The organism is Amycolatopsis roodepoortensis, assembly GCF_024628825.1.
Classification (GTDB): Bacteria; Actinomycetota; Actinomycetes; order Mycobacteriales; family Pseudonocardiaceae; genus Amycolatopsis; species Amycolatopsis roodepoortensis.
In genome coordinates this window covers 8,365,624-8,421,124 of sequence record NZ_CP102415.1, presented here as the reverse complement: position 1 = coordinate 8,421,124, position 55,501 = coordinate 8,365,624, and the positions used below count along the sequence as shown (strand labels likewise).

Annotated in this window: 57 protein-coding genes and 1 pseudogene (2 of these 58 running past the window's edge); 29 read left to right on the top strand and 29 right to left on the bottom strand. The window is 70.0% G+C overall.

The genetic code is table 11. The annotated features are described in order from the left end of the window. The 5 genes from NQK81_RS40510 to NQK81_RS40490 all read left to right on the top strand — a co-directional run. Positions 1-2,371 carry the 3' portion of an ATP-binding protein gene (locus tag NQK81_RS40510; protein WP_257489940.1) on the top strand. The gene continues 1,274 nt to the left of window position 1, outside the view, so the window shows 2,371 of its 3,645 coding nt (coding positions 1,275-3,645); its start codon lies off the left edge, out of view; its stop codon occupies positions 2,369-2,371. Between the two features lie 20 nt (positions 2,372-2,391). Beyond that, positions 2,392-3,651 (top strand): ABC transporter substrate-binding protein, encoded by a 1,260-nt coding sequence (locus tag NQK81_RS40505; protein WP_257485711.1) that lies wholly within the window; start codon positions 2,392-2,394, stop codon positions 3,649-3,651. 11 nt (positions 3,652-3,662) lie between these two features. Then, positions 3,663-5,012: a GH1 family beta-glucosidase gene (locus tag NQK81_RS40500; RefSeq protein ID WP_257485710.1), complete on the top strand. Its 1,350-nt coding sequence runs from the start codon at positions 3,663-3,665 to the stop codon at positions 5,010-5,012. Positions 5,013-5,179: 167 nt separating this feature from the next. Next, positions 5,180-6,412 carry an HNH endonuclease signature motif containing protein gene (locus NQK81_RS40495; RefSeq protein ID WP_371878836.1) on the top strand — a complete coding sequence of 411 codons (1,233 nt, stop codon included), beginning with the start codon at positions 5,180-5,182 and terminating at the stop codon, positions 6,410-6,412. A gap of 212 nt (positions 6,413-6,624) precedes the next feature. Further along, entirely contained in the window at positions 6,625-6,924 is a 300-nt protein-coding gene (locus NQK81_RS40490) for a hypothetical protein (protein WP_257485709.1), read from the top strand. Positions 6,925-7,149: 225 nt separating this feature from the next. On the opposite strand, the gene NQK81_RS40485 is transcribed toward NQK81_RS40490, so the two are convergent. The 8 genes from NQK81_RS40485 to NQK81_RS40450 all read right to left on the bottom strand — a co-directional run bounded on the left by NQK81_RS40485 (position 7,150) and on the right by NQK81_RS40450 (position 14,612). Then, positions 7,150-7,977, bottom strand: a complete 828-nt coding sequence (locus NQK81_RS40485) for a carbohydrate ABC transporter permease (protein WP_257485708.1) — start codon at positions 7,975-7,977, stop codon at positions 7,150-7,152. Between the two features lie 2 nt (positions 7,978-7,979). Continuing rightward, a complete protein-coding gene (locus NQK81_RS40480) occupies positions 7,980-8,873 on the bottom strand; it encodes a carbohydrate ABC transporter permease (protein ID WP_257485707.1) in 894 nt (297 codons plus the stop codon). Then, positions 8,870-9,631, bottom strand: coding sequence for a DeoR/GlpR family DNA-binding transcription regulator (locus NQK81_RS40475; RefSeq protein WP_257485706.1), 762 nt, complete (start codon positions 9,629-9,631; stop codon positions 8,870-8,872). The genes NQK81_RS40480 and NQK81_RS40475 overlap by 4 nt, the downstream gene beginning before the upstream one ends. A gap of 147 nt (positions 9,632-9,778) precedes the next feature. Continuing rightward, positions 9,779-10,960: an RNA polymerase sigma factor gene (locus tag NQK81_RS40470; protein ID WP_257485705.1), complete on the bottom strand. Its 1,182-nt coding sequence runs from the start codon at positions 10,958-10,960 to the stop codon at positions 9,779-9,781. Beyond that, entirely contained in the window at positions 10,960-11,316 is a 357-nt protein-coding gene (locus tag NQK81_RS40465; protein ID WP_257485704.1) for a YciI family protein, read from the bottom strand. Before NQK81_RS40465 ends, NQK81_RS40470 begins: the two co-directional genes overlap by 1 nt. A gap of 27 nt (positions 11,317-11,343) precedes the next feature. Next, positions 11,344-13,164 (bottom strand): glutamine--fructose-6-phosphate transaminase (isomerizing), encoded by a 1,821-nt coding sequence (gene glmS, locus NQK81_RS40460; RefSeq protein ID WP_257485703.1) that lies wholly within the window; start codon positions 13,162-13,164, stop codon positions 11,344-11,346. A gap of 42 nt (positions 13,165-13,206) precedes the next feature. Next, on the bottom strand, positions 13,207-13,479 hold the full coding sequence (locus NQK81_RS40455) for a hypothetical protein (RefSeq protein ID WP_034324749.1): 273 nt from the start codon (positions 13,477-13,479) through the stop codon (positions 13,207-13,209). A gap of 56 nt (positions 13,480-13,535) precedes the next feature. Next, positions 13,536-14,612 carry a M20 family metallopeptidase gene (locus NQK81_RS40450; RefSeq protein WP_257485702.1) on the bottom strand — a complete coding sequence of 359 codons (1,077 nt, stop codon included), beginning with the start codon at positions 14,610-14,612 and terminating at the stop codon, positions 13,536-13,538. A gap of 30 nt (positions 14,613-14,642) precedes the next feature. Between NQK81_RS40450 and NQK81_RS40445 the strand changes: the two genes are divergently transcribed. Beyond that, on the top strand, positions 14,643-15,827 hold the full coding sequence (locus tag NQK81_RS40445; protein WP_257485701.1) for a cytochrome P450: 1,185 nt from the start codon (positions 14,643-14,645) through the stop codon (positions 15,825-15,827). Between the two features lie 4 nt (positions 15,828-15,831). On the opposite strand, the gene NQK81_RS40440 is transcribed toward NQK81_RS40445, so the two are convergent. Continuing rightward, a complete protein-coding gene (locus tag NQK81_RS40440) occupies positions 15,832-17,394 on the bottom strand; it encodes an adenylate/guanylate cyclase domain-containing protein (protein ID WP_257485700.1) in 1,563 nt (520 codons plus the stop codon). Between the two features lie 61 nt (positions 17,395-17,455). Then, positions 17,456-18,259, bottom strand: a complete 804-nt coding sequence (locus NQK81_RS40435; RefSeq protein ID WP_257485699.1) for a class I SAM-dependent methyltransferase — start codon at positions 18,257-18,259, stop codon at positions 17,456-17,458. 115 nt (positions 18,260-18,374) lie between these two features. Here NQK81_RS40435 and NQK81_RS40430 point away from each other — a divergent pair, with 115 nt between their 5' ends. Beyond that, positions 18,375-18,629 (top strand): hypothetical protein, encoded by a 255-nt coding sequence (locus tag NQK81_RS40430; protein ID WP_257485698.1) that lies wholly within the window; start codon positions 18,375-18,377, stop codon positions 18,627-18,629. Between the two features lie 237 nt (positions 18,630-18,866). Here the strand turns inward: NQK81_RS40430 and NQK81_RS40425 are convergent, their stop codons facing one another. After that, a complete protein-coding gene (locus tag NQK81_RS40425) occupies positions 18,867-19,577 on the bottom strand; it encodes a MerR family transcriptional regulator (RefSeq protein WP_257485697.1) in 711 nt (236 codons plus the stop codon). A gap of 62 nt (positions 19,578-19,639) precedes the next feature. Here NQK81_RS40425 and NQK81_RS40420 point away from each other — a divergent pair, with 62 nt between their 5' ends. The 3 genes from NQK81_RS40420 (at position 19,640) to NQK81_RS40410 (ending at position 22,190) form a co-directional block, all read left to right on the top strand. Continuing rightward, positions 19,640-20,089, top strand: a complete 450-nt coding sequence (locus NQK81_RS40420; RefSeq protein WP_257485696.1) for a DUF6194 family protein — start codon at positions 19,640-19,642, stop codon at positions 20,087-20,089. A gap of 18 nt (positions 20,090-20,107) precedes the next feature. Beyond that, entirely contained in the window at positions 20,108-20,827 is a 720-nt protein-coding gene (locus tag NQK81_RS40415) for a TioE family transcriptional regulator (protein WP_257485695.1), read from the top strand. A gap of 205 nt (positions 20,828-21,032) precedes the next feature. Beyond that, the gene (locus tag NQK81_RS40410; protein ID WP_257485694.1) at positions 21,033-22,190 is read left to right on the top strand and encodes a S1 family peptidase; all 1,158 of its coding nucleotides are present in this window, start codon (positions 21,033-21,035) and stop codon (positions 22,188-22,190) included. 49 nt (positions 22,191-22,239) lie between these two features. On the opposite strand, the gene NQK81_RS40405 is transcribed toward NQK81_RS40410, so the two are convergent. The 4 genes from NQK81_RS40405 to NQK81_RS40390 are packed head-to-tail and all read right to left on the bottom strand — an operon-like array spanning position 22,240 to position 24,798. Then, on the bottom strand, positions 22,240-22,722 hold the full coding sequence (locus NQK81_RS40405; RefSeq protein ID WP_257485693.1) for a DinB family protein: 483 nt from the start codon (positions 22,720-22,722) through the stop codon (positions 22,240-22,242). Positions 22,723-22,758: 36 nt separating this feature from the next. Beyond that, the gene (locus NQK81_RS40400) at positions 22,759-23,730 is read right to left on the bottom strand and encodes an alpha/beta fold hydrolase (protein WP_257485692.1); all 972 of its coding nucleotides are present in this window, start codon (positions 23,728-23,730) and stop codon (positions 22,759-22,761) included. Positions 23,731-23,743: 13 nt separating this feature from the next. Further along, positions 23,744-24,208, bottom strand: coding sequence for a DinB family protein (locus tag NQK81_RS40395; protein ID WP_257485691.1), 465 nt, complete (start codon positions 24,206-24,208; stop codon positions 23,744-23,746). Beyond that, positions 24,205-24,798: a class I SAM-dependent methyltransferase gene (locus NQK81_RS40390; RefSeq protein WP_257485690.1), complete on the bottom strand. Its 594-nt coding sequence runs from the start codon at positions 24,796-24,798 to the stop codon at positions 24,205-24,207. The genes NQK81_RS40395 and NQK81_RS40390 overlap by 4 nt, the downstream gene beginning before the upstream one ends. Before the next feature lie 68 nt (positions 24,799-24,866). Between NQK81_RS40390 and NQK81_RS40385 the strand changes: the two genes are divergently transcribed. Further along, the gene (locus tag NQK81_RS40385) at positions 24,867-25,436 is read left to right on the top strand and encodes a helix-turn-helix domain-containing protein (RefSeq protein WP_257485689.1); all 570 of its coding nucleotides are present in this window, start codon (positions 24,867-24,869) and stop codon (positions 25,434-25,436) included. A 183-nt stretch (positions 25,437-25,619) separates the two neighbouring features. Here NQK81_RS40385 and NQK81_RS40380 read toward each other — a convergent pair whose 3' ends face one another. Together NQK81_RS40380 and NQK81_RS40375 are read right to left on the bottom strand one after the other, a co-directional pair. Beyond that, positions 25,620-26,222, bottom strand: a complete 603-nt coding sequence (locus NQK81_RS40380) for a response regulator transcription factor (RefSeq protein WP_257485688.1) — start codon at positions 26,220-26,222, stop codon at positions 25,620-25,622. Continuing rightward, entirely contained in the window at positions 26,219-27,322 is a 1,104-nt protein-coding gene (locus NQK81_RS40375) for a histidine kinase (RefSeq protein ID WP_257489938.1), read from the bottom strand. The genes NQK81_RS40380 and NQK81_RS40375 overlap by 4 nt, the downstream gene beginning before the upstream one ends. Positions 27,323-27,440: 118 nt before the next feature. Here NQK81_RS40375 and NQK81_RS40370 point away from each other — a divergent pair, with 118 nt between their 5' ends. From NQK81_RS40370 to NQK81_RS40360, 3 genes are read left to right on the top strand one after another with little or no spacing between them, the layout of a single operon-like run. Further along, positions 27,441-28,322, top strand: coding sequence for an ABC transporter ATP-binding protein (locus NQK81_RS40370; protein ID WP_257485687.1), 882 nt, complete (start codon positions 27,441-27,443; stop codon positions 28,320-28,322). A 15-nt stretch (positions 28,323-28,337) separates the two neighbouring features. Continuing rightward, positions 28,338-29,057, top strand: coding sequence for an ABC transporter permease (locus tag NQK81_RS40365; protein WP_257485686.1), 720 nt, complete (start codon positions 28,338-28,340; stop codon positions 29,055-29,057). Next, complete coding sequence (locus tag NQK81_RS40360) at positions 29,054-30,496, top strand: alpha/beta hydrolase (protein WP_257485685.1); 1,443 nt, start codon at positions 29,054-29,056, stop codon at positions 30,494-30,496. Before NQK81_RS40365 ends, NQK81_RS40360 begins: the two co-directional genes overlap by 4 nt. A 406-nt stretch (positions 30,497-30,902) precedes the next feature. On the opposite strand, the gene NQK81_RS40355 is transcribed toward NQK81_RS40360, so the two are convergent. From NQK81_RS40355 to NQK81_RS40340, 4 genes are read right to left on the bottom strand one after another with little or no spacing between them, the layout of a single operon-like run. Continuing rightward, positions 30,903-31,691, bottom strand: coding sequence for an ABC transporter permease (locus NQK81_RS40355; RefSeq protein ID WP_126737030.1), 789 nt, complete (start codon positions 31,689-31,691; stop codon positions 30,903-30,905). Next, the gene (locus tag NQK81_RS40350; RefSeq protein WP_126737031.1) at positions 31,688-32,638 is read right to left on the bottom strand and encodes an ATP-binding cassette domain-containing protein; all 951 of its coding nucleotides are present in this window, start codon (positions 32,636-32,638) and stop codon (positions 31,688-31,690) included. The genes NQK81_RS40355 and NQK81_RS40350 overlap by 4 nt, the downstream gene beginning before the upstream one ends. 12 nt (positions 32,639-32,650) lie before the next feature. Further along, positions 32,651-33,496, bottom strand: coding sequence for a DUF4097 family beta strand repeat-containing protein (locus tag NQK81_RS40345; protein ID WP_257485684.1), 846 nt, complete (start codon positions 33,494-33,496; stop codon positions 32,651-32,653). Positions 33,497-33,547: 51 nt separating this feature from the next. Then, complete coding sequence (locus NQK81_RS40340) at positions 33,548-34,063, bottom strand: Arc family DNA-binding protein (protein WP_257485683.1); 516 nt, start codon at positions 34,061-34,063, stop codon at positions 33,548-33,550. A gap of 347 nt (positions 34,064-34,410) precedes the next feature. Here NQK81_RS40340 and NQK81_RS40335 point away from each other — a divergent pair, with 347 nt between their 5' ends. Continuing rightward, entirely contained in the window at positions 34,411-35,034 is a 624-nt protein-coding gene (locus tag NQK81_RS40335) for a helix-turn-helix transcriptional regulator (RefSeq protein WP_257485682.1), read from the top strand. 6 nt (positions 35,035-35,040) lie between these two features. On the opposite strand, the gene NQK81_RS40330 is transcribed toward NQK81_RS40335, so the two are convergent. Next, positions 35,041-35,676: a helix-turn-helix transcriptional regulator gene (locus NQK81_RS40330; RefSeq protein WP_257485681.1), complete on the bottom strand. Its 636-nt coding sequence runs from the start codon at positions 35,674-35,676 to the stop codon at positions 35,041-35,043. A gap of 93 nt (positions 35,677-35,769) precedes the next feature. On the opposite strand from NQK81_RS40330, the pseudogene NQK81_RS45485 reads away from it, so the two are divergent. From NQK81_RS45485 to NQK81_RS40300, 4 genes and pseudogenes are all read left to right on the top strand, one after another. Beyond that, positions 35,770-38,044: pseudogene (locus NQK81_RS45485) on the top strand (ATP-binding protein). After that, entirely contained in the window at positions 38,041-38,688 is a 648-nt protein-coding gene (locus NQK81_RS40310) for a TetR/AcrR family transcriptional regulator (protein ID WP_257485680.1), read from the top strand. Before NQK81_RS45485 ends, NQK81_RS40310 begins: the two are co-directional and overlap by 4 nt. A 152-nt stretch (positions 38,689-38,840) precedes the next feature. Then, on the top strand, positions 38,841-39,506 hold the full coding sequence (locus NQK81_RS40305; protein WP_257485679.1) for a helix-turn-helix transcriptional regulator: 666 nt from the start codon (positions 38,841-38,843) through the stop codon (positions 39,504-39,506). A gap of 70 nt (positions 39,507-39,576) precedes the next feature. Continuing rightward, complete coding sequence (locus NQK81_RS40300) at positions 39,577-39,792, top strand: hypothetical protein (RefSeq protein WP_371878835.1); 216 nt, start codon at positions 39,577-39,579, stop codon at positions 39,790-39,792. Here NQK81_RS40300 and NQK81_RS40295 read toward each other — a convergent pair. Further along, a complete protein-coding gene (locus NQK81_RS40295) occupies positions 39,764-40,648 on the bottom strand; it encodes an NAD(P)H-binding protein (RefSeq protein WP_257485678.1) in 885 nt (294 codons plus the stop codon). The two genes, NQK81_RS40300 and NQK81_RS40295, sit on opposite strands and share 29 nt — an antisense overlap. Before the next feature lie 100 nt (positions 40,649-40,748). Between NQK81_RS40295 and NQK81_RS40290 the strand changes: the two genes are divergently transcribed. Then, positions 40,749-41,639 carry a LysR family transcriptional regulator gene (locus NQK81_RS40290; RefSeq protein ID WP_257485677.1) on the top strand — a complete coding sequence of 297 codons (891 nt, stop codon included), beginning with the start codon at positions 40,749-40,751 and terminating at the stop codon, positions 41,637-41,639. On the opposite strand, the gene NQK81_RS40285 is transcribed toward NQK81_RS40290, so the two are convergent. Next, entirely contained in the window at positions 41,627-42,208 is a 582-nt protein-coding gene (locus NQK81_RS40285) for a TetR/AcrR family transcriptional regulator (protein WP_257485676.1), read from the bottom strand. The two genes, NQK81_RS40290 and NQK81_RS40285, sit on opposite strands and share 13 nt — an antisense overlap. An 80-nt stretch (positions 42,209-42,288) precedes the next feature. Here NQK81_RS40285 and NQK81_RS40280 point away from each other — a divergent pair, with 80 nt between their 5' ends. Together NQK81_RS40280 and NQK81_RS40275 are read left to right on the top strand one after the other, a co-directional pair. Next, positions 42,289-43,854: an MDR family MFS transporter gene (locus tag NQK81_RS40280; RefSeq protein WP_257485675.1), complete on the top strand. Its 1,566-nt coding sequence runs from the start codon at positions 42,289-42,291 to the stop codon at positions 43,852-43,854. Beyond that, positions 43,851-44,324 (top strand): universal stress protein, encoded by a 474-nt coding sequence (locus NQK81_RS40275; protein ID WP_126737042.1) that lies wholly within the window; start codon positions 43,851-43,853, stop codon positions 44,322-44,324. Before NQK81_RS40280 ends, NQK81_RS40275 begins: the two co-directional genes overlap by 4 nt. Here NQK81_RS40275 and NQK81_RS40270 read toward each other — a convergent pair. Continuing rightward, a complete protein-coding gene (locus NQK81_RS40270) occupies positions 44,238-45,206 on the bottom strand; it encodes a DMT family transporter (RefSeq protein WP_257485674.1) in 969 nt (322 codons plus the stop codon). The two genes, NQK81_RS40275 and NQK81_RS40270, sit on opposite strands and share 87 nt — an antisense overlap. A 72-nt stretch (positions 45,207-45,278) precedes the next feature. Between NQK81_RS40270 and NQK81_RS40265 the strand changes: the two genes are divergently transcribed. Then, a complete protein-coding gene (locus NQK81_RS40265; protein ID WP_126737044.1) occupies positions 45,279-46,193 on the top strand; it encodes a LysR family transcriptional regulator in 915 nt (304 codons plus the stop codon). A 241-nt stretch (positions 46,194-46,434) separates the two neighbouring features. Here NQK81_RS40265 and NQK81_RS40260 read toward each other — a convergent pair whose 3' ends face one another. Continuing rightward, on the bottom strand, positions 46,435-47,589 hold the full coding sequence (locus NQK81_RS40260) for a serine hydrolase domain-containing protein (protein WP_257485673.1): 1,155 nt from the start codon (positions 47,587-47,589) through the stop codon (positions 46,435-46,437). 93 nt (positions 47,590-47,682) lie between these two features. Then, complete coding sequence (locus NQK81_RS40255) at positions 47,683-48,042, bottom strand: nitroreductase family deazaflavin-dependent oxidoreductase (protein WP_257485672.1); 360 nt, start codon at positions 48,040-48,042, stop codon at positions 47,683-47,685. Between the two features lie 62 nt (positions 48,043-48,104). Between NQK81_RS40255 and NQK81_RS40250 the strand changes: the two genes are divergently transcribed. Beyond that, the gene (locus tag NQK81_RS40250; RefSeq protein ID WP_257485671.1) at positions 48,105-48,746 is read left to right on the top strand and encodes a TetR/AcrR family transcriptional regulator; all 642 of its coding nucleotides are present in this window, start codon (positions 48,105-48,107) and stop codon (positions 48,744-48,746) included. 1 nt (position 48,747) lies between these two features. On the opposite strand, the gene NQK81_RS40245 is transcribed toward NQK81_RS40250, so the two are convergent. Beyond that, a complete protein-coding gene (locus NQK81_RS40245; protein ID WP_257485670.1) occupies positions 48,748-49,383 on the bottom strand; it encodes a TetR/AcrR family transcriptional regulator in 636 nt (211 codons plus the stop codon). A 77-nt stretch (positions 49,384-49,460) separates the two neighbouring features. Here NQK81_RS40245 and NQK81_RS40240 point away from each other — a divergent pair, with 77 nt between their 5' ends. Both NQK81_RS40240 and NQK81_RS40235 read left to right on the top strand, forming a co-directional pair. Beyond that, positions 49,461-50,420 (top strand): zinc-dependent alcohol dehydrogenase family protein, encoded by a 960-nt coding sequence (locus NQK81_RS40240; protein WP_257485669.1) that lies wholly within the window; start codon positions 49,461-49,463, stop codon positions 50,418-50,420. Between the two features lie 82 nt (positions 50,421-50,502). After that, positions 50,503-51,564 (top strand): hypothetical protein, encoded by a 1,062-nt coding sequence (locus tag NQK81_RS40235; RefSeq protein ID WP_257485668.1) that lies wholly within the window; start codon positions 50,503-50,505, stop codon positions 51,562-51,564. A 10-nt stretch (positions 51,565-51,574) separates the two neighbouring features. Here NQK81_RS40235 and NQK81_RS40230 read toward each other — a convergent pair whose 3' ends face one another. Then, positions 51,575-52,162, bottom strand: coding sequence for a TetR/AcrR family transcriptional regulator (locus tag NQK81_RS40230; RefSeq protein WP_257485667.1), 588 nt, complete (start codon positions 52,160-52,162; stop codon positions 51,575-51,577). A 75-nt stretch (positions 52,163-52,237) separates the two neighbouring features. Here NQK81_RS40230 and NQK81_RS40225 point away from each other — a divergent pair, with 75 nt between their 5' ends. The 3 genes in view from NQK81_RS40225 to NQK81_RS40215 are tightly spaced (at most 43 nt apart) and all read left to right on the top strand, a layout consistent with a single transcriptional unit that may run on beyond the window. Then, complete coding sequence (locus NQK81_RS40225; RefSeq protein WP_257485666.1) at positions 52,238-53,050, top strand: arylamine N-acetyltransferase family protein; 813 nt, start codon at positions 52,238-52,240, stop codon at positions 53,048-53,050. 43 nt (positions 53,051-53,093) lie between these two features. Further along, entirely contained in the window at positions 53,094-54,677 is a 1,584-nt protein-coding gene (locus NQK81_RS40220) for a phytoene desaturase family protein (RefSeq protein ID WP_257485665.1), read from the top strand. Positions 54,678-54,687: 10 nt separating this feature from the next. Further along, positions 54,688-55,501, top strand: the 5' portion of a protein-coding gene (locus tag NQK81_RS40215) for an NAD-dependent epimerase/dehydratase family protein (RefSeq protein WP_257485664.1). 245 nt of this gene lie beyond the right edge of the window; the window shows 814 of its 1,059 coding nt (coding positions 1-814); its start codon is at positions 54,688-54,690; the stop codon falls past the right edge of the window.

The window sequence follows — 55,501 nt, the reverse complement described above, 5'->3', positions numbered from 1 at the left end:
GCTGTGGCAACGGCTTGCCGCCGCCACCCGCCAGCTGCCGCTCCTGCTGGTCGCCGCCACCCGCACCGGGCACGGCCGCCGCGACCTCGCCCAGCTCCGCCGCGGGGTCGAGGCGAGGGACGGCGAGATCATGCCGGTCGAGGTGCTGACCGACGACGACGTCACCGCCGTGTTCGAGGTGGTCCTCGGGGCCAAGCTCGGGGCGAGCCTCCGCCCACTGGTCCGGCGCGCGGCCGGAAACCCGCTCTACGCCAGGGAAATCGCGCACGACCTGGTCCGCACCGGCTCGTTGCGGATCAAGGACGGCGTCGCCGAGGTGACGCTGGACGGCACCGAGAACGCGCCGCGGTCGCTGCTGGCGGCGGTGGCCAGGACGCTGGAATGCCTCGACCCCGCCACGACCGACATCCTGCGGACCGCCTCGCTGCTGGGCGCGGAGTTCGCCGTCGAGGACCTGGCCGCGCTGGCGGACAAGGGTCCGCTGGAGGTCCTGCGGGAGCTGGAGCCCGCCACCACCGCGGGCGTCATCGAGTACGCCGGCGACAAGCTCGCCTTCCATCACCCGTTCCAGCGGCAGGCGCTCTACGGCGCCATCGCCGAACCGGTCCGTGCCGCCTTGCATCGGCGTGCCGCCGAATCGCTCGCGCGGGCGGGCGCGCCGATCAAACGAGTCGCCGAGCAGCTGGCCGCCGGGCCGGTGCCGTTCGACCCGTGGCTCGCGGGCTGGCTCACCGCCAACCACGTCGCGGTGTCCAACCGGGCCCCGCATATCGCGGCCGACCTGCTCCGCGGCGCGCTCGACAGCACGGTGCCCACCGGCGAGCAGCGGGAGACGCTGATCGCCGCGCTGGTGCGCGTGCTGTTCCGGCTCGAACTGGCTCCGGAGGCGGAAGCCGAGCAGGCGGTGAAGATCGTCACCGACAAGGCGGATCTGGCACAGATGCGGCATTTCCTCGCCGCGCTGCGCTACCGCCGGGGCGACACCCCGGGTGCGATCGAGGCGCTCGGCGACACCGCGGACGACCCGTCGATGCCGGAGCTGTGGCGCACCAGCACCCGGACGCTGCTCGCCAACTTCCGGCGCGGCACGCTCGCCGATCTCGACGAGACCGAACGGATCGCGCGGGCCCTGTACGCCGAGGCGAGTGAGCGCTACCCGGCCGCGCACGCGCAGCAGACGTTGTGGCTCGTGCATTCGATCCGCCGCGAGCACGACCTGGCGCTGACCGCGATCGACGCGGCGCTCGAGACCACCGGCGACGAGGCCGACCTGGCGACGTTGCGCTTCGACCTGCTCGACAACCGCCTGTTCACCCTGCAGAACCTCGACCGGCTGAGCGAGGCCGACGCCACCCTGCACGCCGGGTACGAGACGGCCGCACGGCACGGCCTGCCGACCGGCCCGCAGGTCTCGGCGGCCGTGCACTATTACTGGACCGGCCGCTGGGACGAGGCGCTGGCCGAACTGGACTCGGTCACCGAAGACGGCCCCGCGATCACCTTCTACGGTGTCCGCGAGCCGGGCGCCGCCGCCCTGCTGCTGCACGGGGTCGCCGCCCTCATCGCGGGCCATCGCGACGAACGCATCGCCGTCCGCGCCCATCTGGAGGCGGCCGAGGCGCACTCGCCGTCGAACTCGTCCGAACGCGAGAGCTGCGACTTCTACCTGGCGGCACAGGCGATGGCCGCCGAGCAGCGCGGCGAACTCGACGACGCGCTGCGGCTGTTCGCGCCGGTGCTGCGTCCCGACTACGCCCGGATGATGCTGCGCCACCAATGGCTTCCCGACGTCGTCCGCGTCGCGCTCGCCGCCGGGAACGACGCCGTCGCTCAGGAAGCGCTCGCCGTCTGCGCCGAGGAGGCGAGCCAGGAGACCGTCCCCGCCAGGGCGACCGCGGCCGCTCTCCGGTGCCGGTCGCTGATCGACGGCGACCCCGACGGCATGCTGGCCGCGGCCGATCATTACCGCGAGGTCGACCGCCCGATCGAACTCGCGGCCGCGCTGGAGGACGCCGCCGAACTGCTCGGCCGCGCCGGTTACCTCGAAGCGGCGACGCGCTCGCTCACCGAAGCGTGTGAGGTGCTCGGCGAGGTCGGGGCCACCTGGAGCATCCGCCGGGCGGAAAGCAGACTGCGCCGCTACGGCGTGCTGAGCCGCGCCGAGCGGAGTCCCCGGCACAGCGGGGCGCTGTCGCCGCTGGAACTGCGGGTCGCGCGGCTGGTGGCGGCGAAGCTGTCGAACCCGGAGATCGCCGCCGAGCTGAGCCTGCCGCGGCGGACGGTGCAGTCGCTGGTGTCCAGGGTCCTGACCAAACTGCACGCCGATTCCCGGCTGACCGTCGGCGACCAGCTGCCGAGACGACTCGCGTGACCACACGACCGAGGAGAACCATGACCCGCGTACTGGCCGGCTTGACGGCCCTCGTGCTGCTGCTGAGCGGCTGTTCGAGCGCGCCGGAAGCCGGCGGCCCGATCAAGCTCACCGTCGCCACCTTCGGTGAGTTCGGGTACGAAAAGCTCTTCGACGACTACGAAAGGGCCCATCCGGGGATCACCGTCGAGGGCCGGGTCGCCGACTTCGAGACGCATCACCGCCAGCTCGCCACCGGGCTCGGCGCCGGGCGCGGCAGCGCGGACGTGGTGGCGATCGAGGAGCAGTATCTCCCCAAGTTCCGCCAGTCGACGGACAAGTTCAGCGACCTCTCCGAGTTCGGCGCGCAGGGGCTCCGCGAGCAGTGGCCTGCCTGGAAATGGGACCAGGGCACCGCCGAAAACGGGAAGTTCGTGATGGGCCTCGGCACCGACATGGGCAGCCTCGCCCTCTGCTACCGGCGCGACCTGTTCTCGAACGCCGGCCTGCCCACCGACCGTGACCAGGTGGCCGCGCTGTGGCCGACCTGGGAGAAGTTCGCCGAAACCGGCGAGCGGTTCAGCGCCAAGGCACCGGACGACGTCAAGTTCGCCGACTCGGCGGGCACCGTCTACACGGCGATGCTCAACCAGGCGCAGGAGAACTACTTCGCCAAGGACGAGCGGTTCATCGCCGACACGAACCCCAACGTGCGCAAGGCCTTCGAACTGGCGGGCGGGATGGCGCTGAAGAAGGAGACGGCCGCCGTCACCACCTTCACCCAGCCGTGGACGGTGGCGATCAAGCAGAGCCGGTTCGCCGCCATCACCTGTCCCGCGTGGATGCTCACCCAGATCGAAGAGGCGGGCGGTCCGGAGCTCGCGGGCAAATGGGACGTCACCTCGGTTCCGGGCAAGGCCGGCAACTGGGGCGGATCGTTCCTGACCGTCCCGAAGCAGGGCGCGCACCGCAAGGAAGCCTACGACCTCGCCGTCTGGCTCACCGCGCCCGAACAACAGAAGCGGATCTTCCTGGAAAGCGGGCTCCTGCCGAGCGCGCTGGGCGCGTACCAGGACACTGCCGTGCTTTCCCACACCAGCCAGTACTTCAGCGGCGCGCCGATCGGCAAGATCTTCGCGGCCTCCGCCGAAGCCTTGCGGCCGAACTACCGCGGGCTGCGCGACGGCGAGGTCCGGCCGGTGTACGGGCACGCGCTCGGCCGCGTCGAAGAAGGGAAGCAATCGCTGGACGAGGCATGGAACCAGGCCGCGACCGAGGGCCGCGCCGCGGCCGCCAACTGAGCGGGGACGGCGTGACACGCAGGTTTCCGGCCGGGTTCCGCTGGGGCACGGCCACGGCGGCGTACCAGATCGAGGGGTCCACGACGGCGGATGGCCGCGGACCGTCCATTTGGGACACCTTCACCGCACGGCCGGGTCTGGCCACCGGTGACCCGGCTTGCGACCACTACCGGCGTTACCGCGAGGACATCGGGCTGCTGAGCGGGCTCGGCGTGCCGTACTACCGGTTCTCCGTCGCCTGGTCGCGGATCATGCCGGACGGCCGCACGGTCGAGCCGAGAGGCCTCGCCTTCTACGATCGCCTTGTCGACACGGTGCTGGAGCACGGGATCACCCCGATGGTGACGCTCTACCACTGGGATCTCCCGGAAGCCCTGCAGGCGGAAGGCGGGTGGCCGAACCGCGACCTCGCGAGCCTTTTCGCCGACTACGCCCTGACCGTCCACAATGTACTCGGCGACCGGGTGCGGCAATGGACCACGATCAACGAACCATTCTGCGCCGCCTTCATCGGCTACGGCAACGGCGATCACGCGCCGGGCATCAAGGACGAAGGCGCGGCTCTGGTCGCTGGGCACAATCTCCTGCTGGCGCACGGCAAGGCGACACAGGCGTTGCGCTCTGCTGGCGGCGGGCAGGAGGTGTCCATCGTGCTCAACTTCGCCCCGGTGCTGACCGATGTGGACGACGCCGCGCACCGCGAGGCCGCGCGCAAGTTCGACTTCCTGCACAACAGATTTTTCCTCGACCCGTTGCTGGGCCGCGGCTATCCGCCCGAACTACTGGCGGATCTGGCGCATCTCGGCACGCTGGAACCGGCGATCGCCGACGGCGACCTGGAGATCATCGCGCAGCCACTGGACGTCCTCGGCGTCAACTACTACGCGCCCGCCCGCGCGGTCCCGCTCGAAGACCCCGAGGCCGACAGCAACTGCCCGTTGCCCGGTCTGCGCGGAATGGACGTCCAGCCGCCCCGCGGCGATCTGACCTCACTCGGCTGGGAACAGCGGCCCTCGTCGTTCACCGATCTGTTGCTGTGGCTGCACGAACACTGTCCCGGCCTGCCGCTCGTGATCGCCGAGAACGGTGCCGCGTTCGAGGACGAGGTCGTCGACGGGCGGGTCCACGACGAGAAACGCGTGCGCTACTTCGCCGAACACCTCGCCGCCGTGCACGACGCGATCGAACGCGGTGCCGACGTCCGCGGCTACATGGCCTGGTCGCTGCTGGACAACTTCGAGTGGGCGATGGGATACACGCAGCGGTTCGGCCTCGTGCACGTCGATTTCGAAACGCAGGAGCGAGTACTCAAGGACAGCGCGCGGTTCTACGCGGATGTGGTGGCGCGCAACGGTCTTTGACGGCTCGACTTTGTTGCCGTGCCGAAGTTCTTCCGAACCAGGTTGACACGCGTCGATCGTCGCCGGAATCGGCGAGGCAGGTTCATTTCGAAACGCAGGCTCGGCCTCGTCACTTCGCTCGTTACCCGCTGCCGGAAACTGTCGGTGGTCGGTTGTAGCTTCGGTGTGTGGATACACGCAACGCCATTGTGGCGGTACTCAAGGAAATCACGTCGGCTGACGCTTTAGAGGAGGTCAATGCCGCGCTGGATTCGTTGGAGGACGACGATGCCGTCGCCGCTGCCGTCGCCGCGTCGGAAGGGATCGCACGGTTGGAGGCGGTGCGGTTCCGGGCGTTGGCGCAGCTGAGTCGTCACCGCGACGGCGCATCGAGTGTGGTGCAGGAAGTCGCACTCGGACTGTCTGTTGTGGACGGTCACGCGGCTGGGCTGGTCTCCACCGCCGAGGCGTTGACCACCCGCCTCCCGTGCACCCTTGGACTGCTGGATCGCGGCAAGGTGGGCGGTTACGGGGCGATGAAGGTCGCCGCCGCGACTGCGTGGTTGTCTGATGACGATGCGCGTGCGGTGGACAAGGTGCTGGAGGATCGGTTGCCGGGCCGGAATTCCGAGCAGGTTCGGAAGGCGGCGAATCATGCGGCGATGATGGCCGACCGCGAGGGCGCCGCCCGGCGTGCGGAGCGGCATCGTGCCGGGCGCCGGTTGTCGATCCGCCACGGCGAGGCTGGGGTGGCGTCGATCGAGGTCGAGGACGGCCCCGTCGAGAAAGTCGCCGCCGCCTACACCCGGATCGACCGTGAAGCCCGCGCCCTCAAAACCGGCGACGAGACCCGCACCCTCGACCAGCTCCGCGCGGACGTGGCCCTTGATCTGTTGCTGGGCGGGCAGGGCGGGAGTGAACGGTCCGAGGTGTTCCTCTACATGGACCTCAACACCTACCTCGGGCTGAACGATGACCCCGCCGAACTCGCCGGCCACGGCCATATTCCGGCCGCCCTGGCCCGGCACATCGCCACCGGGCCCGATACCGTCCTGCGGCGGATCGTCACCGACCCCCTCTCCGGACAGGTCCTGGATCTGGGTCGTGACCGGTATCGGCCTACCGCGGGGCTGGGCGAGTTCGTGCGGGTGCGGGACCGGGAATGCCGAAGACCCGGCTGCCACCGCGTCGCCCAAGCCTGCGATCTCGACCATGCGGTGCCCTGGCAGCACGGCGGCCACACCGCTCACACTGAGCTGATCGACCTGTGCCGCCGAGACCACCGGTTGAAAGACGAACCCGGCTGGACCTACCAACTCGACGCCGACGGCACCCTCACCATCACCACACCCACCGGACAGACCTACGACAGCACACCACCACCCCTGCACGAACCCCGCGCCGAGGAACCACCGTTCTGAACCATCGCCGAAAAACGGCACCGGTGCCAGGGTCAGGGCGGGTTGCCGGAATTCGGCCATGGCCCGCTGTGGAGTCCGCAGATGATCACGCCGTGGCCGCCCACAACGTCCCCGAATGGCGACAACAGCCCCGTCGCCAAAACATGGCCACAGCTCGCTCTGGAGCTGCTCGTGATCACGCCATGCGCCAGCCTCACCTCAACAACCGAACCGTGGAACCCAACATCATCGCCAATGACCGTCACCCCGGCCTTCGCCAAAAAACGGCCACGCACGCGATCACGCCGACCCGCCCGCACCTACGGAACAGCATGCCGCCCAACGGCATCGCCGAAAAACGGCAACCGCCCATACTCGCGACGACCGGCATCAGCCCGCCGCCAAAGGACATGACCCGCATTGGAGTCCGCACGTCATCACGCCCTGCGCCAGCCGACCGCGACTACCGAACCACAGCACAGCAAGGTGCTGTCGCCAAAAGACGGCTACGCCTCACAAAAACCCATCCGTGACCGCACCAGAGGCCGACCTGAACGCAACCACGAACCACCCAACGACCCCGCGAGAACGGCACCGCGCGGCACACGCCGGAGCCCTCCCCCAAAAGATCCCGTCGCCAAAGACCGACACACCTCGATCCGAACCCCACCGTGACCCACCGGCCCGCCCGCCCCCTTGAAACCACATGCCACCCCCAACGAAAACCGCGGCAACTCCAGAGCCCATCACCACCGAGGTCAAGCCCGCGGCGCACCCCGCATCACGCCGTCGACCACCTTCCTGGCCAGCAGGATGAACAGCACGATCACAGGCAGCACCCCGATCGTCGCCGCGGTGAGCATCAGCGAGTAGTCGGTGAAGTAGCCACTCGCCAGCCGCGACAACGCCACCTGGACGGTCGGGTGAGCGTTGGGGTCGAGCACGATCAGCGGCCAGAAGAAGTCGTTCCACGCGGTCATGAACGTCAGCATCCCGAGCACGGCGGCCTGAGGGCGGATGGCGGGCATGGCGACATGCCAGAACAGCCGCACCGTCGAGCAGCCGTCGACGCGGCCGGCGTCGAGCAGTTCGCCGGGGATCGCCTCTTCGCACGCCTGCCGCATCCAGAACACGCTGAACGCGCCGACCAGCCCGGGCACGATCACCGCGTCCAGCCGTCCGTACCAGCCGAGTTCCCCGACCACGAGGTAGAGTGGGATGACGCCGAGCTGGGCGGGCACCATCGCGGTACCGATGACCACCAGGAAAAGCGAGTCACGGCCCGGGAAGCGCAACCGCGCGAAGGCGAATCCGGCCAGGCTGGAGAGCAGCACGTTCGAAACGGTGACCGTGCCGGCGACGATCAGCGAGTTCTGCATCGCCAGCCAGAAGTCGACGGTGCCGAAGACCCTGCCGACGTTCTCGACCAGGTTGCCGCCGGGCAGCAGCGGCGGCGTGGTCTCACCGAGGGCGGAATTGTCCTTGGAGGACACCACGAACGACCAGTACAACGGGAAGATCGACGCGACGGCGACGGCGAGCAGCAGCCCGTAGACGACGAAACCGGTCCGTTCCCTTGCCGCCACGGTCACTCACCGCCCCGCATCCGGCGCACGAGCGAGAAGTTGACCAGCGCGAACACGGCCGAGCACAGGAAAAGCAACCACGCGATGGCCGCCGCGTATCCGGCGTCGAACTCGCCGAACCCCTTTTCGTACAGGTACATGGCGAGAGTCTGGAACTGCCGGTCGGCACCGCCCGTCCCGTTGACGCCGGTGTCGTCGAACAGCTGCGGCTCGGCGAACAGCTGCAACCCGCCGATGGTCGAGACGACGACGGTGAAGGCGATGGTCGGGCGGATCGCCGGCACGGTGATGGACCAGAAGGTCCGCCACCGCGAGGCGCCGTCGAGCATCGCGGCGTCATAGCGTTCCTGCGGCACGGATTGCATGGCCGCGAGGTAGAGCAGCGCGTTGTAGCCGGTCCAGCGCCACATCACCATCGTGCTCACCGCGACGTGCGAGGCGAACCGGTCAGACCGCCAGTCCACCGGGTCGAGCCCCACCAGCCCCAGCACCCAGTTAACGACGCCATAGTCCTCGGCGAACAGCTGGCTGAACACCAGCGCCACCGCGACCACCGAGACGACGTTGGGCAAGAGCACGCTCGCCCGCCACACTGTCCTCGCCCGCAAGGGACGGTCGAGGAGCGCGGCGAGCCCGAGCGCGGCCAGCAGTTGCGGGACGGTCGAAAGGATGAAGATGCTGACCGTGTTGAAGAGCGCGTTGTAGAAATACGGATCCTGGAGCAGGACGGCGAAGTTGCCCAGCCCGGCGAACCCGGTGTCACCGTTGACCAGATGCCAATGGTGCAGCGCCACCCAAGCGGTGTAGAGCAACGGGAAAAGCCCGAACACGCCGAAGAGGACGTAGAACGGCGCTGTCATCAGGTATCCGGCGAGCCGCTCGCCCGAACGCTTCAAACGATGATCACCTTGACGCCTGCCCGGCTGATGTCGTCGATCTCCCGCGGTTCGACACCGCTGTCGGTGATCAGGGTGTCGACGTCGCAAAGGCCCCCGAACCGGGCGAAATGGTCGTCGCCGATCTTCGTGTGATCGGCAAGCAGCACCGTCCGCCGGGCGGACGCGATGGCCGCGCGCTTCACCATCGCCTCGGCGGTGTCCGGGGTGGTGAGCCCCCGCTCGACGGAAAGACCGTTGGTACCGAGGAAAGCGACGTCGACGAAAGTGTCCTTGAGGGCGTCGAGCGCCCAGCCGTCGACCGACGCCATGGTCCGGCCGCGCAGCCTTCCCCCGACCAGCATCAGCGTGACGCCGGGCCGGTTGGCGAGCGTGAACGCGTTCGGCAGCGAAGGAGTGACCACGGTCAGCCCGCGATCGGCGGGGACGAGGTTCGCCAGCCGGGCCACCGTGGTGCCCGCGTCCAGCAGGATCGAGCCCCCGTCGGGGATCTGCTCCAGCGCCGCGACGGCGATACGGTCCTTCTCCGCGGTCATCACCGCGTCGCGGGCGTCGAGCCCCTGCTCGATGCCCAGCCGCTCGACGGGGATCGCGCCGCCGTGCACCCGCCGCACCACTCCGCTGCGTTCCAGCGCCGTCAGGTCGCGGCGGACGGTCTCACTGGTGATCTCGAAGGCCGCCGCGAGCGTCGCCACGTCGACCCGGCCGTTCTGCCGCGCCTGTTTGAGGATGGCGCGCTGCCGCTCTTCGGCGTACAACGGTCACCTCCTGCCTGGCGGACGAGCGGTCATGGCGACAATAGTTGGTTTCTCACCGGTCCGACAACGGAACCCTCCACCTGGCCGCGGCGCTCTGTCCATTGAGGACACAGAGAGCGCGGCGTTTTCGTCGGCGGTTGCCCGAAACTACGACAGGACTGCCCGTTTGGCCCGCAGGAAGGCCCGTTCCGTGTCGTTGGTGGCCAAGGCGATCGCCTCGTCGTAAGCGGCGACGGCGTCCGATGTCCGGCCGAGGCGGGCCAGCAGGTTCGCCCGCGTGGCGGGCAGATGGTGATACCCGGGCAGATCCAGTCCCTCGATCCCGGCCAGTGCCGCCGCCGGGCCGTGCACCTCGGCGACGGCGACCGCGCGGTTGAGCGCGACGACCGGCGTCGGGGTGAGCCGCCACAGCTGGTCGTAGAGCGCCAGCACCTGTGTCCAGTCGGTCGACTCACCGTCCGTGTGCACGGCATTGATCGCGGCCTGCACCTGGTACGGGCCCGGACGGCCGAGCCGCAGGCATCGCCGCACCAGTTCGTGCCCCTCGGCGATCAGTTCCCGGTTCCACAGCGACCGGTCCTGCTCCGCGAGCACCACCAGCTCACCGGAAGGCCCCACCCGCGCGGGCCGCCGGGCTTCGGTGAGCAGGAGCAGGGCCAGCAGCCCGATCACCTCCGGTTCGTCGGGCATCAGATCGGCGAGCGCCCTCGTCAGGCGGACCGCCTCCACGCTGAGGTCCGTCCGCAGCAGGTCACCCGACGTGGACGTGTATCCCTCGTTGAAAACCAGGTAGAGCACGGTGAGCACGGAGTCCAGCCGATCCGGCAGCTCGTCCTTCCCCGGCACGCGGTACGGGATGCCCGCGTCGCGGATCTTCTTCTTCGCACGGACGATCCGCTGGGCCACGGTCGGTTCCGGGACGAGGTACGCCCGCGCGATCTCCCCCACCTCCAGCCCGCCGATCAGGCGCAGGGTGAGCGCGGTCCGCGCGAGCGGCGAAAGCGCCGGATGACAGCAGGTGAAGATCATGCGGAGCTGATCGTCGCGCACCGGTCCCAGCTCACGCGGCTCATCCGGCGAGTGCAGGAGGAGCGCCTGGGCGTGCCGGGCCTCGCGGGTGGATTCCCGGCGAATGCGGTCGATCGCGCGATTGCGGGCGGTGGTCACGATCCACGCGCCCGGATTGGGCGGCGTTTCCGCCCACTTCTCCACCGCCGTCGCGAACGCGTCCTGGACCGCCTCCTCGGCGAGCGTGATGTCGCCGAGGAGACGGGTCAGGGTGGCCACGCACCGGCCGTATTCCGCCCGGTAGATCCCGTCGAAATCCATCACGGGAGCGACGGGTCGCCGAACGGCCGCACTTCGATCGGCTGCCCGCAGGCGAGCGCGCATTTCTCCGCCCAGGCCAGCGCCTGGTCGAGGTCCTCGACCTGGATCACCCAGAACCCGCCGAGCTGTTCCTTCGTCTCGGCGAACGGCCCGTCGGTGATCGTGACCTTGCCGCCTTCGGGACGGACGACCGTGGAGACGTCCGAATGCTCCAGCCCGCCCACGAAGACCCAGGAACCAGCGGCCTTCATCTCGTCGGTGACCTTGCCCGTCCTGGCCAGCATCGCCCGGACCTCTTCCACCGGCGCGTCCCGTTCGCTCTCGTCGAACTGGACGGCGAGCAGGTACTGCCTCATGACGGACCCCTTCGACGGCTCAGGAGATCATTCCACGGTGACGGACTTCGCGAGGTTACGCGGTTTGTCGATGTCGTGGCCGAGGAGCAGCGCCGCGTGGTAGGCCAGCATCTGCAGCGGAATGGTGAGCAGGATCGGGTCGAGCTCCGGCTCCGAACGCGGGACCACGAACCGCGGCACGTCCAGATCGCCGAAGTCCACGTCGTCGTGGGTGATCGCCAGCACCTGCCCCTTGCGCGCCCTGATCTGCTGCATCGCGGCCAGGTTGCGGTCGGCCAGGTCGTCGGACGGCACGATCGCGACCGTCGGCAGCTCCTCGTCGATCAGCGCGAGCGGACCGTGCTTGAGCTCCGAGGTCTGGTAGGCCTCCGCGTGCCGGTACGAGATCTCCTTGAACTTCTGCGCGCCCTCCCGCGCCACCGGGAAGCCACGGACCCGGCCGATGAAGAACAGGCTCCGCGCGTCCGCGCAGATCTTGGCCTGTTCGGCGATCCGGTCCTCCGCCTCGATCACGGCCGCGACCTGCTTCGGCAACGCGCGCAGCGCCGCGACGATCCGCTGTCCGTCCGCGTTGGACAGATCGCGGACGCGACCCAGCGCCAGCGCGATCATCGCGAATCCGACCGCCATGTTGGTGAGCGCCTTGGTCGAGGCGACGGCGATCTCCGGGCCGGCGTGCAGGTACAGGCCGCCGTCGCAGGCCCGCGCGATCGTCGAGCCGACGACGTTCACGAGGCCGACCACCCGGCCGCCCTTGCGCTTGACCTCTTCGACGGCGAACGCGGTGTCCGCGGTCTCGCCGGACTGGCTGACCGCGATGTAGAGGGTGTCCGCCTCGATGATGGGGTTGCGGTAACGGAACTCGGACGCGGCCTCCGCGTCGGCCGGGACCCGCGCCAGGTCCTCGATCATGGTGGCGCCGATCTGGCCCGCGTAGTACGCCGAACCGCAGCCGAGGATCTTCACCCGCGCGAAACCGCGCAGATCACGGGGAGTCAGGTTCAGACCGTCCAAACGGGACACTCCGAACCGGTCGTCCAGCCGTCCCCGGATCATCCGCTCCAGGCATTCCGGCTGCTCCTGGATCTCCTTGTACATGTAGTGCTTGTGCCCGCCGAGGTCGAGGTCGTCGGCCTGGATGTCGATCGCCGTCGCGGCCTTGCCGGTGTCGCTCTCGTCGACGGTGAAGGTGCGGTAGCCGGTGGCCGAGACGCTGGCGAACTCGCCGTCGTCGAGGTGCACCACCTGCGAGGTGTGCCGGACCAGCGCGGAAAGGTCGCTGGCTACGAACATCTCCCGGTCACCGACGCCGATGATCAGCGGCGAACCGTTCCGCGCGACCACGACCCGGTCGGGGTGCGCGGTGTCGGTGACGGCGATGGCGTAGGTGCCGGTGACGCGGGAGACGGCCTCGACGACCGCGTCTTCCAGCGTCTTCGCGCCCGACCGCGCGATCAGGTGGGCGAGCACCTCGGTGTCGGTCTCGGACGACAGCGTCACCCCGGCCTGGGTGAGCTGCTCGCGCAGCGCGTCGGCGTTGTCGATGATCCCGTTGTGCACCACGGAGATCCGGCCGTCCTCGGAGACGTGCGGATGGGCGTTCGCCTCGGTCGCCGGGCCGTGCGTCGCCCACCTCGTGTGCCCGATGCCGACCTTGCCCGCGAGCCGTTTGGGCAGCGCGGCCGTCAGATTCCGCACCCGCCCCACGATCCGGTGCACCTGGGCGCCTTTACCGCCCAGGACGGAGATCCCGGCGGAGTCGTAGCCGCGGTACTCCAGGCGTGTCAGCCCCTCGATCAGGATCGGGGCGGCGTTCTGGCCGCCGATGTAGCCGACGATTCCGCACATGACGAGTCAACCTCACAAAAGAAAACGGACGGGCGTGGTCCGTCAGCCGTAGACGATGCGGCGCAGTTGCCGCTCGGACAGGTCGGGAGGCGCGACGAGACGACGGCTCAGCTCACCGGCGATACGGGGGAAGATCTCGGGGTTCTTCCTGCCCTCGGCCTGCAACCGGGCATGCCGCTCCCGGACGTACTGCTCGACCGGCTGCCGGTAGAACGCCAGGACGTCCTCGACGACACGGGCGGCGATGGCCGTCGACAGACCCGTCGACAAGGCCACCTGCTCGACGATGTCCGCGTCCTCCACGGAGCCCATCATGCACATCGGGGTACCGAAACGCCAGTTCTTGCCCGAAATCGGGCAAGAACTGGCGATCAGCGACCCTGGATCGCCTTCACCAGCTCGCCGGCCAGCTCCGCCCGTTCCGCCATCGACCCGACCAGCAGGTACTCGTGATCGGCGTGCGCGCCGCCACCGACGGCGCCGAGCCCGTCGAGAGTCGGGACGCCGATCGCGGCCGTGAGATTGCCGTCGCTCCCGCCGCCGACGGACACCCCGGCGATTCCGGGCAACAGCCGTTCCGCGATCGCGAACAGGTCCGCGGCGGCGGACTCGGGCATCGGCGGCCGGTGGATCCCGCCCCGCACCGTGATCTCCGCCCCGCGCAGGCGCGGGGTGAGCGCGGCGAATCCGGCTTCGACCCGTTCCTTCTCCTCCGTGGTCTCGACTCGCACGTCGGCCACGACGGTCGCGGACGCGGGCACGACGTTGCTCGCCGTTCCCGCCGAGGCGACCGTCGGGGTGACACTGGTCCCGGCCTCGGGCCGGTCGAGCGCGGCGATCGCCAGCACCTGATGCGCGGCTTCGGTCAGGGCGTTCACGCCCGCCTCGGGTTCGAGGCCGGCGTGCGACGCCCGGCCCGTGACGAGGACCTCGAACGTGCCGCAGCCCTTGCGGCCGATCTTGAGCCCGCCGCCGTCGGCCGCGCCTTCGAACACGAGCACCGCGCCGCACGCACGGGCGCGTTCCTCGATGAGCGCGCGAGACGCGTGCGAACCCGTTTCCTCGTCGGCCGTCACCAGGATCTCGACGCCGGAGAGGTCGCCGAGCGCGGCCAGGCCGTGGATCGCCTGCACCAGTCCGCCGAGCATGTCGAACACCCCCGGCCCGGTCACGCGGCCGCCGGCCACGGCGAACGGGCGGCGCGCCAGCGTGCCGATCGGGAACACGGTGTCGTGGTGCCCCAGGATCAGCACGCGCGGTTCACCGCCGCCGGACCACCGGACGTGCGGTCCCGCCGCACTCTCGACCAGGGTCGCCGTTCCGCCGAGGCGGGCCTCGACGAGAGCGGCCACCGCCTCGGCCGACGCCGTGAGTGCCTCGATGTCCCCCGAGGGCGACTCGATCTCGACGAGGGTCCGGAGGTCTTCGATCATCGCGTCCGCAGTCATGCCGATACCTTCGCGCATAGGATCGGGATCATGCTCGAGAACCTGCTCACGCCGGAGACCAGGACCGATCCGTACCCGTTCTACCGTCAGGTCTTCGACCGCGGCCCGGTCTTCGCGGCCGCGGACGGGTTCTTCGTGGTGAGCGGGTTCGAGGAAGCGTCCTCGCTGCTCAAGAACCCCGCGTTCGGCCACGGCGAGCGGGAGGTGCTGCCGGATCCGCACGAGAACGAGCCCGTCGACGAGCAGGGCAGGGTGGTCCGGTCGTTCCTCGCACTCGACCCGCCCGACCACACGCGGCTGCGGCGGCTGGTGTCCAAGGCGTTCACGCCGAGGATGGTCGAGCAGCTCGCGCCGAGGATCGAGGAACTGGCCAAGGAACTCGTGTCGAAAGCGCTCGAAATGGGCGAATTCGACCTGATGACCGAGATCGCGAAACCGCTGCCGGTCGTCGTCATCAGCGAGCTGCTCGGCGTGCCGCTGGCCGACCGCGAGCGCTTCGAAGGCTGGTCGCATGCCATGGGGCGGGCGCTCGACCCCTCCTTCCTGATCGCGAAGGAGACCGTCGCGGCGGCCGTCGCCGCCCGGCGCGAATTCGTCGCCTACTTCCGCGAGCTGGCGAAGGACCGGCGGAAGCGGCCGACCGGCGATCTGTTCTCAGATCTGGTGTCGGTGTCCGACGAGGGCGACCGGCTCAGTGAAGGCGAATTGGTGATCACCGCGATGCTCCTCTTGGTCGCCGGGCACGAAACGACGACCAACCTGATCGGCAACGGGGTCCTCGCGTTGCTGAACCATCCGGAACAGCACCGGAAACTGGCCGAAGACCGCTCGAAGATCCCGAACGCGATCGAGGAGATGCTCCGGTACGACTCCCCCGTCCAGCTGACCACGCGGCTGGCACTGCGGGACACGACCGTCGGCGATCAGTCCGTCGGCAAGGGCGCGCAGGCCGTGGTGCTGCTGGGAGCGGCCAACCGCGACCCGCGCGCCTACGAGGATCCGGACCGCTTCGACGTCGACCGCCCCTCGCCGAGGCATCTCGCGCTGGGGCAAGGCATCCACTTCTGCCTCGGTGCTCCGCTGGCGCGCCTGGAGGGCCGCACCCTGTTCGAGGCACTGCTCGGCGCCGGTCCCTTCCACCGGACCGCGGATCCGGTGTGGGTGAAGCAGGTGACGTTGCGCGGCCTCGAAAGCCTGCGGCTCGAATTCGCCTGACGGGTCAGGCCTTCGGTGTCGCGAGCGTGGTGGGCCGGGCGCGACCCCGCAAGGTGACGTCCTCCGTCGCCTTCCATCGCGCGGCTTCGTCCTCGGCCGCCGACTCGATCGCCGTCCACGAAGCGAGCAACCGGGCTTCGACGTTCTTCGCGAGTTCGGTCAGCCGGGCGGCTTCGTTGACCGGGTCGCCGATCACCGTGTACTCGAACCGCCTCGGGTCACCAACGTTGCCCGCGACCACCTCGCCCGTCGCCACGCCGATCCCGGCCGGGCATTCGGGAACCTCCGCCGCCAGCCTGCGCGAAATCGCCCGGCCGGCGGACAGCGCGAGGGTCGCGTGGTCGGCCAGCCGCACCGGTGCGCCGAAGATCGCCAGCGCGGCGTCGCCGACGAACTTGTTGACCAGCCCGTGGTTGCGGTCGACCTCGTCGACCACCACCGCGAAGAACCGGTTGAGCAGGCCGACGACCTCCTCGGGCGGGCGGCTCGCGGCCAGCGCGGTCGACCCGATCAGGTCGACGAACAACACCGACACCGTCCGCACCGTGCCGCCGAGTTCGGCCGACGTACGCATCGCCTCGCTCGCGACGTCCTCGCCGACATGCCTGCCGAACAGGTCCCGCAAACGTTCGCGTTCGGCGAGACCGACGGCCATCCCGTTGAAGCCCGCCTGCAGCAGACCGAGTTCGGTGCCGTCGTAGACCGGGATCTCCACGGCGAAGTCACCGGCCCGGACCCGGCCGAGCGCGTGCTGCACCGACCGGATCGGGTTCACCACGGCGCGCGCGGTGAACACGGTCACCAGCAGGCCGAAGACCAGCACGACGAGGCCGAGCGCGATGACCGAGATGGCGAGCTTCGTGGTCGACACGTCGCCGCGCACCCACGCCAGCACCGCCGTGACCACCAGCCCGGCCACCGGCACCCCGGTGCCGAGGCACCAGAACAGCAGCATCCGCAGATTGACCCCGCCGCTGAGCGGCCGGTCCGGCGAGGTGCCCGCGAGAGCGAGGGCCGCGTACGGCCTCAGGATGAACTCCCCGGCCAGGTAGGCGATCGCGCAGACGACCACCCCCGCGAAGGCGACCACGAGCAGTTCGGTGAGCACGACCCGCGGCTGCACCAGCGCGGCCAGCACACCGAAGACGACGGTCGCGATACCCCACAGCACGGCCTGGACCAGCGTCAGCCGTAACGGGACGCGGAGGCTGGCCGCGCGCTCCTCGTCGCTCGGCGTCCGGCCGTCGGCGGCCCAGCGCAGGGTCCGCAGCGCCCCGCGGGTGCCCCACAGCGCGCCGACCACGACGGCGGAGACCACGTAGACGGGGACCGCGATGGCGGTCACGCGGACGAGTTCGCCGGACATGCCGGGAGCGGGCATGAGCAGCGCCGCCAGCCCGACCACGACGAGTGCGCCGATGACGTTGGTCGCGATCAGCGTCCCGGTGAGCAGTCCTTGGACGCGACGGCGCAACGCGGCCGAATCCTGGTCGAGCGGGCCGAGCAGCCAAGAGCCGAACGGCCCCTGCCCGCGGCCCCGAACAGAGGAGTCGTTGTCTGGTCGCACCCGTGTCCCGCCGTTCACCCCGGTTTGAGTGAACGACTGTACACCGAAGTGGGCTCGGCCGTCAGCGGACGGTGCCCGAGCCGATCAGTGTCGTGGCGTCGAGTTCGGTCACGCCCTCGGCCCGCAGGGAATCGAGGTAGCGCCCACGCACCTGCTCGACGACGCCGGGTTCGAGGCCGTCGAGCAGCCCACGGAATCCGGAGCCGATGACGACCAGCCACGCGACCTCCGGTGTCATCTCCAGTCGCAGCTCGTTCACCACGACGTCCACATCGGACAGATTCCGCTCGGAAAGCCATTCTCCGTAAGGTCCTGCCTGGTTGATGCGGTCGATCAGCCCCGGCTCGCGTTCGGGCGGCGGCGCGGAATCGGTCACCGCCGCCACCGCGCGGCCGAGGTGACGGCCCGCCGCCACCATCGACCCGCCGCGCCAGATCGTGAACACGGCCCGGCCGCCGGACCGGGCCCGGTCGATCAACCGCTCGGTGCCGTCCGTCATGTCGGGGAAGAAGAAGATGCCGAGCGCGCACTGCACCACGTCGTAGCCGCCGGTGCCCCATTCCGTCGCGTCGGCCTCGTGCGCGCGCAACTGCGGCAGATCGGCCGAAAGGCGGCGCAATTCGCCGACCATCGGGCCTGAGAGGTCGATCGCGTCCACCACGCCACCGGCGCCGACGGCGCGCGCCGCGGGGATCGCCGACGCCCCGGTGCCGCAGCAGGCGTCGAGGACGCGGTCTCCTTCGGCGAGCCCCGCCGCCGCCACCGTGGCGGCGCCGATCGGCTCCCAGAGATGCCGCCCGAGCGCGGCGAAATCGGCGGCGGCCGCGTCGAAGGCCCGCTGGGTTCCCACTTTGCGAGAAGACATGCCGCGACGATAGCCGTTTCGCGCCCCGTGCGAACCCGGCTGCGACGGACGGAGGCCGCGGGAACGTCCATCCAGTGGGCGAATCGCGCACCGTCGCGGCCCTAGCGTGGCCGGTATGAGGAAAACGTTGCTCGCGCTGCTCGGCGCGGCCGCCATGACGGGCGCGATCGCCACCCCCGCGTCGGCGAGTACGCAGGAGACCAGGGAATTCGTCGGGCACGGGTCGAGCGACTTCGGCCTCGCGCTCTTCTACGCCCGCCACGACGCCAGGACCCAGGCGGAACGGGCGGGGTTCACCGACTGCGAGGAGTACTACAAGCTGGTCATCTCGCCCTATTCGGCGACGGTCTTCTGGCGCTGCACGCGCTGAGAGCGATCCGGCGCCCACGTCTGTCCTATGTGGACCATCACTTGAGGGGGACGGCGTGTTGCGAAAGCCACTTTCACAACATTGACCGTTGCGAAAGTGGCTTTCGCAACGTCGACAGGGCGGGAGGTCTCGGTACCCCCAGCTCGTGTCGCGAAAGCCACTTTCGCGACGTCAGATGTCCCGAAAGTGGCTTTCGCGACACCAGCGCCGGGCCCGGACCGTGCGGGGAAGGCGCGCTCACCTCTCGGCCTCTCGCACCACCAGGGAAAGGGCGGCGGTGCCGTCGAAAAGCGCCCGTGAGCGGGCCGCGATCCCTGCGTCCCTGGCGGCGAGCGCGGACGCCACGTCCTCCAGCCTCCGGGAGCGCCGCAGCTCCGGCATCAACGCCCGGAGCGGCGCGACCCGGTAACCGGCCAGCCGCAGCTGCTGCACGATCCGCGCGTCCCGCACCTGGGAAGGCGTGTACCGCCGCGTCCCCCGCCGATCGCGGCCGGGGACGACGAGCCGTTCCGTGTCCCAGTGCCGCAGCGTCGACGGGCGCACGCCGAGCGCCGACGCGAGCTCGGAGACGCTCATCGAGTCCGAGCCGCGTACGTCTTCGATCGGTTCGCGCGAGATCACCCGGACCGCTTCCCTTGCCTCCCTGAGGTCCGCGCGTTCGGCGTCGAGCCCGGCGTGGGCGGCGTCGAGGAGCGCGAGCACCTCGGGGAGCGGATCCCGGTGCACGGCGCGGACGATCTTCTTGGCCTCGACCGGCCCGACCCCGGCCGCGAGCGCGCGGTAGGCCAGCGCGGACCGGAGGTGGATCTCGCCGTAGGTCCGATAGCCCGAGGCCGTCCGTGACGCCGCCGGGAGCACGCCGTCTCGTTCGAGGTTGCGCACCTGCTGGACGGAGCAACCCGCCAGGCGCGCGACCTCCGCCGTGCGCATCGATTTGAGACTTGACACCTTGACTCCGTCGAAAATCCGCTCGAACCCTCCACAAGCACTTTAATGCCACGCTTGAGCACATGACCATCGAAGAGATCATCGGCCTCGTATCGGGCCTCGACGGCGTCCTGACCCTCACCCCCGGCCCCGGCGACGAATGGCCGGAACTCAGCTGGGGCGACGCGTTCTTCTACTACTCCCCCGACGGTGTCGTCCCGACGAACGTCCAGCCCTTCGCGACGATCGTGACCAAGAACTATCCCGGCGACGAGAGCTCGCGGCTGGACCGCCCGGACACGTTCCGCGTGAACATCCACGCCGGTAAGAAGGAGTTCACCCGCCAGCTCGGCCAGGACCCCTCCGCCACGGACACCCTGATCGCCCATCCCGTATACGGCACCGCGGGCTGGCTGGCGGTGGTCAACCCGGCGACGAACACCGACCCGGCCACCCGCGAGCTGCTCGAAACGGCCTATCGGCTGGCTCGCGCCCGTTACGAGCGGCGGGCGGATTCCTCGCGCCGCCGGTAGACCGAATATCGTGGGGCGGTGGGCCGGAACCTTCAACCCCGCGAGCGGCTCAGGCCGGTCGACCTGGCGCGCGAGCACGGTCTGTCCACCCAGGCCGTCCGCAATTACGAGGCGGACGGCATCCTCCCCGCCGCCGAACGCGGTCCGCAGGGCTATCGCACCTACACGCCACTGCACGCGCAAGCCCTTCGCGTGTTCCTCGCCCTCGTACCGGGGCACGGCCACGCGACGGCGACGTCGATCATGCGCGCGGTCAACCAGGACGCGGTCGAGGAGGCTCTCCGGCTCATCGACGAAAGCCACGTGCAACTGCTCGACGACCGCCGCACCCTTCAGGACGTCGCCGCCGCGATCCGCGATCTCGAACCCGTGGCGCAGGAGCGGGGTGAGATGTTCGTCGGCCCGCTGGCGCGGAAGCTCGGCGTCCGGCCCGCCACCCTGCGCGAATGGGAACGAGCGGGCCTGCTGCGCCCCGGACGCGACCCGAAGACGGGCTATCGCGTCTACAGCGCGGCCGACGTGCGCGACGCGAAACTGACGCATCAGCTCAGGCGCGGCGGCTACCTCCTGGAGCGGATCGCGCCGGTGCTCGACCAGGTCCGTTCGGCGGGCGGGATCGTCCCGCTGGAGTCGGCGCTGCGCGACTGGCACTCGCGTCTCTCGGCGAGGGGCCGCGCCCTGCTCTCCGGTGCCGCCGCGCTGGAGAGCTACCTCGACGTGGCACTTTTGCGCCAATGACACTTCCGCGCAATTGATTACGCGGGCAATTCACGTTTTCCGCATACGAAAGTAGGTCCGCGATCACGGATCCTACTTTCGGCGCTACGGCATGCCGTACGGGCGCTCGTACTGTGCGTGACGTCGAGATGAACCGCCCGGTCCCCTGCGCTTTCCGAACATATTCCGGCGGTTCGTCGTTCCCTCCTTATCGAAGGAAATTCGCATGCGAATTCGCGGACCCGTCATGCTCACCCTGCTGAGCGTCTGTGCCGGAATCGGAGCGCTCGCCGTGCCGGCGACCGCCGCGCCGGTCACCGCCTACGACCAGACGATGCTCGAGACCCTCGCCGCCCAGCTCAAGGTCAGCCCGCTTCAGGCCGCCAAGAAGCTGGACCACGAAAAGAACCTGATCGCGTCGCTGGAGAGCATCAGAACGCGCGGCCTCCACACGGACGGCGCGTACTTCGACGAGGCCGGCGCCCTCGTGGTGAACGCCGACGCCGCCTCCGCCAAGGAGCTCCGCTCGGCCGGGCTCACCCCGCGCACCGGTGTCCGCGGCGAGAACGCGCTGAACGCCCTGTCCGCCAAGGTCGGCACGGTGATCGGCAAGGACGTCGGCCAGGTGCAGGCCTGGGGTCCGGAACTCGCGGCCGACCAGGTCGTCGTCACCGTGCAGCCGGGCGCCGACAGCGCCCTCGTCCGCCGCCTCACGGCGTTGCCGGGCGTGTCGGTCCAGACCGGCGTCGCCAACGGGAACACCACGCACGCCGACGTCATCCCCGGCCAGATCATGGACCTCGTCCCCGGCACCAACTGCTCGCTCGGCTTCCCCGGCACCACCAGCAGCGGCAACAACGTGATGCTCACCGCCGGGCACTGCGTCGAAGGCAACCCCGACATCCTCAACCGCAGCGGTGTCCACATCGGCCGCGGTGTCGCCACCCAGTTCCCGTCGGCCGACATGGGCCTGATGGACATCGACGCCGAGGACACCGGCCGCGGCTACGTCGACACCCGCATGGGCACCACGGTGCGGATCACCGGCAGCTCGAAGGCGCCGGTCGGCACCACGCTGTGCAAGGCGGGCAACACCACCGGCTGGACCTGCGGCAAGATCACCGCGTACAACCAGACCGTCCGCTACAGCGGCGAAAGCGTCGCCACCACCGGCCTGGCCAAGTCGACCGTCTGCACCGAGGGCGGCGACAGCGGCGGCGCCTACATCGCGGGCAACACCGCGCAGGGCATGACCTCCGGCGGCCCCGCCGACGGCCACGACTGCGGCTGGAACCAGGGCGCCAACGCCACCGGTTCGTACTCCTACTACCAGCCCGTCGTGGACGCGGCGAACAAGTACGGGGTCACGCTGACCCGTTCCTGACGCACTGATCGCGATGACCGGGGAGCGCCCGCTCCCCGGTCATCGTCGTCTACCGGGAGCTCAGGATCTGCTCGCGCAGGATGTCCGCGTGACCACCGTGCTGGGCGAGTTCACGCAGCATGTGCAGGTACACCCAGCGCAGCGGAAGCGGGCCGCGCCGGTTGCCGTGGAGCAGGTCGTCCAGGTCGAGGGCGGCCGCCGCCTTCCGCGACACCTCGCAGGCTTCGCGATACGCCTGCCGCACCGTGGCGATCGTGTCCTCCTCGCCGAGGATGAACGACTCGTCGGGCGTCTCGGGGAGGCCGATCTCGGTCCGCGGGCGGCAGGTGACGGCTTCGACGAACCACACCTTCTCCACGAAGGTCGCGTGCTTCACCAACCCGAGCAGGGTCGTCCGGGAGGGGACGAGCGAGCGGCGGGCCTCCTCCTCGGTCAGCCCTTCCAGTGAGCTGTCGAGAACACGACGGTGCTCGTCGAGGAAGACCTCGAACTGCTCGCGGAACGGGTGGTTGAGGACTTCCAGCGTGGACATGGGGGAAGCATCGCAAAGGTTCTCGATCTTGGGCAACTACTTCAAGAAGCCGACCAGTTCGGCGCTCACGAACTCCGGATTCTCCTCGGCGAGCCAATGTCCCGCCCTCGGCACCTCCACGGCGCGGACCAGGTTCGCGACGCGGGGTGCCAGGGTCGCCTTCTGCGGTTCGAGCAGACCTTCCGCGGTCATCAGGAGTGTGGGGGTCGTGATCGGTTTCGCGCCGGCGTTCGCGGTCGCGTCCTGCCCGAGTGTGCGGTAGAGCTCGAAACCGCCGTGCAGGACCTCCGGCCTCGTGTAGGTGCGGGCGTACTCGTCGATCTCGGCGTCGTCGAACGGCGACGGCGCCTCCGGCCCGCCGAAGGCCGTCCCCGAGTAGGCGACCTGCGGGTAGAACAGGGACAGGTATTCGCGGACGTCGTCGCCGACGACGGCTTCGGGAACCGTCTTCTGCGAATGGAACGCGATGTGCCAGCTCAGATTCCGGTAGGCCGTCGCGTCGAGCGCGGGGCCCGGCAGCGGCAGATCGAGGTACGCGAGTTTGGTGATGTCGCCGGGGAATTGCGCCGCATATTGAAAGGCGACCGCGGCGCCGAGATCGTGCCCGGCGATCCGGACGTCGCGCAGGCCGAGCCGTCCGGCCACGAGGCCGTGCACATAGCGCGCGAGCGTCGCCTTGTCGTAGCTGGGTGGCGAGCCGGCGCTGTCGCCGAGTCCGGGCAGGTCGAGGGCGTACACCGTGAAGTGTTCGGCCAGCGCGGGCATGACCCGGTGCCAGCCGTACCAGGTCTGCGGCCAGCCGTGCAGCAGGACGAGCGGGGCGCCCTTGCCACCGGTGACGTAGTGCATCTTCACTCCGTCGACGTCGGCGAACTCGTGCCGGAACTGACTCGCGAAAGCCGTGTCGCCGCGGGTGACGTTCTCGTAGGGCGGGGTGGCGGCCGGGGGTGAACCGCAGGCCGTCAGCAGGACGAGGGCCACGAAGAACGCGGCGGCTCGGTGGAACATGGGGATCTCCGTTTCAGCGCCCGGTGGCGCCATCGATCAGTTCGCGCAGGATGTCGGCGTGTCCCGCGTGCCGTGCGGTCTCTTCGATCAGGTGGGTCAGCGTCCAGCGCCGTGATCCCCGGCGGGGCCCGGTCGCGGCGAGGTCGTCCCAGGAAGCGATCTCGGCGTTCGCCTCGGCGACTGTTTCCCGGTAGGCGGCCAGAATCGAGGCCGTCGTGTCGTCCGGGCTCGGCCGGAACGTCGCCTTCCAGTCGGTGACGCGGTGGCCGAGCAGCCAGTGCCGTTCGACGTGGGTCAGGTGTTTGACCAGGCCCAGCAGATTCGTGCCGGACGGCACGCCGGGGGCGCGGGCCCGGTCTTCCGGCACCCCTTCGGCCTTGGCCATGACCGCGGTGCGGAGGTAGTCGAGGAACCCGGCGAGCACCTCCTTCTCCCCCGGGCCCGTCGAAGGCGGCCCGGTGTCGCGTTTGCGGCTCATCGCCCGGCCCGCCGGAGCACCAGGACGTGGTCGACGACCATCGCGGTCCGGCCCGCAGGACCGGTGGCCAGGCGTTCCGCCGCCTCCGCGCGGTCGATCGACCACTCCGCCGGGGCGAGCTCCAATCCGGCCGCCACCTCGGCAGGCGTGGGGTAGTGGGCGTCCTGATCCCACGACCAGGGCGCGGCGGAGCCGTGGTCGACGACGACCAGCCGCCCGCCGGGGTTCACCGAACCCGCGGCGGTGCGCAGGACGCGGGCGCGGTCCAGCTCGAACGGTGTGTGGAAGTACTGCGCCGACACCAGGTCGAAGGTGCCGCTTGGGAAGTCTTCGGCGAGATCGACGCGGAGCGCGGTGATCGGTCCGCCACGTTCCCGGAGCGAACGCACGGCCGCTCCGGAGATGTCGACCGCGGTCACCCGCCAGCCTCGGGCGGCCAGCCACACCGCGTCTCCCCCGCCACCACAGCCGAGGTCGAGCGCGGTGCCCGGTGCCAGCGGGCCCGCGATCTCGGCCAGTCTCGCGTTCACCTTCGGCGTCCCCTCGGACCGCCGTTCGTGGAGTTCGTCCCAGAATTCCGTCGCGTTCATGATCGTCACTCTCGCCTCAGCGCATCCGATTTGGCACGAAAACTTGCCGACCTGGCAAGATCGGCGACATGGACGAGACGGACGAGGTACTGGACGCGGTCGGCCCCCGGTTGCGCGCGCTGCGCAAACGCCGGGGACTGACCCTTGCCGAGCTGTCGGCGACGACCGGGATCTCGGAAAGCACCTTGTCGCGGCTGGAAAGCGGCGGCAGGCGGCCGACGCTGGAGCTACTGCTGCCGCTGGCCCGCGTGCACGGCGTGCCGCTCGACGACCTCGTCGGCGCTCCCCGGACCGGTGATCCGCGCATCCACCTCCAGCCGATCCACCGCCACGGCATGACGTTCCTGCCGCTCACCCGGCGCGCCGGCGGGGTGCAGGCGTTCAAGATGCTCATCCCCAGCAGGGCCGAACCGGCGGAGCCGACGCCGCAGACCCACGGCGGCTACGAATGGGTGTATGTCCTCAATGGACGGTTGCGGCTGGTGGTCGGCGACCGCGACATGGTCCTGCCGCCCGGCGAAGCCGCCGAGTTCGACACCGCGCTGCCGCATTGGCTCGGCTCGGCCGACGGGAAAGCCGTCGAAACCCTCGTCCTTTTCGGACCGCAGGGCGAGCGCGCGCACGTCCGGGCGCACTAGGCCGAAAAGCCAAAGGTGCCCGAAAACGTCGGTACAGAGGGTCGTGAGTGCGGGGCGGTGCCGCTCGAAGCCCGCGCCCACCGACGTTGCGAAAGCCACTTTCACAACCTTCAGCGTTGCGAAAGTGGCTTTCGCGACACTCCACCGCCGGCCCCGACCGCAGCCCGACTTGCAGGACAGCGCCTAAAGCCAATCGTGCTCACGGGCGTACCTGGCGGCTTCGTGCCTGGTCTGCGTCTGGGTCTTCTGCATCGCGTTCGAGAGGTAGTTCCGCACCGTGCCCTGCGCGAGATGGAGCTGCGCGGCAATCTCGGCGACGGAATAGCCCTCGCCGGTCACCCGCAGCACCTCCAGCTCCCGCTCGGTGAGGGGGCAGTCGTCGACGACGGCGAGCGCGGAGACGTCCGGGTCGATCCAGCGTTTGCCCTGATGCAGGGCGCCGATGACGAACGTGATGTGCGACGGCTCGGCGGCCTTGCTCACGAAGCCCTGGACGCCGAGTTTGAGGGCCTTGCGGAGCACCCCGGGTTTCGCGTGCCGGGTCAGCATGAGGATGACCTGGTTCGGCCGGGTGCGGCGGATCTCCGCGACCGCGCCCAGCCCGTCCACCCCGGGCATTTCCAGGTCGATGACGAGCACGTCGGGCTCGTGCCGCAAGGTGGCCTCGACGGCCTCTTCGCCGTTCTCCGCCTCGGCGAGGACGGTGATCTCGCCTTCGAGCGGGAGCAACGCGGCCATCGCCTTGCGCAGCAGGACTTCGTCGTCGGCGAGCACAACCGTGGTCATCGTTCCTCCCGGGCGGGGAAGGACGCGGCCGTCACGAACTGCCCGTCTTCCTGTTGCACCGTCAGTTCACCACCGTCCGCGACGACACGTTGTTCGAGCGCGGCCAGCCCGCGGAGTTCGGGCAGCGGCGCTCGCTGGGCACCGTCGTTGACGATACTGATGCTCCATTCCGACAGCGTGATCCGCACGCGGGTCGCCTGCGCGTGGCGCAGGATGTTGGTCGTGGTCTCACGCAGGACCTGGCCGAGCAGCCTGCCCGCCGCCGGATCGACGTCCGCCTCCCGGTTGACGCGCACACGGATCCCCGCTGCCTCGAACAGGTTCCTCGCGTTCTCCAGTTCGGCGGAGAGGTTGAGGCGACGCTGGGCGTAGGCGAGTTCCTTCGTCTGGGTGATCGTGTCGGCCACGAGCGCGTGGATCTCCCCCAGTTCCTGTTTCGCCCGCTCGGCGTCGATGTCCACCAGCTTCCTGGCGAGCGCGGTCTTGAGCTTCACCACGTGCAGCGTGTGCCCCTGGATGTCGTGCAGATCGCTCGCGAACCGGACGCGTTCCCGGATCACGGCCAATTCCGCCTCCCGCTCGCGCGACTCTTCGAGCTCCTTGACGACGTCGTAGAACCGCTTGTTGGGGAACATGAGGCCGAGCACGACGGCCGTGAGCGCCGCCGGGACGAACACGAAGCTGACCAGCTCACCGGAGACGTCCTCGTGGGAGACCAGCGGCCTCAGCGCACCGACCGCCGCGATGTACGCGACGAGCGCGACGGCCGCCGCGATCCGGTGCCGGGGCAACTGGGGGACGACCAGGGAACCCACGAGGAAGACGCCGAAGAACGACGAACTCCCGCCTGCCACCAGCACCGAGAACGGCCACACGGCCGCCGCGACGACCAGGCACGGGATCGCCACCAGCAGGACCTCGCCCGCCGCCCACCGCACGAAGGCGACCATGGCCGCCAGCACGCCCGCGCTCAGGACGGCCGCGTGCCACCAGGTCCGCGCGTCGGACGCGACCACGATCACCCCGCCGACGACGAGCAGCGGGAAGAACATGGTGAGGTTGAGCCGGCGCAGCTTTCCCTTCGCCGGCTCGGTGTCCAAAGCAGACATGAGCCCAGTATCGGCCCTGCGCGAAGGCGGGCACCAGTGACACTGCGTCATACCCGTTCGTGACGTGATCTCACTGGCCGGGCCGCGGCGGAGAGACTGGAATCGGGCCATGACTTCGACAGCAATCGACGTTGACCGCCTGAACCTGAAGTACGGCGACTTCCACGCCGTGAAGGATCTGACCTTCCAGGTCCGGCAGGGCGAGTTCTACGCCCTGCTGGGCACGAACGGCGCCGGGAAGACCTCGACCCTGGAGACCCTGGAAGGACACCGGAATCCGACGTCGGGCACGGTGCGGGTGCTGGGGAAGAGCCCGCGGGACCGCGCCGCCATCCGCCCCGAGATGGGCATCATGCTGCAGGAGAGCGGTTTCTCGCCGGATCTGACGGTGAAGGAATCGATCCGCCTGATCGGGAGCCTGACGCAGCGCACGGACCGGCTCGAACGGGTCCTCGGCATCGTGGACCTGACTCGCAAGGCCAACACGAAGGTGTCGCAGCTTTCCGGTGGCGAGAAGCGGCGGCTCGACTTCGCGACCGCGGTGTACGGCTCGCCGCGGCTGGTGTTCCTCGACGAGCCGACGACCGGTCTGGACATCCAGTCCAGGGACGCACTGTGGGACGCGGTCGACAAACTCCGCGAGGACGGTTCGACCATCGTGCTCACCACGCACTACCTGGAAGAGGCCCAGCAGCGCGCCGACCGCATCGGCCTGATGCACCGGGGCACCTTCCACCGGGAGGGCACGGTCTCCGAACTCACGCGGACGCTGCCCGCCGTGATCCGGTTCTCCCTGCCGCCTTCGGCCCCGGCGCTGCCCTTGCAGGGCAAGCGTGAACACGACGGGAAGTTCGTCATCGAAACCTTCGGCCTGCAGAAGGACCTGCACGTCCTGCTGCGGTGGGCGCAGGACAACGCCGTCGAACTACGGGATCTCGAAGCGGGCCCGACCCGGCTCGACGACGTGTTCCGCGCCATCGACAACGACTAGCCACAAAGGACTCTCATGCTTTCGATTGCCCGTAGCGAACTGATCCAGATCTTCCGGAACCGCTCGGTCCTGATCACCAGCTTCGTGATGCCGCTGGCCATCTCCACGTTCTTCGTCTATCAGCACGAGGTCTTCGCCAAGATCGGCAGCCTCGGATACATCGCGGCGATCGTGATGTTCACCGTCTGCGCGTTCGGCCTCTACACCAGCGCCGTGACCACGCTGGCCTCGCGACGGCAGAACCTCTTCCTCAAACGGCTGCGCTCCACCGCGGCGGGCGACGCGTCCATCCTGGCCGGCCTGGTACTGCCGGTCACCGTCATCTCGCTCGTCCAGGTCGCGGTGATCATGATCGTGCTGGGCTCGATCACCGGAACGCCCGCCGACGTCGCCCTGCTGGTGGTGGCGGTGCTCGCCAGCGTCGCCATGATGATCGGCCTCGGCCTGGCCACCGCGGGCCTGACCAATTCCCCCGAGCACGCCCAGGTCACCACCTTGCCGGTCAGTCTCGGCGTGATCGCCGTCGCCAGCTGGGTCGGCATCTCCGGCACCGACGAGCTGACCTTGCTCAAACGGCTTCTGCCCGGAGGTTCGGCGACGGAACTCGCCGTCAACGCCTGGAACGGCGGCGTGGCCGTCACCGACTCGCTGCTGCTGCTCGCCCCGACGCTGGCTTGGGTCGTCGTCGCCGTCGTCCTGGCGACGCGGCTCTTCCGCTGGGAGCCGCGCCGATGACCGTCCGAAGTGGAATGAAACTACTTCCCGTTCTGGTCGCGGTCTTGGTGACCACGGCGGCCCCGGCGGTAGCGTCGGCCTCACCTGCGCCGAAATGGGGACCGTGCCCGGAAGAGGCGGCTGGCCTCGGCCTGGAATGCGGCACGATCCAGGTACCGCTGGATTACCGCGACCCCGGCGGCAGGACCATCGAGATCGCGATCTCCCGGCTGGCGAGCACCAAACCGGAGAAGCGCCGCGGCGTACTGCTGACGAACACCGGTGGCCCCGGCGGCGAAGGGCTGGCCTATCCGGCCACGCTCAAGAAGCTGAACATCCCGCAGGAGGTGCTGGACGCCTACGACGTCATCGGGATGGACCCGCGGGGCGTCCACAACAGCACACCGGTGACGTGCGGGCTTTCCCTCGCGGAGCATCCGACCAACATCCCGAGGTATGCCAGGAATTCGGCCGACGTCACGAGCGAGGCGCAGCGGGTCGCCGCCGTCGCCGCGAAATGCGGTTCCTCGGCCACCGCCCCGCTCCTGCCGTACATGACCACCGCCAACACCGCCCGCGACATGGACCGGGTGCGCGAGGCGCTCGGCGAGCGGAAGGTGAACTACTTCGGCATCTCGTACGGCACCTACCTCGGCTCGGTGTACACGTCGTTGTTCCCCGAGCGCAGCGACCGGTTCCTGATCGACAGCGCGACCGGCCCCGGCGGCTGGGACGCCTCCTTCTCGCGCCTGTTCGGCCAAGGCGTCGAAGACCGCTTCCCGGACTTCGCGAAGTTCGCCGCCTCGAAACCCGAATACGGCCTGGGCCGGACGCCCGCGCAAGTGACGGCGAAGTACTTCGAGCTCGCCGCGCGGCTGGACCGGACACCGAGCCCGGACGGCTACAACGGCCAGGTGTTCCGCCACGTCACTTTCGCCGAGCTCTACTACGACCGGCGTCTGCCGCATCTGGCCGAGACCTGGCGCGCGCTCGACACCGGCAAGCCCGTCCCTTCGTCTCTGTCCGGTGCGGGCTACCCGTCGGACAACTACATCGCGAGTCAGCTGCACGTGATCTGCAACGACTCCGACTGGCCGGAGGACGTCGGCACGTATCGACGCAACGTCGCCATCGACCGGTTCCGCCATCCGCTGTTCGGCGCGGCGGCCGCGAACATCACGCCGTGCGCGTTCTGGCCGTCCGAACCGATCGAACCGCCCGTGAAGATCACCGACCGTGGCCCGTCGAACGTGCTGATCGTGCAGAACCTCCGCGACCCGGCGACGCCGCTGGCGGGAGCACGGAAGCTGCGCCAAGCCTTCGGCGACCGCGCCAGGATGGTGACCGTCGACCAGGGCGGACATCTGGCTTACCTGTTCAAGGACAACAGGTGCGCGAACGATCTCGCGACGGGGTTCCTGGTGGGTGGGACGCGGCCGGGGCACGATTTCGCCTGCTGATCGCCTGGGTCGTGACCGGTCCGTTCATCCGGGACTGTGTGGATTTCGGGACGTTGGATGACCCGAAATCCACACAGTCACGCACGATCGGCCCGGTCACACACCCGGCACGCGGCACGATCTCACCTGCAGACCCGGGTGGCGGGCTCCGCGAGACCGCCGAGGCACCGTGATCGGGCAACGCCCCGACCATGACCGGACCCCTCATCCGCGACTGTGTGGATTTCGGGACGTTGGATGACCCGAAAACCACACAGTGGCGCACGATCGGTCCAGTCACGCAAGCCGCAGGGCGTCGCGCCGAGGTTGTCGACGCGGATCTCCCGCAATCAGTCGACCAATTGCGGGAGACAGACCAAGCGCCCCGGACCGGAACAGAACGTTCCGGCCCGGGGCGACCCCCAGTTCAGCGGTCGCGTTCCTTGGCGAACAAGGACTTCGACCACACGTATCCGACGACCGAGAGCAGGACGCACCAGCCGATCGCGAGCCAGCCGCTGCTGCCGATCGGAGTGCCGAGCAGCAGGCCGCGGATGGTTTCGATCACCGGCGTGAACGGCTGGTAGTCGGCGAACCAGCGCAGCCACGCGGGCATCGAGTCGGTGGGCACGAACCCGCTGCCGAGGAACGGCAGCAGCATGAAGATCATCGGCGTGTTGCTGGCCGTCTCCACGCTCTTGGCCGCCAGGCCGAGCGCCACCGAAAGCCAGGTGAGCGCGATGGTCAGCAGCAACAGCAGGCCGACGACCGCGAACCATTCGCCGACTCCCGCCGTCGGCGAGAAACCGATGAGCAGCGTTACCCCGAAGACCACGGCGAGCGCGAACGCGGTCTGGATGAGCGCGCCGACGACGTGCCCGGTCAGTACCGAAGCCTTGCTGATCGCCATCGTGCGGAACCGCGCGATGATGCCTTCGGTCATGTCCGTCGCCACCGAGATCGCGGTGCCGAGCGCGGCGCTGCACACGGTCACCAGCAGGATGGCGGGCGTGACATAGCCGACGTATTCGGCTCTGCCGCCTCCGCCGCCGAGCCCGTTCCCGAGTGTGCCGCCGAAAACGTAGACGAACAGCAGCAGGAACACGATCGGCTGGCCGATCAGCATGATGGTGAGCGACGGATACCGTTGCATGTGCCGGATGTTGCGGCGCAGCATGGTCGCCGAGTCGCGCATCGAAAGGGACAGGGTGCTCATCGGGCCATCTCCTTGGTGGCGCCGGTCCGGTGACCGGTGAGGCTGAGGAACACGTCGTCGAGGTCCGGCGTGTGCACGGTGAGGCTGTCGACGGCGACGGATTCGGCGTCGAGACGGTCCAGCACGGCGCGAAGATCGGCGACGGTGCCGTCGGTCGGCACGCGGAGCGCAAGCGCGTCTTCGTCCGAAGTGGACACTCGAAGTACGCGGGTCGCGTCACGCAGCGAGACCGTGTCGGGGAACTTCAGCTGCATGTGCCCGCCGGGCACGCGTCGCTTCAGCTCGTCGGGCGTGCCCAGCGCGACGATCCGGCCGCCGTCGAGGACGGCGACGCGGTCCGCGAGCTGATCGGCCTCCTCCAGGTACTGCGTGGTGAGGAAGATCGTCACGCCGCCGTCCACGAGGTCGCGGATGATCTCCCACATCGTGCGGCGGCTGCGCGGGTCGAGGCCGGTGGTCGGTTCGTCGAGGAAGATGACCTTCGGGTCGCCGATCAACGTCATCGCCAGGTCGAGTTTGCGGCGCATGCCACCGGAAAAGGTGGACGGCGTCTTCTTCGCCGCGTCTGACAGTTCGAACCGTTCCAGGAGTTCGGCGGCGCGCTTGCGCCCCGCCCGCCGCGGCAGATGGTGCAGATCCGCCATGAGGAACAGGTTCTCCTCACCGGTGAGGAGGTTGTCGACGGCGGAGAACTGGCCGGTGAGGCCGATGGCGGCGCGGACGCCGTCCGGGTCGGTGCCGAGGTCGGCTCCGGCGATGGTCGCCGCACCGGCGTCCGGAGTGACCAAAGTGGACAGGATGTTGACCGTGGTGGTCTTGCCCGCGCCGTTGGGGCCGAGCAGCGAGAAGACGGTGCCCGCCGGGACGTGCAGATCGATCCCGTCCAGGACGACCTTGTCGCCGTAGGATTTACGCAGTCCGGTGGCGGAAATGGCCGGGTTTCTCATCGGGGATCCCCTTCAGGAACGGTGGACGACGATGTCGCCGACGGAGGTGCCGGCGTGGACCTCGACCTTGTCGGTCGCGTCGCCGGGCGCGGTGGCGGCGGCCATGTCGTTGATGACACGGCCGAACCGGGTGTTCACGTCGAGCCAGGCCGCGCTGCCCTCGCGGATGCCGACCTCGATGTCGCCCAGCGACGTCTCGAGGGTGAGTGTGCCCCTGGCCGCGTCGAGTACGCGGACGGAACCGTTGGCGGTCTTGGCTTCGACGCCGCTTTCGGCCTTGTCGACGGTGATGTCGCCGTTGGCCGAACGGATGCGGATCGAATCGGCGACGGCGCCGATCGTGGTGGCACCGTTGGAGTTCTTGACCACCGCGGTGCCGTCGATCCGGCCGACGTGCACCCGGCCGGAGCTCGTGCTGATGTCGGCGTTCCCGTCGGCGTGCTCGACGACGATGTTCCCGGACGCGGAGTGCAGTTTCAGCTCCCCGGTCTGGTCGAGGTGGATGTGCCCGGTCCCGGACCGGTAGCGGCAGCCGGCGATCCGCCCGGTCACGGTCAGGTCGCCGAGCCCGGTGCTGCCCTGCACCCGGGAACCGGCGGGCAGTTCGATGGTCACGTCGATCGACCTCGTCCGGTTGGAGAAGTCGAGCAGGCGCATCTTCGGCGCGCGGACGGTCAGGGTGCCGCCGGAGAATTCGACGACGGTCCGCTTCGCGGCGTCGACGTCGGATTCGTTGTTCTCGTCGAGCGGCGCCACTTCGACGACCGTGTCGGCGCGGTCGCCGGCGACGATGCGGACGTTGCCGACGACCGGCTCGAGGTCCGCGAGAATGGGTTCCGGGGTGGCGAAAGAAGGCATGGTTGTCCCCTCGAAGGTGGTGTGATCGGTGTTTGTGCTGGTAGGCGAGGTCTAGCTGACCCAGCCGGTGTAGCGCTGCGCGCCGCGACGACCGCTCACCGGGGCGGGCGGCGCGGCGGGCTCCGACGGGTTCAGCGCCGCGGAGGCGGCACGCACGAGCCACGCATTGACCGAACGGCCTTGCGCGGCCGCCGCTTCCTCGACGCGTGTCTTGAGGTGTTCCGGAAGCCGGAAGTTGATCCGGGCCGTCGCTCCTTCGTCCTCGGGCAGCGGCGCCGCCGGAGGCTCCGGCGCGGCGGCCGCGACCGGCTCGGCCTGTTCGACCGCGGGCAGCGTGACGGCGAAACTGGCTTCCCCGGCACGCAACCGGACCTCGACCGAACCCGGCGCGAGGTCACGGGTGATCTCGTCCGACGCGGCGGACAGCGCGTCCAGCAGCGCGAGACGAATGGCCGACGCGAGCGGCGCGGTCAGGCGTTCGGCGAGCGCGCTCGCCTCGGCTCCTCCAGCCTCGGCGGCGACGGCGAGTTCCCGGCGAACGTTGTCCACAAAGGGCGTCAAATCCATGATGCCATCATGGCACCATCGTGGCGCCATTGCAAGGCCAACTTGGCGCCATGATGCGCCAGAGTGGCGTCACTGCAGGTCAGGGCCGATTATTGCCCCTTCGGCCAGTCTCGGCTGGCGGGGAAAGCAGGAGGCGGGCGAACGCGTTGCCGGGGCTGTTCGCGGCGGGCGAGAATCGCCACGAGCCGCACGAAAGGAAGCGACCCGCCATCGAGTGTGGGGGTCACCCGAGGCGGGCCGCTACCCGGTTCCCACCGTACAAGAGCCCCGCTCGCTCATGCGGGCAACGCTTTTTGTCCCTGCGGCTCTTGACAAATCGAAGATCCACAGTGGACAGAAGAGGGTATATGCGACCAGTCCGGGTGAGCGTCTGCGCACTGGACCCCATCACGAAGGCCGGGACGGCCGGCCTTCTCGTGGCGCGCCCGTCCGTGCAGATCGTCGAGGGCCGGGCGCGGGACCAAACCGACGTCGTCGTCGCCGCGTTCGACCGGCTTTCCGCCGACGCGGTCACCGCGTTGCGTGCGGTCACCGCCGAAATCGGCAGGCCGATCGTGCTGGTCACCGACCGGATCGAAGAAGGCGGCCTCGCGGCGGCGGTGGCGTGCGGGGTGGTCGCCATCCTGCCGAGGTCGGCGATGACCGACTCCCGCGTGGCCGACAGCGTCCGGGCCGCCGCGTCGGGCACCGTGTACCCGCCGCGGGATCTGCTCGGCAGGCTCACCGAACACGCCGAGCGGCTGCACCGGGAGATGCTCGCGCCGGAGGTTCCCGCCGGGGTCGCGCTCTCCTCGCGGGAGATCGACGTCCTCCGCCTGATGGCCGACGGGCTGGACACACAGGAGATCGCCACCGAACTCGCCTATTCGGAGCGAACGGTGAAGAACGTCATCTACGCGGTCACCGACCGGCTGCGCCTGCGGAACCGGTCGCACGCGGTGGCCTACGCGATCCGGGAAGGGGTCATCTGAAAGCGCTCAGATGAGCCCCTCGCGCAGCGCGTACGCCACGACATGGGTGCGGTTGCGCAGATTGAACCGGCTGAGCAGGCCGTGCAGGATGTTCTTCACGGTCCGGTCGGAGTAGGCCACCCGACGGGCGATCTCGCCGGTGTCGAATCCTTCCGCGAGCAGGCGGAGCACTTCGGTCTCGCGGGGCGACAGACCGCTGAGCGTGAGCTCGCGGGGCTCGAGAACTTCCTTGTGCAGCCGCGAAATCCCCCGGAGCAGGCTGCCGAGCTGCTCGGCGGGCAGATCGCCGCGGCCGGCGTGGGCGTCGGCGACCGCGCGCAGCAGCCGCGCCGGCGTCGCCTCGGAGCGCGCGACGACGACGGCGAGCCCGCGTTCCACGGCGGCCCACAGTTCGGCCTGGTTGGGCTGATCGGCCACCAGGACCAGCCGCGCGGACCCGGCCGGGATGCGCCGCGGGTCGTCGTCGGCGACCGCGACGAGGACGTCGGCCTGCTCCGGGTCGTCGCGCAGGCTGATGCCGGGCCCGTCGCCGAGCGCGCTGCGCAGTCCCGCCCGCACGAGCGGGTCGGCGGCGTGCACCGCGACCCGGATCTTCTCGGCCCGGAGCGCCGGGCGGACGGGCGTCGTCATGATCGTCGACATGCCTTCCAGGTAACCGGCCTCCGAGAAGGCCGGACAAGCGGAAGCAGGGGGCAGCTTTTCGTCGCCGGAAGCCTGCCGGTTGAATGGGCCGCGGTGGAGGCGAACGAGAAGCGGTCGGTGTTCGGCAAGCTCCTGCTCGAACACCGTCGTGCCGCGGGGTGGACGCAGGGGCGCCTGGCCGAGGCCTCCGGTATCAGCGTCCGTGCCCTGCGCGAACTGGAACGCGGCCGCGCGCGGGCCGCCCAGCAACGCTCCGCCGAGGTGCTGGCCGACGCGCTCGGCCTGACCGGCGGCGACCGGGAGTTCTTCCTGACCGTCGCCAAACAGGGACGTCGCCGGAATCCGGCGCTGGCCGCCCAGGTCGCGGCGACCTGCGCGCTGCCAGCGCCCACCGCGGATCTGTCCGGCCGCGAAAGCGAGCTGGAGCAGCTGTCGGCGAAGGTCGCCGAAGGTGGTGGCGTGGTCGCGATCGTCGGGCAGGCCGGGGTCGGGAAGACCGCGCTCGCGGTGACCGCCGCGGATCTGTGGCGCGCGGAGTTCCCGGACGGGGGCTACGCGGTGGACCTGCGCGGGATGGACGAACGACCGCTGAGCGCCGGGACCGCGCTCGACCGGCTGTTGCGCGCGCTGGACGTCGCGCCGGGACAGGTGCCCGCCTCCGAAGCCGACCGGTCGGCGTTGCTGCGGATGCTGCTCGAAGGGCGCAAAGTCCTGCTGCTGCTCGACAACGCGGCCGACGAGGCGCAGATCCGGCCGTTGCTGGTCACCGGGCCCGGCTCCCTCACCCTGATCACCTGCCGCCGGACGCTCGCCGGGCTCGAAGGCGCCAGGTGGCTCGCGCTCGAAACGCTTTCGGACGACGGCGCGACCGGCCTGCTCGCCAAGATCGCCGGACCGGACCGGGTGGCCGCGGAGCCCGCCGCCGCACGCGAACTCGCCGAGCTGTGCGGATATCTGCCGCTCGCGCTCCGCATCGCGGGCAACCGGCTCGCCACCCGGCCGCAGTGGTCCCTGACCCGGCTGGCCGACCGGCTGCGCGACGAAAGCACCCGGCTGCGGGCGCTCGCGGCGGGCGATCTGCGGCTGCGCTCGGCTTTCGATCTGTCCTATCGCGCGGTCTCGTCCGAGGCCCGGCGTCTGTTCCGGCTGCTGGCGACCGTGCCCGGCGCCGATTTCGGCCTCGAACTCGCGGTCGTCGTCTCCGGCGCGCCACCCGCCGACGTCCGTGACCAGCTCGACGAACTCGTCGACGCCAGCCTCCTGCAGAGCACGGCGGAGCCGGAACGGCACCAGTTCCACGACCTGATCCGCCTGTTCGCCGAGGAACGGTTCGAGGCGGACGAGGACCCGGCCGCGCGGGACACCGTGCTCGCCCATCTGCTCGGCAAGGCGGCGGAAGCGGCCAGGCTGTTCTACCCCGGGGCACCGGAGAACGGCCGGTTCGGCTCACGGGAAGAGAGCGCCCGCTGGCTGGACGCCGAAGGCGGGAACTGGGTCGCCGCGCACCGAGTGGCGGCACGGAAGGGCATGCACCGGGAGGTCCGGGACCTCGCCGTCGCGCTGCACTGGTACTCCGACGGGCGGAGCGCCCCAGCGTCCGTGGTGGGAGATCTTCTCGCTCGGCGCCGCCGCGGCGAACGCGCTCGGCGACGCCGGTGCAGAGGCGAAGCTGCTCAACTTCGTCGGCTGGGCCGCCAGCGTCTGTCTCGGCGACGACGAGGGTGCCGTGGCGGCACACCGCCGCGCGTTGGACATCGCCACCCGGATCGGCGACCGCGTCGAGCAGACCTGGGCGTCCATCTACCTCGGCCAGGTGCTGCGGCTGACCGGGAAGACCGGCGAAGCGTTCGAGTTCGCGAAGCGCGGGTACGAACTGGCGGGCGAACTTCCGTTCTGGGACGGGCAAACCACGGCGCGGAACGTCTACGGGCGCGCGCTGCTCAACGCCGGACGGCATACCGAAGCGCTCGCCGTGCACCGGGCCGTGCTTTCCGACGCCGAGCGGCTGGCCGGCGACACGTATCCCGCTTTCCACCGGCTGCTGAAGGCCTTGACCCTGCGCGCCATCGGCGACGTGCTCGGTGATCTCGCCGAATGGCGGGAGGCGGCGGGCCACTACCGCACCGGCCGGTGGCTCGCGTGGGAGGGCGGTTTCGACGCGCTGGAGGCGACCTGCGCCGTCCGTGAGGGGCGGGCCTGGCGGGAGGCCGGTGCCTTCGAGGAAGCCAGGGAGTGCCTCGCCATGGCCGTGGACCTCTCCGAGGGGCCGTCGTTCGGCGCGCTGCGCGAGCAGGCTTCGGCCGAACTAGCGCTCCTGCCCGTGGAGCGCCGACTAAGCTTCGGGCCGACAGAGCGGGAGGACCGATGACGGACGCGGACGGGAAGAGCCCACGGGAGCGCTATCGCGACCAGGTGCGCGCGGAGATCAAGCAGCACGCGTGGGAGCAGATCGCCGCCGCCGGGGTGCCCGCGCTGTCCCTCAACGCGATCGCCAAACAGGTCGGGATGAGCGGTCCCGCCCTGTACCGGTACTTCGCCAGCCGCGACGACCTCATCACCGCGCTCATCCGCGACGCGTACCGGAGCCTCGCCGACACCGTCCGCGCGGCGTTCGACGGCGGCGCAGATCTGGCCGGGCTCGCCGTCACCATCCGGGACTGGGCCCGGAGCGACCCGCAGCGCTACTTCCTCATCTACGGCACGCCCGTCCCCGGCTACCACGCGCCCGAGGACACCACCGCCATCTCGAGCGAGGTCATGACCGTGCTGCTCGAAGCGTGCCGCGCGATCACCGTGGACAAGCCGGAAACCCCGTTCGACAAGCATCTGGACGGCCATCGCGACTGGGCGGGCGACGACCCTGCCCCGTCCTCGACGCTGCACCGCGCGATCGCCTTCTGGACCCGCCTCCACGGCGTGCTCTCACTCGAACTCGCCGGCCATTTCACCGGGATGAAATTCGACCCCGACCTGTTGATCGCGGACGAACTGGACGACCTCACGGCCCGGTGACCCGATCACCTTCGCAGTGAACCTTTCCCGCCTGCCGGGCGTCTTGCCCTGTGACGCCGCTGCCGACCGCGGTTGACATGCACCGTTGGAACATTATAGCTTCTAAGTACCGCAATAGCTATTAACGCTGGCGCTTCGGATGGGGACTTCGCATGATTCACGGGGAGAAGATCAGCAGGAGGACCGAGCGCGTCAGAGTCGCCGTATACGCCCCGGATCTGCTGGCCGGGCTCGGCACGACGAGCATCCTCGGCGCCGACGAACGGCTGGACGTGCTGTCCGGCACCGACCTCGGGTCCGCCGAAGTCGTCGTGACGGTCGGGGATTCGATCGGCGACGGCGTTTTCGCCTTCCTGCGCCAGGTCCGCGCCGCGTCGTCACTGGCGACGCCACCGAGATGCGTGATCGTCACCGACCATTTCCCGGTCCAGGTGCTGATGACGGCGATCGAATGCGGGATGGCCGCGCTGCTGCCGCGGCGCGATCTCGACGGCGAGCATCTGGCGCGGACGATCCTGGCGGTCAGCCAGGGCGCGGGCGCGCTGCCGCCGCGGCTGCAGGGCAGCCTGCTCTCCCAGCTCGAACGGATCCAGGAAGACCTGCTGGCGCCCAACGGACTCGCGCTGTCCGGCCTGTCCGACCGGGAACGGGAAGTCCTCCGACTGCTCGCCGACGGCCATGGCACGGAAGAGATCGCGGCCAAACTCGCCTATTCGGAGAGCACGGTGAAGAACGTCCTCCACCGGGTGATGTCGCGATACGGCCTGCACAACCGCACGCACGCCGTCGCCTTCGCCTTGCGCACCGGCTCGATCTGACTGAGTCCGAAATGGACGGAAGAGAATCCCTTTCCCCGCCCCTTCGACTTGTAGCGGACGTGGAGAACACGTGTTCTGCCGACGACGTGGGGGCGCGCGGATCGCGGATCAGCCGTACCGGGCCGAGCGGGCGGCGGAACCGGGAATCGGTGCGGCGCACCAGGATCCGGCTCCGACCGTCGAGTCCCTGACGGCCGCGCTCGCCGCCGCCCTGTCACCCGAGACCGGCGCGCGGGCGCAACTGCTCTGGGACACCGTCAGCGCACCGAGCCGACCGCCGGCTTGAGCACTTCTTCACACCACTGACGGAACGTCGTCGGCGTGGTCGCTTCCGGGGTGCGCGGTTCGGCGTTGTCGATGCCCGCCTCCTTGGCGAGCATCATGTCGACCATGCCCTCGGCCATCGCCGCGGACCAGCCTTGGTCGAGTTGCGTCGCGCGGAAGTCCTCGATGGACACCTGCCGATAGCGCACCGGCCGCCCGAGGACGTCGGACATGATCTCCGCCAGATCGTTCTGGGACAGGTCTTCCCGGCCGAGCACCGGGACGTCGGCCACGCCGTGCCACGACCGGTCGAGCAGCCACTTCGCGGCGACGGCGGCGATGTCGCGGGTGGCGCACATCGGGGCCTCGAGGCCGGCAGGCAACGGTCCGAAGAAGACGCCGTCCCTGCCGATCGGCCCGGCCTGCCACAGGAGGTTGTCCATGAACGTGGGCATCGTCAGCGCCCGGTAGGCCACGCCCGTGCCCACGATCAGGTCGTCCATGGCGTGCGACGCCGAAAGGTACCCGGCGTTTTCCGCGCACCCCCGGCCGAGGGCGGAGATGCCGACCACCCTGGCCACGCCCTGCTTTTCGATGGCCGCGCAGGCCGGACGGGTGAAGTCGAGATAGGCGGCTTCGAGGCTCTCGGCACGGCGATCCGCGGCGAGCAGCCAGAAAACGGTGTCGGCGCCGGCGAAGGCTTCGCCGACAACGCCCCCGTCGCCGTGCGAGCCCTTGACGATCTCGACGCGCTCGCGAACGTCATCGGGCAATCGGGCGGGATCGCGGGCGATCACGCGGACCTGTTCCCCACTGTCGAGGAGGGTGGCGAGCACCCGGCTGCCGATCTGTCCGGTCGGCGCGGTGACGACGATCATGAAGACTCCGAGGTGATAGGGGTTTTCGACGTCATCCAGTCAAGCCGGGACGGCCGCCGCGCTGAAGGACCGCCTCGGACGCCATTGATACCCTGGTGATATGAGTGACCTCGAGACGCGGCAGCTCAAATACTTCGTGGCGGTCGCCGAGGAGCTTCACTTCGGCCGGGCCGCCGAGCGGCTTTCGATGGCCCAGCCGCCGCTGTCGAGGGCGATCCGCGACCTCGAACGACGGCTGGACGTCCGGCTGCTCGAACGCACCACCCGCCAGGTCGCCTTGACGGAAGCGGGCGAGATCTTCTTGCGGGACGCCAAAATCGCACTCGAAGCGGTCGCCGCGGCGGAACGCCGGGCACGACAGGCCGGCCGCCCCGATCCCCGGCTCCGGTTGGCGTTGAAAGCCGATCACGACGCCGGGTTGCTGCCGAAGATCATCGAGGCCTACGAGGCCGAAGACGGCGCACTGCCGATCGAACTGGTCCTCGGCGGGCGGGGCGAACAACCGCGGCAACTACGGGACGGCCGCGCGGACGTGGCGCTCGTCCCGTCCCCGTTCGACGCGCGCCGCCTGGACTTCGAACCACTGCTGACCGAACCGCGGCTGGTCGCGCTGGCGGCCAACGATCCGCTGGCGGCCAGGTCACGACTGCGCCTGGCGGATCTCGAAGGCCGCCTTCTCCCCGATGGCGCACCCGCCGATCAGGGCCCGACTGCCGGGCCGCCCACCACCGCGGCACCCCATGGTCCCGTCTCGGATCTGACGCAGATCTTCAAACTGGTCGAACTGGGGGCCATCGTCTGCTTCCTGCCGGTTTCGGTGGCGGATCGCTACCGCAGGACTGGGATCACATACCTGCCCGTCGACGACGTGGAGCCCACGACCCTCGCCGTGATGTGGCCGCAGGAATCCCGCTCACCGGCCGTCGCCGCCTTCGTCCGCGCGGCCACCACGGTGGTGACGACGGCGTACGCCCTCGGTCACCGGAGCTGAACGCGGCCGAGCAGCCGGTCCACCAGCTCGGGAAGCGACTGCTCCTCCGGGCCTTCCAGCCACAGGACGTTCCCCGTGCGCAACGTGGCGAGGAAGGTCGCCGCGGTGAGCCTGGCCAGCTCCTGATCGAGGCCGTGCCCCCTGGCGAGCAGCACCGCGATCAGGTCGCGTTCGAGGGCGAACTGGTCGCCCGCCTGCCGCGCGAGCAGCGACGGATGCCGCCGGAGCAGCCGTAGCTGCGCCACCCATTCGCGGTCAGGGACGGGGTGCGCCCGGTACAGCTCCCGGCAGGCCGCCCGCAGCGCCTGCCAGGGCTTCTCGCCCGGCGGCCTGCCCTCGACCAGCGACACCAGCAGGCCGGTGCGCTCGCGGTCGGCGTGCAGGATCGCGTCCTCCTTGTTCGCGAAGTAGTTCGAGAACGTCCGCCGGGACACGCCCACCGCGTCGGCGATGTCCTCGACGGTCACCCCGTCCAGCCCGTGCTCCATCGCCAGCCGGAGCGCGGCCTCGTGCAGCGATTGCCGCGTCGCCGCCTTCTTGCGGGTGCGCAGCGTGTCGAGGGTGTCCACCAGGACAGCGTAGCGAGGGGAATAAAGTTCCCACTGTGCAAGTTTGCACAATGAGCAACATTGCCGCTCGAAAGGACGCCATGAAGACCGAGGGAACGACGGCGGAGGCACCGTCAGGGGCGATGGGGCACCGCCAGGTGCTCGAATCGCTGTCCGGTCTGCTGCTCGCGCTGCTCGTGGCGATGATCAGCTCGACGGTCGTGTCGACCGCCCTGCCGTTGATCATCGGCTCGCTGAACGGCTCGCAGACGCAATACACCTGGGTGGTCACGGCCACCCTGCTGGCGGCGACGGCCACCACCCCGATCTGGGGCAAACTCGCCGACCTGTTCAACAAGAAGACGCTGGTCCAGATCGCCATCGTGATCTTCGTGATCGGGTCGATGATCAGCGGATTCAGCCAGAACACCGGGCAGCTGATCGCCGCCCGCGCGTTCCAGGGCATCGGTGTCGGTGGTCTTCAGGCGCTGGTCCAGGTCGTGATCGCGGCGATCATCCCGCCGCGGGAACGCGGCCGCTACAACGGTTACCTCGGCGCGGTCATGGCGGTCGCCACCGTCGGCGGGCCGCTGCTCGGCGGCCTGATCGTGGACGTGCCTTGGCTCGGCTGGCGCTGGTGCTTCTTCGTCGGCGTGCCGATCGCGGTGGCGGCGTTCATCGTGCTGCAGCGGACCCTGAAGCTGGAGACCGTGCGCCGGGAAGGCGTCCAGGTGGACTACCTCGGCGCGGGCCTGATCGCGGCGGGCGTGAGCGTCCTGCTGATCTGGGTCTCCTTCGTCGGCAACAGCTTCGACTGGCTGTCGTGGCAGACGGCCGTGATGGTGGCGGGCGGCGCCGTGCTCCTCGCCTTCGCGGTGATGGTGGAACGGAAGGTCCGCGAACCCGTCGTCCCGCTGCACATCATCACCCAGCGCACCCCGGCGCTGGCGATCATCGCGAGCCTCGCGGTCGGGATGGCGATGTTCGGCGGCGCGGTGTTCCTCGGCCAGTACTTCCAGGTCGGCCGCGGCTACTCCCCCACCGAAGCCGGACTGCTGACCATCCCGCTGATGGGCGGCGTGCTCGTCTCCTCGACCGTGTCCGGGCGCCTGATCAGCCGCACCGGACGGATGAAGCCGTACATCGTGGCGGGCACGATCACCCTGGTGATCGGTTTCCTCGGGCTGGGCACCGTCGACCACGCCTCGCCGCTGTGGCTGATCGGTGTCGCGATGGCGATCGTCGGCGTCGGTGTCGGCATGACGATGCAGAACCTCGTGCTCGCGGTGCAGAACACCGTGCCGTTGCGGGATCTGGGCGCGGCCAGCGCTTCGGTCACGTTCTTCCGGTCGCTCGGCGGCACCATCGGCGTCTCGGTGCTGGGCGCGGTGCTCGCGAACCGGGTCACCGCCGACCTGTCCACCGCGCTGCACGTGCCGGCGGGCCAGGCGTCGACGGGCAGCGTCAGCGCGCTGAACCTCAAGGCGCTGCCGCCGGAGGTCCAGACGATCGTGCACACCGTGTACGGCGACGCGACCGCGCACATCTTCTTGATCTCCGCGGCGGTGGGCGTCGTGGGCGTGATCGCGGCGCTGCTGCTCAAGCCGCTCACCCTGCGCACCACGCTCGACGTGGAGACGCCGTCGGAAGCACCGGTCGCGCGATGAACGAGAACGCCGCCGGGGCCTTCGAGTCCACTGTGGAGCGTTTCGGCCCGCCCCGGCCCCATCCGGGGCGGGCCATCCTGGCCGGGGTCGACGGCTCCGACACGGCGATGCGGGCGGCAGCCTTCGCCTTCGGCATGGCACGACGTGAGGGCGGCAGGCTGATCGTCGCCTTCGTCTGCCGTCCGGCGCTCGGTCCCGCGGTCGCGGCGACGATGGAACACGACACCGCGGTCCAGCTCTACGCGGAGATCCGCGAGCAGATCCGCGAGGCCGCCGAAGAACTGGAAGTGCCGGTCAGCTTCCTGAAGACCTACGGCGATCCGTACACCGTGCTCCGCGACACCGCCGACCGCGGCAAGGTCGACACCGTCGTGGTCGGCGCCTCACAGCAGGCCGGTCACCGGTTCGCGGGGTCGGTCGCGACCAAGCTCATCAGGACCGGGCACTGGCCGGTGCTGGTCGTTCCCTGACGACCGGCCGCCGAGGAACGACACGGCCCCCACCGCGGCGACGACGAGCGCGCAACCCGCGAGCTGCAGCGGGGTCGGCCACTGGCCGAGCAGGGCGGCACCGAACAGGATCGCGGCGGCGGGTTGCAGCATCAGCACGGCGGACCCGCCGCTCGCGGGCAGGGCGGACAGGGCCTTCCCGATCAGGAGCCAGCCGAGCACCTGACCGGTCACGGCCAGCACGAACAGCCACAGCAACGCCGAAACCGGCGGCGTGACGTCGAGGTTTCCGGCGAACAGGCCCGAAAGTCCGCCCACACTCGCCGACGCCGCGGTCGCGGTGGCGAGCATCGTCGTGCGTCCGCCGCCGTCGGATCCGGCGCGGCGCAACAGGATCAGGTAACCGGCGTACGCGACTCCCGCCAGCACCGCCATGACGGTGCCGTACCAGGGATCGCTGCCCGCGGCACCGCCGTCCGCCAGCCCGCCTGCCAGCGCGGTCCCCGCCAGCATCACCGGGATGGACAGCCAGAACGCCCGCGGCGGCCGCTCGCCGAACCACAGCAGACCGGCCAGCGGGACGAGGACGACCTGGACGTTGACCAGCGCCGTGGCGACTCCGGCGCCGACGGAGAGGATCGCCTCGCTCCACAGCACCATGTCGACCCCGAGCAGGACGCCTGCCAGCACGTGGCTCCGGCGCGCGGCCGGGGTGGGGCGCCGTCCCCTCTCCCGGGAACGCGCCAGGACCACGAGGACCGGCAACGCGAACAGGCAGCGGAAGAACGTCGCCGTCGTCGAGCTGACCCCGGACAGCGCGACGAGCGGGGCGGAGAGGGCGATCGCGAGGGCGCCGAGGACTCCCTGTGTCCTCGGATCGACGAAGAATCCGGTGTGCCGCATGCCTTCGATTCGATCGCACGGCGGCGGGCAGGACCAGCGAGATCCTCTTACCCCGAGGGTTAAGCTCGGCTAATGAGTGGCGATCTGTCCAATGTGGAACGGCTGCGGATGCTGCACGCGGTGTGGCGGCGGGGATCGCTCGCCGCGGCCGCCGAACTGCTGCACGTGACGCCGTCGGCGATCTCCCAGCAGCTGACCAAACTGGAGCGGGAGGCGGGCACCGGGCTGCTGGTCCGGCACGGACGCGGCGTGCGGCTCACCCCGGCGGGGCTGCTGCTGGCGCAGCGCTCGGACCGGGTGCTCGCCGAACTCCGCGCCGCCCGCGCGGACCTGGACTCCCTCACCGGGGAGACGACCGGCGTCGTCGAGATCGGCGCCATTCCGTCGGGGGTGCACACGTTCATCGCGCCGGCGCTCACCGGGCTCGCCGTGCGCCACCCCGGCATCGAGGCGCGGCTGCACGAGGTCGAACCCGAAGTCGCCCTTCCCGCGCTGGCCGACGGGGTCTTCGACGTCGTGGTCGTCGAGAGCTGGGAGAACCTGCCGCTCACCCGCCCGCCCGCGACCCGCTGGACCGGACTGCGCGACGACTCGGCGATGATCGTGCTCCCGGCCGGGCATCCGCTGGCGGGCGCGGATTCGGTGCGCGCCGAAGACCTCGCGGACGAGATCTGGGTCGCCTGGGCCCGGCCCACGCTGGCGAACGCCTGGATCCGCCAGACGCTGCGGGAACGCGGGATCGAACCGATCGTGCGGCATACGGTCAGCGGATTCGGGACGCAGTTCGCCGTCGTCGCCGGGCTCGGTGCCGTCACGCTGGTGCCGGGGATGGCCACCACGATCGCGCCGCCGGCGGTGGTGTGCGCGCCGCTCGAACCGGTGCTGCACCGCCAGCTCTACGCGGTGCAGCCGCACGGGGAGACGCGGCCCGCGGTCGCGGAGTGCGTCACGGCCCTGGTGGAGGCGGCGAGGTCCTGGGGCTCGTGAATGCACCGCCACGCTCACTGAGCTACGTTCCGCCGGCGGATTCGCGTGACCAGACGGACGACACACGTGATCGGGCGGACGACACGCGGCGAAACCCCGGCAGCGCTCGTGTCGTCCATCTGATCACGCGTGTCGTCCATCCAGTCACGTGTGTCGTCCATCTGATCACGGAAATCGCCGGTGCTGAACCTCGTGAGTGGTAAGGACGGCTAGAACCGTCCTTACCACTCACGAAGGGGGGTCAGCGGCCGCAGAGGGCGTGGTCGATCACCGGGTCCAGCGGGTTCCCGGGCGGCGGTTCGGAACCGGGGTTGAGCGGCGTGAGCGTGTTCAGCGAGACCATCACGCTGCGCTTGCCGTCCTCGGTCACGCCGTTGCCCGTCAGGTAGCCGGGCAGCGCGCCGCCGTGGCCCCAGTAGTCACCGCAGGAAGCGGTCGACTTCACCAGGCCGAGCCCGTACGCGCCGAGCCCCGGGGCGGGCACGGTCTTCTTCATTTCGGCCAGCATGGACGGCGGGAGCACCTTGCCACCCAGCAACGCCCGCAGGAATTTGTTGCCGTCCTCGGTGGTGCTGTTGATCGACCCGTCCGCTCCCCCGCCCATCGACGGATTCATCAGCGTCACGTCCACCCGCCGTCCGAGCCGCGGCGGATTCGAGCCCTCGACGACGAACCGGTCGTACCCTCGCGCGTGCGGTGCCGGGATGAACGGCGACGTATACGGCAGGGTGGTCTCGCGCAGGTCCAGCGGGCGGACGATCCGGTCGATGATCTCCTGTCGCCAGCCCCGCCCGGTCACCTTCTCGGTCACCATCCCGGCGAGGACGTAGTTGGTGTTGGAGTAGCCCCAGCTCGTCCCCGGCGCGAACTCCGGCGGCTTTCCGACCGCCAGCTTCACCGCCTCGGACGCGCTCAGCTCGTCGAACCGGTGCCGCAGGAAACCCTTCTCGGTGAACATGTCCAGTTCCGCCATGTAGTCGTGCAGCCCGCTGGTGTGCTGCAGCAGCTGCCGCACGGTGATGGCCTTGCCGTCGTTGCCGTTCCCGCTCACCACCCCCGGAAGCCACCGGTCCACCTTGTCCTCCAAGGAAAGCCGGCCCTCGCCGACGAGCTGGAGCATCGTCGCGGACAGGAACGTCTTGCTGAAACTCGCGATCCGGAAATGCCCGTTCCACGGCACCGGGGTCCGGGTGCGCAGATCGCCGTGGCCGCTGCGCACCTTGACGCCGCCCTTCGCCGTGCTGACCTCCATGAGCACGCCGGGTGACCCGTTCGCGACGAGCGTGTCGGCATCGCGCTGCAGTGTCCGCTGCAGCGATGGCGCCGCGGACGCGACGGCCGGGGTGACGAGCGTTGCCGCGCAAAGCACGGCCATGACGACTGAAGTGCGTTTCATATCGGCAAAACTACGAAGGCACGGGCACACCGGGCATCGGCTTGGAGGACGACACCGCCTCCCTCCCTGGTACTAACGGAGCACAGGGTCCTCTCAGGGTTTCAGGTCCATCCGGAGGAATTCGGTGACACGGAGCAATTTCGGCGGACGGGTCACGCCGTCGGGGAATTCCTCCGCCCCGACGAGCCGCGGGCGGGTGAGGTCCACTTCCCGTCCGGCGATCCGGAGCCGCGCTTCCCCCGCGGACAGGATGTTGCGCACCCAGTCCGCCTCCGGGCCGTACACCGGGACGAACAGGTAGCCGCCGTCGACGGGATGCGCGTCGAGCGGCGTGTGGCGGGTCTTTCCGGAACTGCGGCCGACGTGGACCAGCACCGGATACTTCCCTCCGGCGATCGCACGGGGGTTGAACACCCGCTTGTTGATGTGGCCCCACCATCTCGGCATCGGCATCGGTCTCTCCTCTCGATGGCCTTACAACCGTAAGGCTGTCTTACACCTGTAAGGTTGTCAATGTGCCGCCTCGCCGATCACTCACCAGGGACCGCGTACTGAAAGCCGCGATCGAAGTCGCCGATCGCGGCGGCGTGGAGGCGATGACGATGCGCCGGGTCGCGCAGCACCTCGGCGTGGAGGCCATGTCGCTCTACCACCACGTGCCGAACAAGGACGCGATCCTCGACGGCGTCGTCGACGCGGTGTTCGCGGCGATCGAGCTGCCGGACCCCGGCGCCGTCGATTGGCGTGAGGCGATCCGCGCGCGTGCTTCGTCCGCGCGCGCGGTCCTTTCGCGGCACAGCTGGGCGCTGGGCCTCATGGACTCCCGGCGGAATCCGGGGCCGGCGACGCTACGCCACCACGACGCCGTCCTCGGTGTCCTTAGGCGGGCGGGATTCACGGTCCCGATGGCGGTGCACGCCGTCTCGCTCATCGACAGCTACATCGGCGGATTCGTGCTGCAGGAGTCGAACCTCCCGCTGAGCGAAGACGTCCCGGAGGTCGCGGGTGACATCCTGGACGGCCTGCCGCGGGACGAGTTCCCGCATCTGGCCGAGGTGATCACCGAGCATGCCCGGCGGCCGGGTTACGACCACACGAAGGAATTCGCCTACGGCCTCGACCTCATCCTGGAAGGGCTCGAAGCCCGCAGGAAATGAGTCAGCGGGTCACTCCCGGCAGCACGAGGGCCAGCCGTGCCACCGGCGGCAACGGCGACCGTTCCGGCGCGGCCCGGAAGGCCTGGATCGCGAGTGCGGCGAACCGGCGGGACGCCGCCACCTGCGCGGCCGCCGAAGCGGCCTGGATCCCGTTGTTGGCCATGAGCATGAGGATCAGGTCGTCGAGGACGAAGTCGGGGCGCAGCTTCCCGGTGTCCTTGGCCCGGCCCGCCAGCTCGGCGATCGCCTTGAGCGCGTGGTCGCGATCCGCGGTGAAGTCCACCGCCTTGGGGAAGGCCGAGACGAAGGCCGCCGTGAAGCCCCGGTCGCGCGAATGCAGCTCGCAGATCCTCTCGATCACCGAACAGAAGCCGCGCCACGGATCCGGATCCGCGAGCCCTTCGTCGACGACGGCGTGGCAGGTGCGCATCTGCTCGGCGAACGCCTCCGTCGCCAGGATCTCCTTGGTCGGGAAGTGGCGGTACAGCGTGGCGGGGCCGACTCCCGCGCGGCGCGCGACCTCCCGCAGCGGCACGTTCAGACCCTCGGTGGCGAACAGCACGCGAGCCGCTTCGAGGATGCGTTCCCGGTTGTCCACGGCGTCGGAGCGCGGGATCCGAGGCAAACGATCGGTCACCGCTCTCAGTTTAGCCAAAACGGACGGGGGCGTCCGTTACCGTCCGCCGGACCAGTGATCGACGACCAGGAGACGAAATGCGCGCAGTCGAGATCCGGACGTTCGGCGCCCCCGAAGGCCTTGCCGTGATCGACGTCCCCTCCCCCGTTCCCGCCGAGGGAGAAGTGCTGATCGACGTGGAAGCGATCGGTGTCGGCGGGGTCGACACCGTGATCCGCAGCGGCGCTCTGGCCGGTCTCGGCGGCTTCCAGGAAGGATTCGTCCCCGGCAACGAGGTGGCCGGAACCGTCACGGCGGTCGGCGGCGGGGTCGATCCGGCCCTGGCCGGGCGGCGGGTCTGGACGTTCACCGGCGAGGGCGGCGGCTACGTCGAACAGGTGGCCGCCCCGGCGGACAGGATCCTCCCGCTTCCCGGCGACCTGCCCGCCACCGACGCGGTGGCCATCGGGACTTCCGGCATGGTGGCCCATTTCGCGCTCGCCCACGCCCGTTTCGCGCCGGGCGAATCGGTGCTCGTGCGCGGGGCGGCGGGCAGCATCGGGATCATGACGGTGCAGCTCGCGGCGCAGGGTGGCGCGAGCGCGGTGGCGGTCACGACGTCCTCGGCCGAACGCGGCGAGCGCCTGCGCGAACTGGGGGCGACCCACGTCCTCGACCGGTCCGGCGAGGGGGCCGGGCCGCCGGGGTACGACGTCGTCGTCGACATCGTGTCCGGTGTGGACATGCCGTCCTTCTTCGACCGCCTGAATCCGAACGGCCGCATGGTCCTCGTCGGCGTGGTCGCGGGCATGCCCCCGGCGGATTTCGGCGCGAAGCTGATGGCGGCCTTCCGGAAGTCCTTGTCGTTCGCGGCCTTCAGCGCGGACTCGATCCCCGAGCCGGATCGGCGGGCGGTGAGCGCGGAGCAGTTCGGCACGGCGGCGCGCGGTGAACTGCGTCCGGTGGTGCACGAGGTGCTGCCGCTGGAGAAAGCCGTGCTGGCGCACCGGAAGATGGACGACGGCGAAGTGTTCGGCCGGATCGTGCTGACGCCGTAGCCAGGTCCATTGTGGAGTGCCGCGTCACCCGGTCAGTGCAAGTTTCCCCATCGCGTGCGCCGTCGCACTAGGCTGCCCACTCGTGCCCGATCCGATGCCAGAGGGACCCGGCTTCACGGCGGTCGGCCTGCGGCCGCTCTCCGGCGGAGAGGGCACCGGCGCCTACGGCGTGAACGACGCCGGGGTGATCGTGGGCGAGTCCGGGTCACGGCCGGCGCGCTGGGATCGCGACGGACATCCCACCCCGTTGCCTCTCCTCGACGGCTGCTCCGGCGGACGCGCGGTCGGCGTCAATGCCGCGAGCGTCATCGCGGGTTCACTCGTCGCCGGCGAACACCTGCGGCCCGTGTGCTGGTGGCCCGACGGCCGGGTGCGCGCGCTCGAACTCCCCGCCGGGGCGCTCTCCGGCACGGCGTGCCGGGTGAACGCGCGCGGGTCGATCCTGGGGAACGCGATGTGGCCGGGCCACCGCTGGCGGGCGCTGCGCTGGGCACCCGGCGGTGAGGTCGTCGAACTCGCCGCCCTGCCAGGGGACGGCGAGACGCAGGGGCAGGACCTGAACGGACTGGACGAGGTCGTCGGATCGGCCAGGAACGGCTCGGGCGTCCGCACCGCGGTGCGCTGGACGTCCTCGGGGAAGATCAGCACCCTGCCCCCGCCCCGCCGTACGACGGCATGCGGGATCACCGACGCCGGCGCCATCCTCGGCGACGGTGTCGTGTGGCACCGCGACGGAGGCACCGTCCTGCTGACCGGTGAACCGGAGTTCTCCGCGGGGCAGGTCGTCCGGATCACCGGGCGGGGTGACGCGATCGGCTGGGGCCTGACGCCGGACCGGCGCGGCGTCGCGGCGCGCTGGGATCGCGAAGGACGGCCCACCGTGCTCCGGCCCCTGCCTTCGGACGCCGCCAGTACATGTTTCGACGTCGACGAGGCCGGGACCGTCGTCGGCGAGTCCGTGCGCGAGGGAAGGGTGCGGCCGGTGCGCTGGGACGCGGACGCGACACCCTTCCCGCTCCCGTCACCTGCCGGTATCACGGCGATAGTGGCCCAGCACATCAACGCGACCGGCACCGTCGTCATCGGCTACGGCTTCGCTGCCGACAGCTCCGCCTACCGCGGGATCGCCTGGCACCGTTCGTGAAGCCGCCCGGTCAGGCCGTCGCGAGCTCGATCGCGCGGCGCATCGCCTCGTCCAGCGGAGTCCCGAGGCGGAGGGCCGTCCGCCCGGCCGCGAAGACCGCCCCGGTGACGGCACCGACCAGCGCCGCGGCGTCGACCTCGTCGATCTCGCAGGCTCGGCACAACGCGGCCGAAAGCCGCTCCTGAGCGTCGAAGGCGCGCTGCAGCATCGTCGCGCGCAGCGACGGTACCGACGTGATGAGGCCCAGCCGGATCCGCTCGGGCTCCGAGGCCGGATCGCGGAGCCCCGCTCCGGCCTCGGCGAGCATGCCGAGCATCGCGCGCCGCAGAAGCCCGCCGGGTGTCTCGCCCGCCTCGCGCGCGGCGAGCACGTCCAGGCCCACGCGCAGGAGGTGTTCGCCGTCGTCGGTGAGCAGGAGGTCTTCCTTCGTCGCGAAGTGGTTGAAGAACGTCGCGGTGGACACCTCGGCGGCCGCGGCGATCTCGGCGGTGGTCGTCCGGTCGTAGCCCTGTCGTTCGAAAAGCCGGTACGCCGTCTCGATCAACACCTTCCGGGTGCGCCATTTCTTCCGTTCCCGCAAACCCACCGGCTCGGTCATGAGGAGCAGCATACTGGATCGACAACAAAATTAGAGCTACTCTAATTTTAGAGTGGATCTACCCAAGGAGTTCCTATGATCCTCGACGCGTTCCTCGACCGGCTGGAGTACCGCGAGCCCGTCCGCCCGGATCCGGCCACGCTCCGGAACCTGCACCGGGCCTGGCGGCTGCGCGTGCCCTACGAGAACCTCGACCTCCAGCTCGGCAGGACGATCCTGCTCGACCAGGAGGCCTTGATCGACAAGTTCACGCGCCGTCGCCGCGGCGGTCTCTGCTACGAGATGAACGGCGCGCTCGCCCTTCTGCTGCGAGCGGCGGGATTCGCGGTGACCGTCGTGGAGGGCGCCGTCCTGCGCTCGACCCGCGGCGAGGGCCAATGGGGCAACCACATCGCCCTGCTGGTCGACGTCGGTGGGGAGACCTGGCTCGCCGACACCGGCATCGGTGACGCGTTCCTCGAACCTCTTCCGGTGCGGGAAGGCACGTACCGGCAAGGAGAACTGCCGTTCCGGATCGAGCGCCTCGACGACGAAACCTGGCGGATGCACCACCATCCCGGTGGCACGGTCGGCTCCTGCGACTACCGCACCGAGCCCCGCGAGGTCACCGAATTCGCCGACCGGGCCGAGATCAGGTCCCCGGACTCGCCGTTCGCCAAGGTGCTGGTGGCACAACATCACCGTGACGGCCGCGAACTGGCTCTTCGGGCGCGCACGCTCAAACGCGGCGACGGCGACCGCCACACCCTGGCCTCTCTCGACGAGTTCGCCGAGACGCTGCGCGAGTTCCGCATCCCGGTGGAGGACATCGGCACCGGCGAACTGGCGGCCCTCTGGGCCAAGACCGAACAGCAGCACGAGGCCTGGCTGTCCATGCGGGCGAAGTAGATCTACGGGGATTGAATCCGCCCGTCCGGGGTATGTCCTGACCATGGAAGTCGACGCCGTGGTGATCGGATCGGGGCCGAACGGCCTGGTCGCGGCCAATCTCCTGGCCGACGCCGGCTGGGAGACGCTGGTCATCGAGGCCACGGCCGTGCCCGGGGGCGCGGTACGGACCGAGGAACTCACCGCGCCGGGTTTCCGCAACGACGTCTACAGCGCCTTCTATCCGCTCGGCGCGGCGTCGCCGGTACTCGCCGGGCTGAACCTCGAGGACCACGGCCTGCGGTGGCGTCACGCGCCGGCGGTGCTGGCGCATGTGCTGCCCGACGACCGGTATGTCCTGCAGTCCCGCGACCTCGACCGCACGGCTCGTTCCGTGGCGGAGTTCGACGAGCGGGACGCGGACAGCCTGCGGGCCGAGCACGCGAACTGGCAGCGTCTGCGCGAACCGCTGCTCGACGCGATCGTGCGCCCCTTTCCGCCGGTGCGGTCGGGGACGCGGCTGTTCAAGACACTCGGCACGGCGGAATCGCTCCGGCTGGCGAGGATGCTGACCCTGACCTCCCGCGGCCTCGGCAAGGAGAAGTTCCACGGCGAGGGCGCCCGTCTGCTGCTCGCGGGCAACGCCATGCACACCGACCTCGGCCCGGACCAGGCCGGGAGCGGTGTCTTCGGCTGGCTGCTGACCATGCTCGGCCAGGACGTCGGATTCCCGGTGCCGGAAGGCGGGGCGGGGCGTCTGACCGACGCGCTGGTGAACCGCCTGTCCGCCAAGGGCGGGGAGATCGTCTGCGATACGCCGGTCACCGAAGTCACGGTCTCGGACGGCCGGGCGGTGGGCGTACGGGACGCGGACGGACGATCGGTCCGTGCCCGCAAGGCCGTGCTCGCCGACGTCCCCGCTCCGGTGCTCTACCGGGATCTGGTCGGCGCCGCGCACCTTCCCGCGCGGCTGGTGTCCGATCTGGACCGGTTCGTCTGGGACGACGCCACGATCAAAGTGGACTGGGCGCTGTCCTCGCCCATTCCGTGGAGCGCCGCCGAAGTCGGCGAAGCGGGCACCGTCCACATCGGAGCGGACCTCGACGGCCTCGCCGGGATCGCCAACGATCTCGCTTGCGGACGGGTGCCCCAAGATCCCTTCCTGCTGCTCGGGCAGATGACCACCGCGGATCCGACCCGCTCCCCCGCCGGGACCGAATCGGCCTGGGCCTACACGCATGTGCCGAGGGGCGAGTCCTGGTCCGCTTCCCGGTTGCGCCGCCACGCGGACCGGATCGAAGAGGTCATCGAGAAGCACGCGCCCGGTTTCCGCGGCCTGATCGCCGGCCGCGCGATCGCCGGACCCGCGGAGCTGGAGGAAGGCAACCACAGCCTGGTGGAAGGTTCGATCAACGCCGGGACCGCGGCCATCCAGCAGCAGCTCTTCTTCCGGCCCGTCCCCGGTCTCGGCCGGGCGGACACGCCGATCGACCGGCTCTTCCTGGCGTCCGCGTCGGCGCATCCCGGCGGCGCGGTGCACGGCGCGCCCGGCTCGAACGCCGCCAGGGCGGCGCTGACCAGGGACGGCTGGGCCGGTTCCGTCTATCGCGCGACGGTGCGTGCCGCGCACCGCGCCGTCTACCGATGAGGACTCGCGGATGAAGATCGTCGTCACCGGAGCGAGCGGCAATATCGGGACCGCGTTGCTCCGGGCACTGGCCGGAGAGGATCACGACGTGCTCGGAGTGGCACGCCGCCACCCCGACACGACCGCCGCGCCCTACTCGTCGGCCCGCTGGGTCCAGCAGGACATCGGCGCGAACGACGCCTGGCCACGGCTGACCGAAATCTTCGGCGGCGCGGACGCCGTGGTGCATCTCGCGTGGGCGATCCATCCGCGTGCCGACGATCCGGCCATGCGCCGGACCAACCTGGCGGGCAGCGCGAACGTCCTGCGCGCGGCCGCCGACGCCGGCGTGAAGCACATCGTGTGCGCGTCGTCTGTCGCCGCCTACACCCCGGCGGACCGCTGGGCCGAGGTGGACGAGGAGTGGCCCTGCGGCGGTCTCCCCGAAAGCGCCTACAGCGCGGGAAAAGCGGCTTTCGAGTCCAAATTGGACGAATTCTGCCGTGATCACCCCGAGATCGGGGTGGCGCGGATCCGGCCGTGCGGTGTCGTGCAGCCGGACGCCGCGGCCGAGTTCTCGGGGTGGCTGCTCAGCCCGCTCGCGCCGCCGTTGCCGCTCGGCGGCAAATGGCTGCCGGTGCCGATGTGGCCGGGGCTGCGGATGCAGGTCGTGCACTCCGACGACGTGGCACAGGCGATCCGGGCGATCCTCGACCGCCGCGCGACCGGTGCGTTCAACCTCGCCGGCGAACCCGTCCTCGACAGCCGCGACCTCGCCGGACTGGCAGGCGGGTTCCGGATTCCCGTACCGCTGCGGCTGCTGACCGGGCTGGCCTGGCCGAGCT

Coding starts and splice junctions, on each gene's coding strand:
- NQK81_RS40290 (WP_257485677.1), top strand. CDS start 40,749: ATGAGTGACCTCGAGACGCGGCAGCTCAAATACTTCGTGGCGGTCGCC.
- NQK81_RS40430 (WP_257485698.1), top strand. CDS start 18,375: ATGAGGAAAACGTTGCTCGCGCTGCTCGGCGCGGCCGCCATGACGGGC.
- NQK81_RS40340 (WP_257485683.1), bottom strand. CDS start 34,063: ATGGATTTGACGCCCTTTGTGGACAACGTTCGCCGGGAACTCGCCGTC.
- NQK81_RS40365 (WP_257485686.1), top strand. CDS start 28,338: ATGCTTTCGATTGCCCGTAGCGAACTGATCCAGATCTTCCGGAACCGC.
- NQK81_RS40465 (WP_257485704.1), bottom strand. CDS start 11,316: ATGAGGCAGTACCTGCTCGCCGTCCAGTTCGACGAGAGCGAACGGGAC.
- NQK81_RS40355 (WP_126737030.1), bottom strand. CDS start 31,691: ATGAGCACCCTGTCCCTTTCGATGCGCGACTCGGCGACCATGCTGCGC.
- NQK81_RS40265 (WP_126737044.1), top strand. CDS start 45,279: ATGAGTGGCGATCTGTCCAATGTGGAACGGCTGCGGATGCTGCACGCG.
- NQK81_RS40435 (WP_257485699.1), bottom strand. CDS start 18,259: ATGTCTTCTCGCAAAGTGGGAACCCAGCGGGCCTTCGACGCGGCCGCC.
- NQK81_RS40395 (WP_257485691.1), bottom strand. CDS start 24,208: ATGAGCCGCAAACGCGACACCGGGCCGCCTTCGACGGGCCCGGGGGAG.
- NQK81_RS40385 (WP_257485689.1), top strand. CDS start 24,867: ATGGACGAGACGGACGAGGTACTGGACGCGGTCGGCCCCCGGTTGCGC.
- NQK81_RS40380 (WP_257485688.1), bottom strand. CDS start 26,222: ATGACCACGGTTGTGCTCGCCGACGACGAAGTCCTGCTGCGCAAGGCG.
- NQK81_RS40400 (WP_257485692.1), bottom strand. CDS start 23,730: ATGTTCCACCGAGCCGCCGCGTTCTTCGTGGCCCTCGTCCTGCTGACG.
- NQK81_RS40255 (WP_257485672.1), bottom strand. CDS start 48,042: ATGCCGATGCCGAGATGGTGGGGCCACATCAACAAGCGGGTGTTCAAC.
- NQK81_RS40220 (WP_257485665.1), top strand. CDS start 53,094: ATGGAAGTCGACGCCGTGGTGATCGGATCGGGGCCGAACGGCCTGGTC.
- NQK81_RS40470 (WP_257485705.1), bottom strand. CDS start 10,960: ATGGATTTCGACGGGATCTACCGGGCGGAATACGGCCGGTGCGTGGCC.
- NQK81_RS40350 (WP_126737031.1), bottom strand. CDS start 32,638: ATGAGAAACCCGGCCATTTCCGCCACCGGACTGCGTAAATCCTACGGC.
- NQK81_RS40420 (WP_257485696.1), top strand. CDS start 19,640: ATGACCATCGAAGAGATCATCGGCCTCGTATCGGGCCTCGACGGCGTC.
- NQK81_RS40390 (WP_257485690.1), bottom strand. CDS start 24,798: ATGAACGCGACGGAATTCTGGGACGAACTCCACGAACGGCGGTCCGAG.
- NQK81_RS40345 (WP_257485684.1), bottom strand. CDS start 33,496: ATGCCTTCTTTCGCCACCCCGGAACCCATTCTCGCGGACCTCGAGCCG.
- NQK81_RS40410 (WP_257485694.1), top strand. CDS start 21,033: ATGCGAATTCGCGGACCCGTCATGCTCACCCTGCTGAGCGTCTGTGCC.
- NQK81_RS40260 (WP_257485673.1), bottom strand. CDS start 47,589: ATGAAACGCACTTCAGTCGTCATGGCCGTGCTTTGCGCGGCAACGCTC.
- NQK81_RS40280 (WP_257485675.1), top strand. CDS start 42,289: ATGAAGACCGAGGGAACGACGGCGGAGGCACCGTCAGGGGCGATGGGG.
- NQK81_RS40270 (WP_257485674.1), bottom strand. CDS start 45,206: ATGCGGCACACCGGATTCTTCGTCGATCCGAGGACACAGGGAGTCCTC.
- NQK81_RS40455 (WP_034324749.1), bottom strand. CDS start 13,479: ATGATGGGCTCCGTGGAGGACGCGGACATCGTCGAGCAGGTGGCCTTG.
- NQK81_RS40305 (WP_257485679.1), top strand. CDS start 38,841: ATGATTCACGGGGAGAAGATCAGCAGGAGGACCGAGCGCGTCAGAGTC.
- NQK81_RS40445 (WP_257485701.1), top strand. CDS start 14,643: ATGCTCGAGAACCTGCTCACGCCGGAGACCAGGACCGATCCGTACCCG.
- NQK81_RS40330 (WP_257485681.1), bottom strand. CDS start 35,676: ATGTCGACGATCATGACGACGCCCGTCCGCCCGGCGCTCCGGGCCGAG.
- NQK81_RS40360 (WP_257485685.1), top strand. CDS start 29,054: ATGACCGTCCGAAGTGGAATGAAACTACTTCCCGTTCTGGTCGCGGTC.
- NQK81_RS40295 (WP_257485678.1), bottom strand. CDS start 40,648: ATGATCGTCGTCACCGCGCCGACCGGACAGATCGGCAGCCGGGTGCTC.
- NQK81_RS40505 (WP_257485711.1), top strand. CDS start 2,392: ATGACCCGCGTACTGGCCGGCTTGACGGCCCTCGTGCTGCTGCTGAGC.
- NQK81_RS40310 (WP_257485680.1), top strand. CDS start 38,041: ATGACGGACGCGGACGGGAAGAGCCCACGGGAGCGCTATCGCGACCAG.
- NQK81_RS40275 (WP_126737042.1), top strand. CDS start 43,851: ATGAACGAGAACGCCGCCGGGGCCTTCGAGTCCACTGTGGAGCGTTTC.
- NQK81_RS40230 (WP_257485667.1), bottom strand. CDS start 52,162: ATGACCGAGCCGGTGGGTTTGCGGGAACGGAAGAAATGGCGCACCCGG.
- NQK81_RS40335 (WP_257485682.1), top strand. CDS start 34,411: ATGCGACCAGTCCGGGTGAGCGTCTGCGCACTGGACCCCATCACGAAG.
- NQK81_RS40405 (WP_257485693.1), bottom strand. CDS start 22,722: ATGTCCACGCTGGAAGTCCTCAACCACCCGTTCCGCGAGCAGTTCGAG.
- NQK81_RS40450 (WP_257485702.1), bottom strand. CDS start 14,612: ATGACTGCGGACGCGATGATCGAAGACCTCCGGACCCTCGTCGAGATC.
- NQK81_RS40225 (WP_257485666.1), top strand. CDS start 52,238: ATGATCCTCGACGCGTTCCTCGACCGGCTGGAGTACCGCGAGCCCGTC.
- NQK81_RS40370 (WP_257485687.1), top strand. CDS start 27,441: ATGACTTCGACAGCAATCGACGTTGACCGCCTGAACCTGAAGTACGGC.
- NQK81_RS40240 (WP_257485669.1), top strand. CDS start 49,461: ATGCGCGCAGTCGAGATCCGGACGTTCGGCGCCCCCGAAGGCCTTGCC.
- glmS (WP_257485703.1), bottom strand. CDS start 13,164: ATGTGCGGAATCGTCGGCTACATCGGCGGCCAGAACGCCGCCCCGATC.